A 57,671-nucleotide genomic window follows, 5' to 3' on the forward strand; every position below is an offset into this window, starting at 1 on the left:
TGGGTGACCGCGTCCAGGCCAATCGACCCGTGACGATGTAAAACTTCGCCGCCGAGAGTGTCCAGCGATGACGCCGACATCGGCAGATTCAGTGACCGCGAACAGGCGCGGCGGGCAGCTTCAACACCCTAATGTTGCCGCTGTCGGTAACGAAGAGATCGCGGGCGGTGTCCACGGCGACACTGTAAAAACCCCGCCTGCCGATCTGTGCGCGCGGGCACTCGCCCGGCTATTTCCCGATGCGCCGGACTCCATCGAGCCGTGGACCACCCTGCTGTGGGCCACCGGACGTGCCGAACTCCCCGGCCATCCACAGCTCACAACATGGCTGTGGGACGGGACATCTCGTCGCACTTGACCACGCACCCTGCCAACGGATTGACGCAGGACAACGCGATGCCCCGTCCGGACACGCACTATCGGGTTTCAGCGCCGCCACGGATGGTGGTTCGCAGCCCGATGCCCGGCGACGCGATTGTTCAGCGCGCGATGCGAACCGACTGCGGGCCGGTGGATGCAATGACGGTCTGGCCTTGGCTGAGTGTGACCGTGACCGTGCCACCAGATTCGTTGGGCAGTGTGCGACCAGGCGCGACGAGATTGCCCGACCAGGTGTGCGCTGCGCTATCGCAGTCGACCATGACCGGTCCGTCGAGTTGCACGGTGATCGGGCCACCTAGATCACCTTGCATCATTTGTTCCAGCGAGCCGTCCACAACATCGACTCCGGCGGTTCCACCGCCATCACAAGTAGCCGATCCGTTGATAGTCAACGCGCTGACGTTGTAGCCGAGTTCAGGCTCGACAGTGATCGATGTGGCTGGCTGGGCGGTTGCGGTTGCAGCGAAGATTCCTGCGCAGCAGCCGACTACTCCAGTGACAAACGCTAGATCCGAGCGAAGCGAACTGTTGAACATGGTTGTTCTCCCGTCGATGCTCGTTCGAAGGATGCCAACCCGCCTATCATCCCAGCCTCCGTCAGCTTCCACCTCAGTTTGATTTGATAGGAGCGAGTGCCCACTCATTGCCATCACCACGCGCGTCCAGTCTGCGTCGTTGGTGGTGGCAGGATCCGCAGCACAGAACACCTTTGAGGTGATGGTGATGCTGAACTCGATCAACTCGCAGGGCCCGTGAGTGCTGTCGGCTCGTTTCTCAGGCGGCTGGTGGGGTCAGTTCCCGTCTCGCGGCGGTGACGAAGTCCTGCACCAGTTCGCTGTCGCTGTCGGCGCGGGTGACCACCGCGACCTTGCACGGCTCGATGTCGATCACCGGAACGGTGACCAGGTCATCTCGCAGCGTCCTACGTCTGGCACCCAGCGGAATGATCGCTACGGCCCGACCTTCGGCGATCAGCTCCAGTTTGTCCTCGAAGGTGTCCACCCGTTCGAGCACGAAGGCATTGCTGCCGTCCGGGCGCGGCTCGGCACGCCAGAAGGCCGTCCACATGTCGGCGGTCGTGGCACAGCCCACGAAAGCCTCCGCCGCGAAGTCGTCCAGCGTTACCGACGGCCGATCCGCCAGCGGATGCGACGTCGGAACGACCAGCAGGCGAGGCTCCTCGTACAGCACCGTCGTACGCAGCTGATCCGCCGGGCAGGCGAGCGGCAGCCTTGCCGCGAGAACGTCGACGTGCCCCTGCGCGAGGAGCTCTGCGTCGCGCCACGCGATGTGGCGCGTGAGCACCCTTGCGTCCGGGTGCTGCTCGCGCACCGCCCGCACTGCCGCAGTGACGATCAGGTTGTCGGCATATCCGACCGTCAGGGTGCGCGGCTCACGTGCCTTCTGGGTCGTGACCACGGCCGCACGGGCCGAATCGAGCAGATGGTGCGCCTGTGGGAGGAACGTCTCGCCTGCGAGGGACAGCGAGCTGCCCTGAGGGGTTCGCTCGAACAGCGTCGCGCCGAGCTGACGCTCCAGACGTTGGATCTGCCTGCTCAACGAGGGCTGTGCCACGTGCAGTGCCTCGGCCGCGCGACCGAAGTTCCCGTGCTCGGCAACAACGGTGAAGTACCTGACCAGGCGCAGATCCAGGTCCGCATCCCCGCTCCACGGAGACGGCAACCGCGAGATGGACACCTGCTGAGCCTAACAAGGCGGGTCGGGCCATGCACTCGGTGCATGGCGGGGTGCAGAACAGGTCTTGGACGGGCCGTTGCCTTCGGCTGTGCAATGGGCCTTGCCCGCGACCGACGGACGTCCGGGCACCTGTCGAATCGAAGGAGCAATACGTCAACATGGGCCAGTACACCGGGAAAAACGTTGTCATCACCGGCGGGAGCAGCGGGTTCGGCTTGGAGACGGCCAAGCTCTTTTGCGAGCTGGGCGCAAGGGTCCTGATTACGGGCAGAACCCAGGCGACATTGGACTCCGCACTCGAGGAGCTCACCCCCGACAGCGTTGCCGTTCGCAGCGACTCGAGCTCGCTCGCCGACATCGACGACCTCGTCGAGCGCGTTCGATCGGACTTCGGCTCAGTCGACGCACTGTTCGTGAACGCCGGCGTCACGCGATACATGCCGTTCGAGGCCACCCCCGAAGAGATCTACGACGAACTGTTCGAGATCAACGCGAAGGGAACGTACTTCACGGTGCAGAGGTTCGTCCCGCTGCTGAGTCCCGGTAGCGGCGTCGTACTGACCACGTCCGTCACGAACTCCTTGGGCATCCCGATGATCAGCGCGTACTCGGCGTCCAAGGCCGCGATCCGGTCGATGGCCCGCAGCTTCGCACGCGAGCTGCTCCCGAAGCAGATTCGCGTCAACGCCGTCAGCCCGGGCCCCGTCGACACCGGGATTCTTGATCGTTCGATGCCGCCGGAAGCGGTCGCGCAGGCCAAGGCGGAGCTGATCGCGCAGATCCCGATGCAGCGGGTCGGCGAGTCCTCGGAGATAGCGAAGGCCGTGGTCTATCTGGCGTTCGAAGCGACCTACAGCACCGGGTTCGAACTCGTCGTCGACGGCGGAGGTTCGCAACTCTGATGGCCCGCGCCCCCATCGGCTCGACGGCGGTTGGACTGCCCACTGACCCCGGCACGGCCCAACGTTTCAAGCACCCATTCAACGTAGAAGCGGACAGCACCGTGAACCTGGCAGATATTGCCCACAAGCTGGCGGCCCAGCCTTGGGAAGGGCACACGATCACGTCGGTCGAGCACTCCAAGGCTGAGGACTTCTCCTTCGTCGAGCAGATCTCGGCCGACCCGTTCATGGCCGCCTTCGACTGGGTGGAGTGGATGCGGCACGTCCCGCCGTTCCTGCGAGTGTGCGTGACGGTCGAGGCGGCTCCGGGATCTCATTTCGAGTTCGAGGTCTGGCTGCCGGTCGACGACTGGAACGGTCGGGTCGTCACGATCGGCAACGGAGGGCCGGCGATGGGGCTCATCCCGCCCGGCCTCATCGCCGCGACCCAGGAGAACTACGCGGCGATCCACGGGAACCTCGGAACTGGCCCAGACCTCGACCGCGGAGTCGACACGCCAGCCGTGTGGGCCGACTTCGGCTGGCGCGCAACGCATCTGATGACGGTCATCGGCAAGCAGATCGTGGAGATCGTCTACGGCGCGAAGCCGCAGTACGCATACTTCTACGGGTGCTCGACGGGTGGGCAGCAAGGAGTGTCCGCGGCAGAGAACACGCCCGGCGACTTCGACGGAATCGCGGCCCTGGCGCCGGCGATCGGGCGTACCTACCTGCATATCTACACCCTGTGGAACGTCGTCAACCTGCTGCGCGAAGACGGATCGACGGTGTTCTCGGACGCCGAGGTCCAGCGCCTGGCCGGCATCACCCGGGGGTTCTTCCGGACCCGGGGCGACGGCGCGCCCTCCGACGAGTTCGTGAGCAACCCCTACCTGGGCGAGGGGGACTGCGAGGAGGTCCTTCGGCTGGTCGGCGCGATCGGCGAGTTCACCGACGAGCAGCTCAATGCTTTGTCGAATGTCTACCGCGGCCCGGTCAATCCACGCACCGGGGAGCAGATCTTCTGCGGACTTCCCATCGGCGGTGAATACCACCCCCTCGGGCTCAACTATGTCGCCGCACCCGGCTACGACGTAACGTCCTTCTACCCGGTGCGGTGGGGGCTAGGCTTCAAATACGTGGACCACGATTGGCGCTCGTTCGACTTCGACGCCGATGTCGACTCACTGCGCAAGCTCACACGGGACCTCAACGCGGATTCGGCCGAACTCGACGCTTTCCGAGCCCACGGCGGAAAGATGATCATGGCGAGCGGCGCCATGGACACAGTCTGCCCGGAGCCGACCATCACCAACTACTACGAGCGTGTGGTGGCAAAGCAAGGTGGCCTCGCGAGAACTCGAGACTTCTTCCGCTACTTCATTGTTCCGGGAATGCACCACGGCACACGCGGATCAGCGGACGGCTTCGACTTCCTGGGGCCCGCGGACGCCGAGATCCCCACAACAGCCAAATTCGGCATGCTCTGGCAGGGCCTGTTCCATGCAGTGGTCGATTGGGTGGAGAACGGCAGTGCCCCCGACGTCATGATGGCGACGGGCTTCAACCGGACCGACACCAGCCCGTTGTTCTTCGGCGACCCGGCATCGGGTATCCGTAGCCAGCGGCCGGTGTATCCCTACCCCGATGCGACTGCCTACCGCGGGGGCGACCCGACCCGACCGACCTCGTTCGCGCGCGCGGACGGCGGTCTGCACAACCCGCCCGAGCGCGCCGAACGATATTGGCCGAGGTGACAACACGACGACCGGACCGCCCACCCAGGCGTGCGGCCACAGCTCGGAGCAACTCGGATGCGCGACGATCACTGTCGCTTGCTGGGAGTTGCGGTCAGGGGCTCTGCGGGCGTCGGCATAGTGCTCGACTGGCGCACGACGGTCCGCGGCCCGAACCTCACTCGACAACCGGTTGAACGCCTAGGTCCTCGAGGGTGGTCGCTCGCGGGGTCAGCGGCCACTCCGCGGTTTACTCAACACCGCGCGGCCGCGTTCCGGGGTGAGGCTGTATGCCAGAACAGGGTCGGCGAGCAGCGCGATCGCGGCGATGTGATCTGCCGCTCTCAGGGCTTCGAGGTCAGCGAAGGGACCTGATCCACCAGGGCGACGCCGTGCTGCGAGACCCGCAACGGCACCGTCGCTTTCGCCAGCGCCAGCTTCAGCTGCTCGTTCTCGGGACGTTTCATCCTCTCCAAAGACCCCGGTGGAAACGCGATGTCATCGGGGCGCCACCGATGACCGAGAGCTGGTTGGCGTTGGTCGAGCCATCCAGCCGGTAGCAGAATCATCCGTATTGAGCGGGGTCCCAGACACGGGTGGGCTTGTTAGTGATGATGAACCGCAATGCCTTGATCATGATGTCACCTCCTTCCTGGGGCTCGGTCGGGCGTGGACAGGGCTTGTGGGGTACGCCGCAGGGTGAACGGCCTGGGGGTCGCGGCATTGGTCACGATCGGGCGGGTATCACCGCCGCCGATGACGCGCAGAGAGGTGTTCTCGATGAGGGCGGTGGCTGCATCGGTGACCAGATCGTGGGCGACCGCGGCGCCGGCGCAGGTGAAGGGCCCCGAACTGAAGGGCACAAATGGGCCGTGTTCGCTCGGTCGAATCCAGCGGTTGGGTTGGAATGCCCCTGGTCTGGTCCAGTGTTTGTTGTCGTGATGGAGCAGATATGGGCTGACGGACAGCAGGTCGCCGGTCTGGAAGGCGATCCCCCCGAACTCGGCGGGATAGGGGACGGGACGGCTGACCATCCAGGAGACCGGCCGGTGCCGCAGGGCCTCACGTACCACCCAGTCGACGGGCCAAGGCCATGGTGCGCCGGGAGAGTGGAGACTGCCCAGCAGCACCGACCACGCGAGCGAGTAGCCCAGCGGTCCCACAATGGACCGGTACATCAGCACATACAGCTGCGCCACCGTTGTATCGGTGACGCCCTCGGGACAGGCACCGATCACGGCATCGAGCAGATCCCGTGGTTCGGCTTCCGCAGTGCGGCCGGTGGCGCTGCGCCGGTCCCGGATCTGCTCGTTCAGCGCGGTGGACAGCTTGGTGCGCAGCAGCTGCGCCCGCGCCCGCTGCGCCATTCGGGCCGGACGGAGCGCGCCCACGCGTGCATTTCGCTCCAGTAACTGCCGCAACTCGGGAGAACCATCGGGGTGCAGCAACACGTCCGCGGTGCACCGATACACCAGCTCGACCCCCGCTGCGGGCCAGCGGGTGACGGCGGGCATTTCTTTCACCGCCGCCGCCAGAGACTCGCGATACTCGGGCGTATACGTCCGCAGAATCGCGCGCACCGCGCGGCCGAAATCGACCTGAGCAGACCGCGAAGGCAGCATAGAACCGAAGAACCCGGACTTCCCCGCATTGAAAGCGCGGTCACTCAACACCGTCAGCGCCAGACCCGTATCGCCGACACACCACCCGCCCCACGGCAGCCAGAACACCTCTACCGGGCTGGTCCGGCGCAGATTCTCGAGGAAACCCAACGGATCACGCCGGAACCGGCGCATCTCTGCAAAACCCATCGGACGGTCCTCTCATAGAGAGGGTGAGCGATTCATCAGATGTTTTCGAGCGGATTTATCCACTGGCTGTGCGTACAAACGCAGATCAAGCATAGTCTCGACTAATTTTAACTAATTTCACAAGAAAGGCCGTGGAGGTCGACCACGAGGCGAGTACCCCGGCACCGCCGGGGCCTATCGAACACCGTGACAGCAGTGATATCGGTTCACGATCACCCGCGACCGCCGGCAACCGGTCATTGAGGTCTATCTGGTGCAATCCCGATCCGCCTCGGCGAGGGTTCCCATTGCCAGGCGCGCGTACATGAACATGTCGCGGCGTCGATTGCCGACCTTCTGCCACGATCTGAGGAGCCCTTCGCATTCGAAACCGGCTCTCTCCGCAGTGCGGATCGAAGCGCGGTTCCAAGGTTCCACATAGAGCTGGAGCCGTGGGATATGCAGCTCTTCCAGCGCCCAGGTAGCCATTGTCGCCAGAGCATGCGCGGCGACGCCATGGCCGCGGGCAGAGCGGACCACCCAGTAGCCGAGCGATGCGCGGCCTTCGTCAATGTCCTTCAACCACAGGCCGATACTTCCCAGTGGTGTGTCGTCCCGTCGCCGGACGATCACCATCGGGTATCCGATTCGATCGGTCGCTAGTTGCCACTGGCGTTCGACAAACCGCGTTGCGGCCTCGCGCGAGAAGGTCGCCGGCACCGTGGTTATAGGAATCAGGTCGTCGGCAGAGGCTTCCCGAACAAGCTCGAGGTCTGCCGCAGACAACGACCACGGGCGGAGTTCCAAGTCTGCGGTGGCTCTCAGATGCGGTATGTGCAGAGCATCGTTCATGGTCAGCCTCCCCACAATATGCACAGGATATCGGCCCGGTGTAACCATCACCACTTCCTTTTCCGAGCACCGCAGGCACACGCCGACCCCCGCAATTCGATCGCCTCCGGCAGGCATCGGCGGGTTCACGGCGCGATAGAGGTCCTGAAGCTGTTACAAGCCGCAAAGTAGATCCGGCGCTTTGGTCGTTCGAGGGTGGCAGATGTGCGGTGTTCGGCGGTTGCGTTGATCTACAGTGTCATTCGCGGTGGCAAATTTGGGGGATTCGGTAATGCCGAAGTCGAACGGGACCAGCCGGGATACAGGGGAAGCCTGCCGGGGCTTGTTGTAGCGCATGGCCAGTGAGCCGAATGTCGGTTATGCGGTTGGCGTGTCAGCGAAGTGGGACTCCAGGGCGCGGTAGAGGGTGGAGCGGCCGATCTCGAGGTGTTTGGCGATGGCGGTGACCGACTCGCCGCGTTTGCGGCGGGCGATGGCGACAGCGAGGGGTGTCCGGGTCCACTGCTGAGGGGCGTCCGCCTTTGCGGCCTTGGGCTCGAGCATGGCCAGTGTCTTGCGCAACTTGGGCCGGTCGCCGCGGGTGCTGGCGGTCTCCACGATTTATCTCGACACCTGGAACCAGGTGGTGATGCGGACCTGCTCGGGTCAGATTGGCGTGTTGGTCTGGGGAGGCAGGTTAGCGTATCGAATCACCTTCGTGCGCAACTGCCGACCGTCTCAGGCCTGTTGGCCTTCGTCGCTTCAGGCTAGTGGTTTCGTCACCGGCTAGTACACTCCGCCGATGGGGTGGTCGGGCACTACAACCCCTGCGCTGTTGAAACAGAACCAATACCAGTCGCCGCTGAGGTGATGGGATGCGCCTGTCGCGGGCCGGTGGCCAGAAAGATTGGCAAAGCCACTTCCCATCGAGCAATAGGACCCCATAGGGCCAGTCCTGAAGTAGATGCCGTCGTCGAGGCGCACCACACCGCGAATGCGATAAAGGCCGAGGCGGTCACCTTCGAACGTCCGTGGATCGATCCCGGCACTCACCTGCTGTGCCGCATCGTCGAAGGCGTGCGCCGAGAAGTGCCAGCGCACAGCCATTGGCAGGTCTGCGCTCCATAGAATGGCCGTGAGCGCGATTATCAGTGTGGGAGCAGCCAGGGGGCCGAGCTCAGGTACCTGAAGCCGCCGGGATCGGATTGCCAGGATCGGGTAGACGATGACCACGGTCCACACCACAACCACCACGAATGTTCCCCCGAGGATCAGCAACGGCGACAACGACATCAGCTCGGCGCTGGCCGGCTTGCTCGCCGAGACGAGTATCCCAAGGCAGGCCACGATGGTGCAGACGAGCAGAAGGTACCTGCGAAGCCGTGACCGGTATCGTCGGTTCCCTGGTCGGCTTTTCTCGGTTTGGGCCATGCTCATGCCGGGAGCCTAGACTCAGCCTGAGATCGTGGGTGTCGGCGTGTCGCCGCCGGTGAAAGGCTGGCACCGCGCCGTCAATGCCGAGCGAACCTTCCCTCGGCGTTGACACACACGCCTGTCGAATTTGTCTGTAATACAACCAAATTCGCCGTGGCCGTCGCGCACAGCCTCGCGGATGATCGGTGGCAGGCCGGTTTGGAGGACCCGACGGGTTCTGGGCGTGGAGTTGCCGGACAAGAACTGCCCCGCTATTCATCGCAGTCGCTGTCGCGCGCGGGGAGATGCTCCGACTGGCTGCTGTCAGCTTCGGATTCGAGTTCGGTCAGAAGCGTTTCGAGGCGTAGTTTCGTTCGGGATCGAACGCCCACTGAGGGTCGTGACGCAGATAATCCCACGCGGTTCCCAGGCCACTCCAACTGCACGAAACGAAACCGTAAGGCGGATCAACAGTTACCAGCGCGTCCTACTTTGCGGCTCATGACAGCTTCAGGATTCCTGGGCCATAGAGGACGGAGCCGAGCCGGAAAGCTGGGCAGGTCGGCGATGTGCGGACTCGGCCGGTGTGGTTTCAGGTGTCGGCTATGGCATCGCGTGACCGCTGTGCGGCGGTGATGATTTCGTTTTCGGTCCAGGTCAGTGTGCCGGAGTGGAGGTCGGCATCGATCGACCGGATCCAGTCGAGTTCCGCTCGGAGCATGGCCGCCCGATACGTATCCTCGATCAGTGCTACGCGGGGTAGGTGGACGTGCTCGGCGGAGACGGTGTCCAGGTCGGCGAGTTGGGCCGTCAACGTTTCCGCACGGGCCTGTAGCAGCCGCCGGACTCTGGCGGGGTCGTGCAGCATGACGACGCTCAATACCGCTGGAAATTCCGGATATTCGCGACGAGGCTCGGACAGCATGATGTCGATCCAGCGATACAGCGTGCTCCGTCCCTGTTCGGTGATCCGGTAGATGATCCTGTCGGGCTTGCCTGGGGCAGCGGCGATTTCGTGGACCGTGATCAACCCTGCACGTTCCAAACGCTCGATGGCTTGGTAGACGCTCGCGCTGCGGGCGACGTTCACGACCTGGTCCTTGCCGCGCTGCTTGATCAACCGCTGCATCAGGTACGGATGCATCGGCTCTTCGATGAGCAGTGCCAGCACCGTGAGTGCCAGCGGCGATCGCTGGTCGGCACTGCGCGCCATCTCTCACCTCCACGTTCGAGTTACCGACATCGCACGATAAACCAATGCAACGGTCGCCATAATATGGCTAACCATATTATGGTGTAAGCATGAGACATGCGTTGATCATCGGTGGTGGCCTCGCCGGCGCCACCACCGCACTGGCGTTGCGGAAGGCCGGACTCGAGTCCACAATCTTCGAGGCCCACGCCGAGTCGGCCGAGGGCGTGGGCGGATTTCTCACCGTCGCGGTGAACGGGCAGCACGCGCTGAACGCCCTCGGGTGCGGCCACGTCCTGGAGGGCGGGTTCGACACGCCTCGGATGGCGCTCTACAGCGGAACAGGAAAACGATTGGCCGCCTTCGACTATGGGCCGTCGCTACCGAACGGTGTCGTCGCCTGCACCATCAGCCGTCCCGTCTTGTACGGGGCGTTACGCCGCGAAGCGCTCGAGGCCGGTATCGAGATCGTGCACGGTAAACGACTCGTCGAGGCCGAGCCCGGTTCCGCGGGAGTGACCGCGCACTTCGCCGATGGCACCGACGCTCACGGTGATCTGCTGATCGGCGCCGACGGATTGCGATCGCGGACCAGGACCGTTATCGACGCGGCGGCGCCGGCCGCACGCTATACCGGGCTGCTCAATACCGGCGGATACGCTCGCGGCCTGTCTCTCGACGCAGCGCCGGGCGTGTTGACCTTCGTTTTCGGCAGGCGGGGGTTCTTCGGCTATGTGGTGCATCCGGACAACACCGTATGGTGGTTCGCCAATCTGACCGCACCCGACGAACCTGCCGCCACGGAACTTTCGACGATGGACATTCGGGCACGGCTGAACGCGACGTTCGCCCACGATCGCTCACCGGCGCTCGACATCGTCTCGCACAGCCCGGACATGACCACACCCTTCGGAACCTACGACTTCCCGACCGTCCCGACCTGGCATCGCGACGCGATGGTGATAGTGGGCGACGCCGCGCACGCCGCCTCACCGTCGGCCGGGCAGGGCGCATCGATGGCATTCGAAGACGCGGTCGTGCTGGCCCGGGCCCTGCGTGACCGACCATCGATCCCGGGCGCGTTCGCCGCCTACGAACATCAGCGGCGCGAACGGGTCGAACGGGTCGTCGCATGGGGTAAGAAGGCCGGAGACGGCAAGGCGCCGGGCCTGTTTCGGCGACTCCTACGCGACCACGTCGTTTTCCCACTGTTCGTCAGCCGAGGCGCCGACCGGACCACAGCCGACCCTCAGGCATGGATGTACGAATTCCCGTTCACCTGGGACACCGGCAGACCCGACTACGACCGAACCGAGTGAGCTCCCATGCCGCGATCCGGGCGTTCGCCGTCGCCGATAACGGTTGACTGACCGGCGCCGACATCCCTTCGGCCACAGCCACGTCAGCTCTCATCGCGCAGATTGACAATCCCCTATTCTGCCGCGCCGCGCTGACCGGCTCGGCCAGCAATGGGGCGGCCGACGGCGAGACCGACCGCGGCGCACGGACATCCGCTTCTGCCGAATGTCGTGCGTTTTCGTGCGGGCGTAAATGGGTCGAGTGGTGGGGTATAGGCGATCTAGTATCCGCCTGGTGGTGGATGTGGTGAACAGGCAGTGGGTGTTGGGGCGGCGGCCGGTAGGGGTGCTGCGGGACGAGGATTTCGAGTTGAGGAGTGTGCCGGTGCCGGTTCCGGGGCCGGGGGAGGCCTTGATTCGGGTGCATTGGCTGGGGATCGATCCCACCCAGCGGGGCTGGCTCAATGAGGCTGACAACTATATTGACGCCGTGCCGGTCGGCGCGGTGATGCGTGGTAGTGGTGTCGGGCAGGTGGTGCGCTCGAACGATCCGGATTGTCCAGTGGGTAGCTGGGTCGCGGGAATGGTGGGGTGGCAGGACTATGTCGTCCGGTCGGCGGGCGGGTTGTTCGGGTTGAACGTGGTGCCCGACGGTGTGCCGCCTACGTCGATGCTGAGTCTGTTCGGAGCGCCGGGTTTGACCGCGTACTTCGGTATGACGGATATCGGCCGTCCCGAGCCCGGCCAGACGGTGCTGGTTTCGGCGGCGGCCGGTGTCACCGGGTCCATCGCGGGGCAGATCGCAAAGGTTTTGGGCTGCACGGTCATCGGTATCGCCGGCGGCCCAGATAAGTGCTCCTGGATCACCGAGCATGCGGGTCTGGATGCCGCCCTCGACTACAAACACGACGATATCGATGCCTGTTTGACCCGTCTTGCCCCCAACGGCGTCGACGTCTTCTTCGACGGTGTGGGCGGCCGTATCCTCGAGCATGGTTTGGCGCACCTGGCCCGTCGTGCGCGTGTCGTCCTGGCCGGGGCCATCTCTTCCGGGTATCAGGGCGCCGATCCGGCATGTGGGCCGCGGAACTATATGAGGCTGGCGCTGGACCGGGCGCGTATGGAAGGGTTCATCTTCCTCGATTACCTCGACCGTTTTCCGGAAGCCTTCATGGCATTGCGTGACTGGCAGGCCCAGGGAACGATCACCATTGCCGAGACCGTCAGCAGTGGACTCGAATCCGCGCCGAGCGCGTTGCGTGCCGTCTTCGAGGGTCGTAACCTCGGCAAGCAGCTGGTCAAGGTCGCAGAGTCCTGAAACACGACGGACACGAGATATGGATGCCTCGAGGTCCCCCGAATGTACTGATCAGCCGCATCCCGCGCGGACCGGACCGGCTGCCTGGTACCTCGGAAGATCAACGGGCTGCGGACATCCGACTCCAGCCGGACGCACGCTATTGCCGCATACCGAGCGAACGGCCCGAGCTGACGCTTGGGTGCGCGCGGTGGTCTCGATGCACCAGCGGAGCGCCGATCGCCGACAACTCGGTGAAATCAGCAAGTCACACGGCACGGTTTCACCCGCCGAACGCCTAACGGCCTGATCCGAATCTCTGGACCATCGGCCGTCAGGGTGTTCGCGTTGTGAAGCGTTAGGCCCACTGAATAGCGAAGCCGCAAGTCATCGACCCGCGGCTTCGCTATTGTGTGGCATTGCGCGAACATTGCGGTGATTCAGCGTCGCTTGTTCCGAGCCATCCAGGGCCTTCAACGCCCGACACACTCCGGGCAGGCGGGGTAAAACGCTCGCTCAGACCGATGTGAGGTAGGTCCGACGGGTTGGTTGCGTCGGCCGCCGTGTCGTTGGCCGGATCCCGAAGCCGGATGAGCGTCGTTGATGTAGTCGATCGCGGGCATGCGCTACGGCGCGGCGAAGTCCGCGCGGTGGTCCTGGATCCACTGTCGATAGGTGCGTGGCTGTTCCGAGGGCAGAATCGTCGAAATGGGGGTCGGCTCGATCGGGTGCAGGATGGCGCGGTGGTAGTACCGCAGCAGTGAGTCGGCGATGTGGGGCGGGATGTGCTGCTCAGTCAGCAGTCGGTGACCGATGGCGGGGGAGACTTCTTCGAAACGGACCGGTTGGCCGAGGGCTTCACCGATCAACTCCGCTTGTCCGGCTTGGCTGATCAGTTCCGGTCCGGTGAGCACGGGCGCTGTCCCGGCGAGACTGTCTCCCAACATTGCGGCGGCCGCTGCGGCGGCCAGGTCTTGCTCATGGATCGGAGCGATACGAGCCCCGGCATGGGCGGCGCGAACGACGCCATGCGTACGAATCAGGGGTGCCCACCACATGGTGTTGGTGGCGAACATGCCGGAGCGGAGGAATACCCATTCCAGTCCGGTTTGTTCGATGTGGCGTTCGAGTTCCCGGTGTGCGATACCGGTGTGATTGTCGGGATGGTCGTCGAGCACCGATGAGGAGGACAGCAGCACGATGCGCCGCACGCGGTGCGCCACCGCTTGCGACAGGAACTGTGCAGCGGTGCCGTGCACCGCGGCGGCATTGAGGAATACCGTGGCGACCCCGTCGAGCGGGAACCGTCCGTCCAGCGCCGATACCGTCTTGACGCCTGGAGGCAGGCCAGCGGCTGCGGGGTTGCGAGTGACGGCTGTGACGTCGGCGCCTGCGGCGTAGAGCCGATCCACGAGGGCCCGGCCTACGTTTCCGGTTGCTGCCGTGATCAGAAACATGTGTGTACTCCTGTGCGTCGGAAAGTAGTTCAGCGGGTTCGTGCCGCGTCGCGGCCGGCGATGCGGCCCCAGGTGAGGGCGGAGGCGATCGTGAGTCCACCGGCGATGATGCCGGGCCCGAAGACAGCCGCGGCCGCATTCCCCGCCGCGTAGAGACCGGGGATCGGGTGTCCTGTCCAATCGAGAACGCGGGCATGCCGGTCGATACGGGCTCCGCCCTTGGTGCCAACTGCTCCCGGGTGTACGGGAAGGGCGAAGAACGGGGGCTCGGCTACTGGCCCGAGGTTCGGATGCGCCGCGGCCGGGTCTCCGAAAGCGTGCTCGTAGCGGGAGCGTCCGCGGCCGAAATCCTCGTCGTGACCGGTTGCGGCCATCTTGTTGAATCGGGTGATGGTGCTCGCCAAGGCGTCTGGGTCGATGCCGAGACGGGTGGCGAGGTCGCGGATGCTGTCTGCCTGTATCAGCCAGTCCGGTGCCTGTGAGCCTGCGGGGATCCCTGCGACCGAGTACTTGGCACGGAAGTGAGCGTCGCCGATCGCCCAGGCCGGCAGGTTCCTGAGCCGATGGGTGTTGGGGTCGAGTTCGGCGAATGCGGTAGCGCAGTTGTGGCTGGACTCGTTGACGAACCGGTGCCCGGCGGCGTTGACCCAGAGCACGTGTGGCAGTGACCGTTCCCGCAGCACCAATTGTGCCCGCGGTGTCGCGTCCGAGTCGGGCCAGACCGTGCCGGGGACCTGGTAGGCGGGCCAGGACCAGTACTCACCCGGGTACGCCATCGCCGCGCCGATCTGTCCCGCCAACCGCAGGCCGTCACCGTTTTGCACCGGCGGGGTCACCGGGTGTGTGAGCGGCCCGGACAGCAATCGCGACCGCAGGTCGGAGTCGTGTTCGAATCCGCCGGTGGCCAGGATGACACCGCGCCGGGCACGCACTGTGCGGGCGGCACCCTCCTGTTCGGCGCGCACACCCGCGATCCGGCCGTTGTCGGCGCGGAGCAATTCGACCGCCCGGCATCCGCGCACCAGGCCGACACCCATGGCACGGCAGCCGTGCAGCAGCCCGATGATCAAGCCTGCACCCAGGGTCACCACCTCGGCCGAGCTGCGTTGCGCGATCAGTTCCAGCGGTGGCCGCCCGCCGGAGAAGAGGCTGTGTTCGAACACCTCTTGATTGGTGAGTACCGGTGCGAAAAGCGGTGCCGGCCAGACCAGTTCGTCGATTACGCCGAGGTCGCCGACAGCCACCGGGCGAACCTCGAGGTGGCGGGACGAATGGCCGCCCGGCAGCTCGACGAAAGTGTCGGGATATGCCGTGACCACCGACAATTCGATCGGGGTGCGCTCCTCGAGAAATCGCACCGTCTCCGGCGCCGCCCGCACGAACGTCTCGACCAGGTCGTCCGCACGCCCGGGGGCCGCGGCGCGGCAATAGGTCAGGGCATTCTCGGCGGAGTCGGGGCAGCCCGCCTCACGCATTCGATGGTTGGCCGGCGCCCAGATCTGCCCACCCGAGACCGCCGTCGAGCCGCCCCACCGTGCGGACGCCTCCAGTACCAGAACCTCGGCCCCACCATCCGCGGCCGCGAGCACGGCAGCCAAACCCGCTGCGCCCGAACCGATCACCACAACATCCACGTCTTCCACGAATCCTCCACATCTATTTGTTAACACGTTAACAAATAGATGTGGAGTGTCAAGATCGTGCGATCACACCATCGAGCAATGCGGTGAGTCCGTAGTCGTAGTTCTCCCAGGGATGCGGCCAGTCGGCTGCCAGCGCGGCGATTGTGGGGGTCAGTTCCGAATCGGCTTCCATGATCATGCGCGTCTGACTGGACTGATTCGGATCGGAGCGGGCTCGATCGGACCCGCTCCGAATGGTGAGGACGCCGACCGTGAACTGCCACACCGCGCGGTATGCGGACGCCGCCTGCTCGCGGTCCAGGCCGCAGGCCAAGAATGCCTGCAAGATCTCCTCGACCACCCACAAGATCGCCTCGCTGGCAAGATCCCCGCCGACCAGGACACCCACCACCCAGGGGCGCGCGGCAAGGGTGTCGTACAGCAGCCGCCACAACGCCACCAGTCGCTGCCGCGGGTCTTCGGGTAGATCGGGCCGCCCGAGCTCACCCGCAACGGCGTCCAGCAGCGCCAGCAGCATCTCGTCCTTGTCGCGCACATGCCGGTAGATCGCCGTGGGAGAGCTCGACAGCCGATCCGCGACGCGGCGCATGGTCAACGCGTCGATACCTTCGGACTCCACGATCTGTTCTGCGGCCGCGACAACCGCCTCGCGGGACAGTCTGGCTGGCCGGCCCCGGCGCCGCATCGAGTCAGTCATCAGCACAGTCTGTCACCGCCACTGGGCAACGGTCTTGTCCTCGAACGCGCGCAAATGCCGCATACCGAGCGAACGATCCTAGCCGACGCTTGGGGTGCGTGCGGTGTTCTCCGATGCACTAGCGCAGCGCCGATCACCGCACGCCTGGTCGCGGCGCTGCTGCGCCTACGGCCCGCCCGCTCTGGCAACCTGGATCGAATCGGCTGTTGAGCTGCGGGTCCGTGGCCGTACTCGTTGTAGCAACCGCAGCAATATCGCGACCCCCAGGGGAGTCGCACCGCGCTTGCCAACGGTCAGCTCGGGCTCATCCCCGACAAGCGTCCACCGGTCGATCAGCTCGTCCTGGTCCAGCTCACACACCAGAGGCGCGCAAGCTACACCGAAATAGCTACTGCCACAGGCAATTTGCGGCAGGTAACACGATCTTGTCAGGCGAACCTCCGATGCCCGCCAGACCGGCCATAGCAGCACAGCGCATCGGCGGGCGACATCGGTGAGTTCGCTGTCGGGCTATTTGGCGACCGCGGCAAGCTTGGCCGAGACTGCTGCCGCGATGCGAGGCGTGAACCGAGCCAGTGCGTACATCAGGTGGGCTTCTGCGGCGATGGGGGCGACGCCGGTGTTGCGGTCGACGGCCTTGAGGATGTTGACCGCCACGCGTTCGGGTGTGTACCCACGTTTGGCGTAGAGGTCGCCGAGCTTCTTGCGCACCTCGTCTCCACCGTCACCCCGGATCGGGGAGTTGGCGGTGATGGGGGTGTTGATGACGCCGGGGCAGATCGCAGTGACTCCGATGCCGAGAGGCTTGAGCTCACTGCGCAGCGCCTCGGAGAACCCGCGCACCGCGAACTTGGTCGCGCTGTATGCCGTCAGGCTGGGGTTGGCCAGCAGGCCTGCAGCCGAGGCGACATTGACGACGTGGCCCTGGCCCCGCTGGACCATGTCCGGCACGAATGCGGTGCAGCCGTGCACGACACCCATCAGGTTGATCGAGACGAGCCACTCCCAGTCCTTGATGGTGGTGTCCAGGAAGCCGCCGAAAACTCCCACGCCAGCGTTGTTTACCAGAAGGTCGGGGGCGCCGAACCGCTCCCGTACCGAATCTGCGAAGGCCTCCATCTCGTCGACGGAGGAGACGTCGACCTTCGCGGTCAGGACGTCGCGGCCCAACTGTCGGGCCTGCTCCGCGGTCACCTCGACGGCTGCGAGGTTGATGTCGCACAGGGCGAGTGAGGCGCCCCTGCGCGCGCACAGCAGTGCGAGCTCGCGGCCGATACCGCTGCCCGCTCCGGTGATGACCACAGCACGGCCGCTGAGGTCCTTGGTCTTGAGGTGGTTCGTAGGAAGCATGACGGAACCGTAGGTGTGGGCGCCGCCGACCCGCTCGTGCGACAACGCCAGCATTTGCCTGGGCAGTTGTCGTCCCGCGACAGTAAGGTGCGCTGCATGGAGTCGGGTTGGCCACCGTTACAGGAACCGGAGTCGAAGCGCATCTGGGGCGCCGTGGTCGCCGGAGTCGCCGCCGACCTCGGTGCCCATGCCGCCGACCTTGCCGTCCGGGTGGCCGACCTGATGCGTGCGGAGTTACCGGAGTTCATCTCCGACGCCGAGGCTTACGACCAGCAGGTCGCTTCGGCGGAGGCGTCCCTCCGGGCGATCTCGGCGCAGCTCGAGCGCGGCGGTGACCCGCGAGCGGTGATCCTGCCAGCGGCCACGGTTGCGGTGGCGACAACAGGGGTGCACCGGCTGGTGGCGCTGACCCCGATGCTGCGCTCGTACCGGCTGGGCCACCAGGTCGTGTGGCAGTGGCTGCTGGCGCGGATCTCCGAGCGGACCCCGGAGCCCATCGTCCTGGCCAGGGCTGCAGATCTGCTTTCGGCCTGGTTGTTCGCTTTCGTCGATACCTCATCGAGCCTGGCTGAGCAGCTGTACGAGACCGAGCGCGACGAGTGGATGCGTAGCGCGATGGCGGCCCGGGTCGAGGCGGTCGAAGCGATCCTGTCCGGTCGCGAGTGTGACACGCGCCGGGCGTCGACGCGGCTCGGCTACGAGCTGGGGCGCCATCACGTTGGCGTGGTCGCGTGGATGGAGTCGGCACCGGAAGGTTCGGATCCGCAGCCGGCGCTCAACCGGCTGCTGCAACAGCTGGGCCAGCTGGTCGGTGCCGATGCCGTGTTGGTATGTCCGCGCGGTGCGAAGAGCAGCGTCGCCTGGATCAGTCGGGCTCGCGCGTTCGGCGACGGCGACCTCGGCAAGATCGCCATCGCGGTTGAGGCGATCACGCACGAGTTCGCCCCGCTGCTAGCGGTGGGCACCCCGGGCCGTGGGCTGACGGGCTTCCGGGCCAGCCAGACGCAGGCCGGCCATGCCCGGCGTGTGGCGACCCTGATCGGTGCCGCGACCGGCTCGGTGACCCGGTACGACGAGGTCGCGGTGGTCGCGATGGCCACGGTGGATCCTGAGCAGGCCAGGGCGCACGTCGTAGGTGTGCTGGGTGGCCTGGCCGCCGACGACGAGGCGACCTATCGGGTAGCCGAGACGCTGGCGATCTATCTCGAGGAGAACCACAGTCGCAACCGTGCCGCCGCGCGGCTGCACATCCACGCGAACACGGTCGCCTACCGAGTCCGGCAGGCCGAGAGCATCCTCGGTCACGCGATCGGGGGCGGCGATCTCGATCTCCGCGTGGCGCTGGCACTGCTGCCTGCCCTGCGGCGGCTCCCCTCCAGCTGACCTCACCCGTGAGTTGCGTACGGCGGCGCAATGTCGACGCCGCCCGCGCACGGGCAGGCGCCGGGAGAAACGCGAGTACACCGAGGACGCGGCCGTTCGGCATCTTCTCCACCTGGGAAAGCGCCCTCGGCGAGCCGGCTGTCGCGGCAGCACAGTGAGGCGACCGAAATCTGTCGTGGCTGACCGAGACGGCACCTGCCTGCGGTTCGTAGTGTCCTGCATCACAGGGCCACATGGCCCACCGACGATCGCCCAGGAGGCTGCCATGACCGTTGAGTCATCCGTGTATATCGAGCCCACCGAGCACCAGGTCGGCACCCTGGTCGAGGCGGCCCAGCAGACCACTGGCCCCGTGATCATGCTGAACCTGCTGAAGTTCAACGACGAGGGGGGCCGTGACAGCTACCTGCGCTACTCCCGTGACGTGCAGCCGCATCTGGAGCGCGTGGGTGCCTCGATCGTGTACGTCGGCAACGCCGGCAGCGTCGTCATCGGCCACCAGGGCGACGCTTGGTGGGACACGATCCTGCTGGTGCAGTACCCCTCGCGGTCTGCGTTCTTGGACATGGTCATGGACCCGGGCTACCAGGAGGTCAGCCAGCACCGCACTGCCGCACTGACCACCTCGGCGCTGGTGGCCACCGACCCGTGGCTGGTCGGCCTGTCGTGAGCACCGCGTTCGAGAACCGTCAGGTCGTAGTGGGCGATGTCAGATCGCCCGTGCTGGTGGGTGGTCCGCGCGACGCCTCGCCCACCGAGGCGGTGGTGTTCGTACACGGCAACCCCGGCGGCGGCGCCGACTGGCTTTCCCTGATGGCGCCCGTCAGCGAGTTCGCGCGGGTCATCGCCCCCGACATGCCCGGCTTCGCCCGCGCCGAAAAACGAGCCGACCAGGATTACACCGTCGCTGGTTACGCCCATCACCTCAACGGCGTCATCACGGCCTTCGGCTTGGAGCGCGTGCACCTGGTGGCGCATGACTTCGGCGGCCCGTGGGCGCTGACGTGGGCCGCTGACCATCCCGAGCAGGTCGCCAGCATCACCCTGGTCAACACCGGGGTGCTGCTCGACTACCGCTGGCACCGGCTGGCTCGGGTATGGCGACTCCCCCTGGTGGGTGAGCTGTTCCAGCGCGGTGCCGCCCCAGGGATGGTCAGGAGCCTGCTCCAACATGACAACCCCGGCCTGGACCGCCGGTGGGTGGCCAAATTGGCTGCGCACCTTCGGCCGTGGGGGACCAAGCGGGCCGTCCTGCGCCTGTACCGGTCCACCTCGGTTTCCTCGATGCCGCCCCTGGCCGCGGCGCTACGTCGCCACGACTTCCCCTGCCTGGTCGTCTGGGGCACCGCCGATGTCTACCTCCCCACGGAGCAAGCCGATCGGCAGCGCGAGCCGTTTCCGTCGGCGCAGATCCACAAGATCCCCGGTGCCGGGCACTGGGTGTGGCTCGAAGAGCCTGACCGCGTCGCCCACCATGTCCTGCCGCACCTGCGCAGCCAGGTTGGCGCGACCCGCCTGCACTCGCCTGAGCCCTGCAAGGAAAGCCAATGATCGACCCACCGACGACTACCCCTTGACCATCCTCGGTCGACCTGGAGAACCACCACTCGATCGCCCAGGCCGCCGTGATCGCCGTACCCGATGAGGCGCTGGGGCGAGCGCCCGCTCGCAGTCGTCGCACTGCGCGACGGCGCCATCGCCGGCGCACCCTCGCTGCGCCGCCATCTGGAGACCGAGTTCGCCAAGTGGCAGGTGCCCGAACAGTTCGAGTTCGTCCTGGCGATCCCCATCAACGCCACCGGCAAGTTCAAGAAGAACGAGCTTCGCACACCTACGGCAACGTCGACCGACCTGCCGCCGTCACCCCTCGAGAGGAACCGTCATGACACTCACCGCCGCACCGCAGCCTGCCACCACCAGCGCAGGTACGCCGCTGCCGCTGGTCGCCCTGCCCCAGGGCGAACTGCTGACCGTCAATTCCAACGACATCCCGCTGATCCGCGACGCTCTCGGTCCCGGCGTCCACTTCAAGCCGCTGCGCCTCGACCTCGAGACCGGCCAGTGGGTCGTGCTCGCGATCTTCGAGCCCGGCGCCGCGGTGCCACTGCACTACCACACCGGCATCGCCCAGGGGTACACCTTGGCGGGCCGCTGGCACTACCTGGAGTACCCGGACCAGATGCAGACCGCGGGCTCCTACCTCTACGAGCCGGCCGGCTCGGTGCACACCTTCGTATGCCCCGCGGACAACACCGAGGACACGGTGCTCCTGGCCTTCGTCGAGGGTGGCAACGTGAACTTCACCGAGGACGGTCACTTCCACTCCATCCTCGACGGCGTCACCATCCGGCACCTCACCGACACCCTCAGCCAGGCTCAGGGCCTCAACGGCGTGCAGTACATCGGTGGCGGGGCCGCCGGAGTCGTCAGCGTCAACGCCTGAGACACACCACGGCCACCTCGAGCACTGCGCCAGCCACCGGGAGGGCGGGCGCATGCACGAGGTGTTGGCCGCAGCATCGACCACGAAGACGAAGACCGGCCGGGAAACCCTCGCACCCAGCGCCTGGCCCTGCTCGACCGCATCTTTCTGCACCTGGAGCGCCGGGCGACCCCTGCGCACGTCGTATCCCTGTCTTCCAAATCCCCGAGGGATCCCCTGCGGCCTTCGTCGCCCCGACCGACCCCTTCAGCCAGTCTCTGACCCCCACCATCAAGTCCAGCTCACTGCCCACCAGCGTCCACTGATCGACCAGTTCGTCCTGATCACGGCGTGATCGCTGGCGGAAATAATTCCGCTCCGGCACAAGTTAGTTTCCATGGAAACCAAATTGCGGGATCGGCGATCGGGCCGGCACCGACCTTGAAGGAGGGCACCTCATGAGCACCATCGACTTGACTCCCACCGTCGATATCCGCCGCGCCGAGGACCGGTTCAAGTCCGACTTCGGCTGGCTGGATTCCAAGCACTCATTCTCCTTCGGACACCATTTCGACCAGGCCAACACTCATCATGGGCTGCTGCTGGTCAACAACGACGACATCGTGGATCCCGGTACGGGGTTCGACACCCATCCACACCGCGACATGGAGATCGTCACGTGGGTGCTGGAGGGCTCGCTGGTCCACCAGGACTCCACCGGCCACAACGGCGTGATCTACCCCGGCCTGGCCCAGCGCATGAGCGCCGGCACCGGCATCCTGCACTCGGAGAAGAACGACTCGTGGCGGCTCAGCGGCGACGCCCACAAGGACCCGGTGCACTTCGTGCAGATGTGGGTGGTGCCCGACGAGGCCGGTATCACCCCCGGTTACGAGCAGTTGGAGATCGAAGCGGAACTGCTGTCCGGCAGTCTGCTGCCGGTCGCCTCGGGTATGCGCAAACATGACGGCCACGCCGCGATCCGGATTCGGAACTCGCACGCGGCCCTGTACGCCGCGCGGCTCGCCCCAGGAGAGTCGGTGCACCTGCCCGACGCGCCGTTCCTGCACCTGTTCGTGGCCCGCGGCGCGGTGACACTGGAGGGTGCTGGCCCGCTGCATACCGGCGACGCGGTGCGCTTCACCGCTACCGGCGGCCAGCAGGTCACCGCGAGCGAGCCCGCCGAGATCCTGGTCTGGGAAATGCACGCCGGCGTCCAGTTCTGACCTTCGGTGCCCATCCACCGTCAGGGGACCGTTCAGCGGAGCACATGACCGCTCCCACCAGGACCTGCTCTCACACTCACCGAATTGATCGAGAACCGCCACTACGCCGGCTCGTCGACCGGTCGGCCACCGCGCTCGACGAAGCGGTATCGGCATCGCGACTGGCAGCCGTTGCGAGCCGCTGTGGTTGTCCCTAGTGGGGATGCCGCCGGCCGATTGGCCGGGGCCAGGATTCATGCCCGTCCTCGGGCGCGGAATTCGCCGGGTGAGTAGCCGGTTTCGCGGCTGAAGAACTTGCCGAAGTTGGTTGGTTCGCTGAAGCCGAGGCGTCGCCCTATGGTGGCGACTGGCAGGTCGGTATGGGCAAGCAGGCGTTTGGCTTCCAATGCGACTCGCGCGTCGATCAGCGCCTTGGCGGTGTGTCCGGTCGCAGCGGTGCAGGCCCGGTTGAGGCTGCGCAGCGAGTAGCCGAGTCGAGCGGCGTGCTCGGCGGCGTTGCGGGTGGTGGCGAACGAGCGCTCCAGCTCGTACTGGAATCGTTCGAACACCTCCCGGCGGACACCGTGGACCGACGGCGTGGAATCTGGGGCGGGTAGCCGGGCGAGGCGCAGCAGCAGCACGCCGAGCAGGTGTCGCAACAACGCCCCGGTGGCCTCGACTGCCTGCCGGTCGTGAATCGCCCGGTTGTATTCGGTCAGCAGCTCGGTCGCGGTGTGGCTGAGGCTGTCGCGGTCCGGTGGGACGAGAGTCCATGCGACCGGGCCGAACGGGCTCAACAGCTGCCCGGTGGTCTCCATCGCGGGTGGGAATGCCGGGGTGAACAGCACGACGAGTGCCTCCAGGGGTTCGAATGCGCTGCTCGGGTCTGTGGTGCGCGGCAGGCGCAGGACCCGGCCGGGGGAAATCTGGAACAGCTTGCCTGGCGTACAGGGGTGCTCGACGAAATCAATCATTATGACGCCGGTCCCGGCAGTGATCAGGAAGATCTGGTGGAAGTCCGTGCGGTGCACGGCGCTCAGCATCCGAGCCGGAAGCCTGCTGGTCAGCTGCGTATAAGTCAGGACCTCGATACCGGCCTGCGGGTGGTTCGGGTTGCTGAACCCGAACTCCGCGATCCCCGTCGCCGTGTCGAGCTGTCCGCTTTTAACCATAGTGTGGCCCGATCCTACCTCGCTCACGGCGACTAATGCGGGCGATGCTTGCTCCGCGCGGCCGACACCGGGTTTGCCGGCGTGAGAAGGGAAAGTGCGAGATGGACAACAAAGTGTTGGTACAGCAGGGCATTGGCGAATTGTTCGGCGCCGCAGGCCCCACGGCGGTAGACCGTTGGGTTGCCCCCGACTACCGGCAGCACAGTTCGCTGATCGCCGATGGGCGCGAGGCGCTGCGGGAATTGGTGGCGTCTCTGCCTGCCGACTTTCGTTACGAGCCGGTTCGGGTGATCGCCGATGGTGACCTGGTCGCGGTGCACGGCACGTATTACGGTCTGGGACCGAACCCACTGGTGGCCTTCGACCTGTTCCGCGTCGCCGACGGCAAGCTGGCTGAACACTGGGACGGCCTGACCCCCGTGGTCGACAACACGGCTAGCGGACGTTCCCAGACCGACGGCCCGAGCACTCCCGCGGACTTGGACAAGACCGAGGCCAATCGCAAGCTGGTGACCGAATTTGCCGAGCGGGTTCTGCGCGGTGCCGATTACTCGGTGCTGACCGATTACATCTCCACCCAGACCTACCACCAGCACAATCCCGAGGCCGCCGACGGTCTGGACGGCTTCGGCGCCGCCGCCGCAGCCTGGGCCCAACAGGGCAAGAACCTGGTCTACCGGACCATCCACCGCGTCGTTGCGGAGGGCGATCTGGTGCTCGTGCAGTCCGAAGGCGAGTTCGGCGAGCCGGTTGCCTACTGGGACCTGTTCCGCGTCGCCGACGGCAAGATCGTCGAGCACTGGGATGTGATCGCTCCCATCCCCGCCACCCTGCCGCACACCAACGGCCTTTTCTGAATCACGCGAAGGCGCGGCGGCGTTCTTGAACGCTTGGGCGCCGAACCCATGGCCGGGGGCCAGGCCACCTCGACCGGATCGCTGGTCATCGTGGGCGCGTCATGGTCGGACCTCACCAAATCGGCCACGGCTGCTGCTCCTTTCGCGGGATCGATCTTCTCGTTCGGACAATGGGCCACAAGACATTTGCGGGCGCTCGACTCCGCCAGTGGGCCGGGCCGCCGCGGCCGAACAGCGCGGCGGCCCACTGGCTGGTCGATAACGCGACGTGCACGCACCCGATTGCACCGGTCGGCAGCGCGGCATGTCGAGCCGCTCGTCTAAACCGGAAGCAGCGGGATGCCGTCGTAGGCGGTGACATCGTGCGCCGGCACCACCTGCATCGCGTCAGCCAGCGCGATCACGTGAAGCAACCCCTCGCGCACCCTCTTGGGATCGATGTCGGCGAGCGAGCGCATCAACAATGGCCGCTCGACGCGGCGGCGGATGCCGTCGAGCTGCCAGGTCAGGTCTCCAATGAAGGCGTATCGCTTGCCCGTCGGCAGCGTGACGAAGACGACCACCGAGCCGTTGGTGTGTCCGCCGGCGAGGGCGACAACCACCGAGCCGTCGCCGTGCACGTCGAAACTCGACGGGAAACCGAGATAGGAGGGGCCGTTGAACTGGTATTCGTGAATCTCGTGACCCGCGGACACGTCGCGGAACACTTGCGCGTCGCGCGCATGTCTCACGTATCGCAGCTCGCCCTCGTTGATCCAAATCGGGACCTGAAGGTCGCCGAGACCGCTGACGTGATCCCAGTGAGCGTGCGTCACCAGGACCCCGGCGAGGCAGCCCTGGTCATAGCCGCTGGATTTGAGTTGTTCGCTGACGGTGCTGGTCAGCCGGTGTGGGGCCCGCTGCATCCGAGGCAGGGCCTGGATGTGCGTCTCGAGGTCGGAGCCGAAACCCGCGTCGATCAGCAGGTCGCCTTTGGGATGTCGCACCAGGACCGCCGTAGCGGCGAAACGGCGCTTGTCGCGGAAAGACCCGCCCTTGAACGCGAAGGCCGCCCTGGTCTCGTAGGTCCCGGTCGGCAGTTGATAAATGGCCATGTCCGATGGCGGTGACGCCTCGGGAAGCGGTCCGGTCCAGGTCGGCGGCTCAGGAAGAGGTGACATGACTTCAGCCTGGACCGCTGGCTCCTCGATCGTCCAAGGCCGATTGGTCTCGCCCGATACCGAGAAGGTATCGTCGCCGGTAATGGACCTGAGGACGCTGCGGTATTTCGTGGTGGTGGCGGAGGAACTGCATTTCCGCCGCGCCGCCGCCCGCCTGCATATGACCCAGCCCCCGCTGAGCCGCGCCATCCGCCAACTCGAGAACGAACTGGGTTGCGAGCTGCTGCGCAGGTCTCCGAACGGCGTCGCCCTCACACCCGCTGGCGAGTCGCTGCACAAGGATGCGCGTGCCCTGCTCGCGCAGGCCGAACAAGCGCGCGCCCGTGCGGCGGCGGCCGCCGGAGCGGCGATCCTACGGCTGGGCACGCTCGCCGACAGCGCCGAGCAGGCCGGCGCCGCGCTGGCCGCCGCGTTCCGGCAACGGCACCCTGGAGTCGAGATCCGAATACACGAGGCCGACTTCGCCGATCCGACAGCGGGTTTGCGATCGGGCCTGGCCGATATCGCCTTGACCCGGACGCCTTTCGACCGGGCCGGCCTGACGACGAGGGTGCTCCAGTCCGACCCCATCGGAGTGGTGCTGCGATCGGACGATCCGCTCTCGGCGCGCCCGAGTCTGAGCCTCGGGGAACTCGTCGACCGGCGTTGGTTCCGCCTGCCAGACGACGCGGACCCAGCGTGGCGCGCGTACTGGATGCCCGTGAGTGGCGCGGGCTCCGACGGCCCGGTGGTTCGTACGATCCACGAATGCGTCCAGGCGGTGCTGTGGAATGACACCGTCGGGCTCACCTCGCTCGGGCACTCGATGCCGCCCGGGCTGACGGTCGTCCCCCTGCTGGACATGCCGCCTAGCCACCTGGTGATCGCGTGGAAGACCGACGACCGCAACCCCTTGGTCCGTTCGTTCACCCGTGTCGCCGAGGGCATCTACCGCGGGCGTCGATGATCGACCGGCTCGGACGATGACGCGCACCAACAAATGTCCATCGGCGAAATGCGCGGCGAGTCAGCTGAAGTTGCGGCGGTAGGCGAGGGGACCGACGCCGGTTGTGTCCGGGAGGCTGGTCAGGCCGAATCGATCAGGGGGCGGACGTGGTGGGCGGCGTCGGCGTCATCGCGCCATGTGCAGGCGAGGCCGAAGGCGGCTACTCGGCCGGTGGCGAGGACGGTGTGCACTGCGGCCGATACCACGGAGAGGGTGGGGCCGCCGGGGGCAGGGATGAGGAGTCCGGGGAGATCGTCGGGGTTGATGACGTCGAAGTCGAGGTGTAGGTAGAGCGGGCCGTCCGGGAGGTCGCCGAGGTCGTCGACGGGGCGGTGTCGGATCCGCGCGGTGCGCAGGTACTCCGCTTCCGGCGGGTCGAGGTCGCGGCCGCCGACCAGGACGGCGCGCTCTTCGGCGATGTCGCGCAAGCCGATTCGGTCGGCGAGCAAATGGCGGCCGTACCCGACGAGCATGCGCAGGGGGAATCCGCCGAGGTATCCGGAGGTAGAGGTCTCCATGGTCTGGACGTCACCGTGTGCGTCGAACCAGACGAGTGCCGGATCCAACCCGGCCCGTTGCAACCCGGCCACGGTGGCGAGCGCGGTCGTGCAATCTCCGGACGCGACCACCGCCCGTTCACCCCCGCGCACCGACTCCGCGACCCGATCCGCCACAGCGTCATAGAGCACGGCCATCCGAGCCCACGGATCGTCGATCTTCGGCAGCACGGCCGTCACCACCGCGTCCGGACTGATGGGAGCATCGAGCTTTGGCCGATACTCGTCGAGGTGGTACGGCACGAGCAAGCGCATCTTCGCGAGCCTAATTCAGCGTTGAGCGGCGTGCCACTGAATTACCGCGCGCCGGAACTCAGCACTCTGCTGACGTATAGGGGCCTGCTTCAGGCAATGAAGCAGGCCCGTGAACGGCCTTCAGCGGGTCGAGCCGACCGATACGGATTGATACCCGCCAGCGCGCACCGCATCGGTGATGAGCGTCCGAACGTCGCGGGGTGCGGTCGGCAGCAGCTCGGGTAGGTCGGTGTCGGACGACTCGAGCAGACCCGCACCGAGGTTGGCGAACAAGGACAGCGTATGCGTGATCTGATACGGCTCTAATCCGCTGCCCTGCAACATATTCCGCATTTCGGTCAGGGAGATGGGCAGATAGTTCACCGGGCGGCCCATGGATCCGCTCAGTATTTCGGCAATATCCGAACCACCGATCGCGGTGACACCCGCGAGCTCGTATACCTTGCCCGCATGCCTGCTACGCCGCCCCGCAGCGAGATCGCGGTCGGTCTCCGCGGACACCCGCACGGCTACCTCGGCAAGATCCTCGCGCGCCACCACCGAGATCCGACCCGTGCCGAACGGCGCTGCGAATACACCGGATTCGGCGGATGCGGCGGCACCCGCGACGGCGAGACCAACGGGCACCTCGGCGTAGAGGCCGTTGCGCAGGATGGTTACCTCGAAAGGCGCTGCGGCCAGCCGTTTTTCGGTCCAGCGATGCGGCAGGGCGATGGTCATCAGATCGCCGGAACCCGCAAGACTCGTATAGATTACGTGCCGGACCCCGGCCGCGGCGGCCGCATCGACCACCGCACCGTGGCGCCCGATCACGACATCGTCCTCGGCATATCCGGCGGAGATCATGACCAGTACGTCGACGCCGCGCAGCCCCGCGGTCAGCGCGGCCGGATCGTCGAAATCTATTCGGCGCGTTGCAGTGTCGTCGCCAGAGCGGCTGCCCGCCACCACTGTCAGGTCATCGCGGGTGGACAGTCCGCGGTAGACGAGGCCACCCAGGGATCCGGAGATGCCGGTTACCAGGATCATCGGAACACTCCCGATTGTTGTAGTTGCTGAAACTCGTCCCAGCATCGGCGCTCGCGCATCGCGGCATAAGGAGGCACTTTCATGTCGGTCACGAACACGGCGGTCACCGCGCAGGTGGCGGGCACTATTCCCGAGGGCCCCTGTGGCGATGACGACTGCGGCATTCGCGATGTGCTCGACCGGCTCGGCGATCGGTGGACGGTCTTGGTGATCGTGGAGTTGAGCAAGGGGGTGCGGCGGTTCCGCGAATTGGAGCGGGCGATTCCGGGGATCTCGCAGCGGATGCTGACACTGACCACCAAGCGGCTGTGCCGTGACGGCATGGTCGAGCGGATCGCCTATCCGACGATTCCACCGCAGGTGGAGTACCGGCTCACCGAGACCGGACGCAGCCTCGCCGCGGCGATCGGTGCGCTCGCCGACTGGTCACGTGAGCACCGAGACGTCATCACCTCGGCCCGGCAACGCTGGGACGTCGAACACGGCGTCGACGGAACCGAATGACGCCGTGATTGTCGTCGCGGGGCGGTTGAATAGATAGAAGTACCCGTACGGATAGGGAGGTTCCGATGACGCTTTCCGCCGGTGCACTACTCGACGGAATCCAGGCCGAACTGGCCCCGCGCGATAGCGATAACCGCTTGCTCCCGCTGATCACGACGGGCCAGGCGCCGCAGGCGGTCTTCGCGGCGATCGCGGCGGAGGAACAGCGCATTACCAGCAGCGATTTGCGCAGCTTCCACGCCATGGCGGCGCGGACGGACGAACCGAACGCCATGGCCTTCTTCGGCGGGCTCCCGCCAGGCGAGCAGCAGGCGCATGATCTGCTGGACGCGCTGGTGGATGCGGTGGGACCCGACCAGGGCATGGAGTTGCCCAGAGCGGGCTGCCAGGCCTATCCGGCCTACGTCGCCTGGTTGGCGCTGCACGCCGAACCCTCTGCTGCCGCAGCGGGCATCTACTCGAATTTCACCGCATGGGGCCGCTACTGCAAGGCAGTCGCCGAGGCAATGCGCACCCACTACGATTTCGACGACTCCGCATGCGCGTTCTTCGACTTTTTCGCTGCCGATGTCCCCGAGATCGAACAGCGGGTCCTTGCCGCCATCCAAGCCGGACTCGACACCGGGCGGCTGAAGCCGGAGGAGGCGCATTTGTACGCAAGGCTGTTCCAGAACTACGAACTCATGTTCTGGAACACCCTCGCCGATGAATTCTCGGCATAGCCCTAACGCCGCTCACTGAGCTGCTGAGTCCCCGTGATACGCAGCAGTTCCAGCGCCGAAGCAGCCGGAGTGCCGGGTGCCGCCGAGTAGACGACAACCGCTTGGTCGGTCTCGGGCACGAAAAGCGCATCGCAATCGAGCACCATCCGTCCGACCTCGGGATGATCGATGGTCTTGGTGGCACTGCGCCAGTTCCCGGTCCGTCCCTCGCGCCACAGCCACTCGAATCGCTCACTGCGCGAACATAATTCGGTGATCATGCGAGCCAGGTCCGGATCGTTGGGATACGTGGCCTTGGCGCTGCGCAGCGAGGCTACCCAGGACTCCGCCGCCGCCTCGGCCTCCTCGGGGGTGAACACCACACGCGAGGGCTCGGTGCCGAGAAACGACTGCCAGATGATATTCCTCCGCGCGGGCGACCACGCGGAGAAGTCGCCGAGCAGCGCCGCTGCCATCGAATTCCAGGCCAGTACATCGGCTTTCGCGGAAATCACCAGCGCGGGCAGATCGGCCATCCGGTCCAACAGCCGCAACACGCTCGGCCGCACCACCATGGCGATACGCCCCTCCTGCGGCGGCGCCGAACCGGCGAGCCGGAACATCAGATCCCGTTCGATGTCCTCGAGCCGCAGCGCGCGGGCCAGTGCGCCGAGCACCGCGGCGGACGGGCGTGGTCCCCGGCCCTGTTCGAGGCGGACCACATAGTCCACGCTGACACCGGCGAGCTGGGCGACCTCCTCCCGCCGCAACCCGGGCACCTGACGGCGCGCGCCGTTGGGCAGTCCGACATCGCCCGGCCGCACCCGAGCACGGGCCTGGCGCAGCAGTGCGGCGAGTTGGGTGCGATCCATGCCTCGATGATGCCGCAGTGCCCAGCCGCCGGGGTGGTACTGCCGGTCCCAGGAGTTCTCGGCCCTGGAGCCGCACCAGTGTGGTGGTCAAACTCGAGCCATGAGCAACACGACTACAGCGCTGGTGACCGGGGCGAACAAGGGACTCGGCCGCGAGACGGTGCGCAGGCTGGCCGAACTCGGCTGGCAGGTCTTCCTCGGTGCCCGCGACGCGGACCGCGGCAAGGCCGCCGCCGTCGATCTCGCCGAACAGGGCTTACATGTCGAATTCGTCCAGCTTGACGTGACCTCCGCCGCGTCGATCGCGGCCGCCGTCGAGGCCATCGCGCGCCGGACACCGCACCTGGATGTGCTGATCAACAATGCGGGTATCGGCGGCACCCGCGCCACGCCCGCCGACACCGTGGCCGCCGATTTCCGAAATGTCTTCGAGACCAACGTTTTCGGGCCGGTGCAGGTGACCCACGCCTTCCTGCCGCTATTGCGCGCCGCCACGCACCCGCGCATCGTGATGGTGTCCAGCGGCATCGGTTCGATTACCAATACCTCCGATCCGAGCCGGATCGAATCGCAGATCCTCGGGCTGGTCTACCCCTCCTCGAAAACCGCGCTGAACATGATCACCACGCAGTACTCCCGCGAGCTGCCACAGATGCGCGTCAACGCCGCCGATCCGGGTTACACCGCAACGGATTTGAACGGGAATTCGGGCCATCAAACGGTTACCGAGGGCACCGATGCCATCGTGCACCTGGCGACGATCGGACCGGACGGACCCACCGGCGGGTTCTTCAACCGTTTCGGCGCCGTTCCCTGGTGAACGCCGAGCCCGGGGCTCAGCGGTCCGCTAGCTGACAGACCCACTGACCGTCGTCGCCGCAGACGCAGAAGTAAGGGCCCTGGTTCTGAGATTCTCCGGCCTGACACTCCGGCGTCGGACCCGAGGGCGGAGGTTGAGCCATGGCGACCGGACCGGACACCATCACGAGGCTGCCGAATACCGCGGCAAGCGCGGATCCGAAGAACCGATTCGACTTGGCGCGCATGGTCGCTCCCCTCAGTCGACGGCTATCTCCCTTGCACTATGTCCATTGGCTCGAGCCACTCGGGAGCCGATGAAACCCACACGGCACTTTCGAAACACGCCTTAGACGCCTCCGTGCCCCCGTTCGTTGCAGACCCACTTGCCGTCCTGACCGCAGTTGCAGTCGTAGGGGCCTTGGACCTCAAAATCTCCGGGCTTGCACTCCATCGTCGGATCCGAAGACGGAGGTTCAGCCATGGCGACTGGACCGGACACCATCATGAGGCTGCCGAATACCGCGGCAAGCGTGGATGCGAAGAACTGATTCGACTTAGCGCGCATGGTTGCTCCTTCAGTCGGCGGCTATCTCCAATGCGCTATTTCCTGTGACCTGACGCCATACGTCGATTCCCGCTGTCAAGTACGCGAACCACCTCCATCTTCCCATACCGATCGGTTTCGACCACAGCCTTCAGCGAGCCCCACCATTGACGTACAGCGTCTGACCGCTGACATAGGATGCCTCGTCACTGGCCAGGAATGCGATCACCGCCGCGACCTCCTCGGGCTGTCCAACCCGCCCTAGCGGCGTCCGCTCGGCCACGGCCTGCTGATGCGCCTCGGCACTGAGCCCGACCCTATTCGCCGTCGCGGCCGTCATCGCGGTGGCGATATAGCCGGGTGCGACGGCATTGACATTGATGTTGTACGGCCCGAGCTCGATGGCGAGCGTCGCGGTCAGGCCCTGGATGCCCGCCTTGGCGGCGGCATAGTTCGCCTGACCGCGATTGCCGAGCGCCGAGCGACTCGACAGCGAGACGATCTTGCCGTAGCGCTGGGCGACCATGTACTCCTGAGCCGCCTGGGTGCAGTGGAAGACACCGGTCAGGTTGACCGAGAGCACCGCGTTCCAGTCGTCTTCGGACAATCGGAAGAACAGATCGTCGCGGGTGATGCCCGCATTATTGACCAGAATGTGCGGACCGCCGAGATCGGTTGCGATCTCGGCGAATACCGATTCCACCGAGGCGCGCTCGGTGACGTCGCAGACGTAGCTGCGGGCCGCGCCGCCCGCCGCGATTATCTGCTTCGCGGTGTCCTCGGGTGCATTGCGGTCGAGCACCGCGACCTGCGCGCCCTGTGCGGCCAGCAGTTGTGCGGTGGCCGCGCCGATGCCCTGGGCCGCGCCGGTGACAACGGCGACCCGGTCGGTGAATCTGGTCATCTGACGTCCTCCTCGGGAGTAGTGAACGGCGGTCATCAGAATGCGCTCACCCCGGTGAGCGCACGTCCGATCAACAGCTTCTGAATCTGGCTGGTGCCCTCGTAGAGGGTCATGACCTTCGCGTCGCGCAGATATTTACCGACCGGGAATTCGTCGATATATCCGTAGCCGCCGAAGACCTGCAGCGCCCGATCGGCCGCGCGCACCGCGGCCTCACTGGCGAACAATTTGGCCTTCGACGATTCCACCGCGAATTCGGCGCCGCGGTCGATGAGATCGGCGACCCGCCACACCAGCAGCCGCGCCGCGTCCACATCGAGGGCGATATCGGCGAGCAGTTCCTGGACCAGTTGGTGGCCCGCGATCGGCTTGCCGAATTGTTCGCGCTCGGTGGCGTATCCGACGGCGGCGTCCAAGCAGGCCTGCGCGATGCCGACGCAGCCAGCGGCCACCGACATCCGCCCCTTGGCCAGCGCCGCCATCGCGACGGTGAAACCCTTGCCCGCGTCGTGCAGTCGGGCGCTGTCAGGGATGCGGACGCCGTCGAGCACAAGTTCGGCGGTGGCCTGTCCGCGCAGTCCGAGCTTTCCGTGGATGGTGCGGGCGGTGAAGCCGGGGGAGTCGGTCGGGACCAGGAATGCGGTGATGCCGCGGTGTCCCTCGCCACCGGTGCGGGCGAAGACGAGAGCGATATCGGCCCAAGTGCCGTTGGTGATGAACATTTTGGTCCCGGACAACACCCAGTTGTCGCCGTCACGAACGGCGCGCGTGCGCAACTGTGCCGCGTCGGAGCCGGTTCCGGGTTCGGTGAGGGCGAAGCAACCCAGTGCGGCGCCCGTGGTGAGGCGCGGCAGCCATGTGCGCTTCTGCTCGTCGGTGCCGTAATGGTTGATCGATTTGGTGACCAAACCCAAAGAGACCGAGACGATTCCACGCACGGCGGAATCGCCGCGCCCGAGTTCCTCCAGGACCAGACAGTAGGTGAGGTGGTCACCGCCGCTGCCGCCGTACTCCTCGGGAATGGTCAGGCCGAGGAAGCCGAGTTCACCCAGTTTGGACACGATCTTGGGATCCACGGATTCGGCCCGGTCCCATGCGGTGGCGTGCGGGGCGATCTCACGGTCGACGAAATCCGCCGCGAGCTGCTGAGCGGCGGCCTGTTCGTCGCTGAGTTCCAGGTTCATCACGACTCCCGGCTGCTAAAACTAACGGTGAAAGTTTCTGCCATGCTAACCCTCGATAAACTAACGATGCAAGTTTGTTGTCGCGGGTATTCGCCGTGCGACACTGGATTGGATCTACCAGGAGGTTTTCATTGGGCAGACCGCGTCGACCCTTGCTCAGCCGCGACCGCATCGTGTCGGCCGCGCTGGATCTGGTTGATGCCGAAGGCCTGGAAGCGGTATCGATCCGCAGACTCGCCACCGAACTCGGCGTACAGGGCCCCTCGCTCTACAACCATGTGGCCACCAAGGACGATCTGCTCGACGCGATGGTCGACGCCGTACTCGGGCGGATCGACCTGTCGATGTTCACCGATATCTCGGATTGGCAAGTTGCGCTGCGAGATTGGGCAAGATCGTATCGCGCAGCGCTGGCGGCGCACCCGAAGTTGGTGCCCGCCTTGAATCACGGCATGGGCCGACGACCGAACGCGTTGCGGCAGGCCGATGCGGTGTTCGGAGGTTTGGTGGCGGCGGGCTGGCCGCGGCGAGATGCGACCCAGGTGGGTGCGCTGATGCGGTTCTTCGTCACCGGATCCACGCTCGGATCGTTCGCGGGCGGGTTCCCCGAGGATGCGGCCGTCTATCGCGGGAACTACCCGCATCTGGACGAGGCGCATCTGCTGTCGGGGCGCCAGCGCGATATTGATGACGCCGCATTCGAGACCGGGCTGCGCGCATTGCTGGACGGATTGGCGTTGCGCTTCGCGGAACTGGAAGGCGCGGCGCGGGGACGTTAACGCGGGCCGTGCGCGGCCAGCCAGTCCGGGAATTCGCTGAGATCGCGCACAATGCATTCGGCTCCCGCGGCCCGCAACTGCTCGGCATCGCAGGGACCCGTCGTGACCCCGAGCGCGTAGACCTCGGCTGCCCGTGCGCCACGCATATCGCCCTCGTGATCGCCGACGAACAGATCGGCTCCGTGTTCGCGCAATGCGACCGCCTTGCCGTCCGACCAGAGATCACCGACCACCTCGTCGATCCGCCAGTCCAGTTCTTCGACGTGCAGTCGCGCCAGCGGCTCGTGCTTACCGGTCACGATGAGCACCCGCCCGCCGCGCGCACGTACCGCCGCAAGGGCGGCGTCGGCACCCGGCATGGCCGGAATGTGGGGCACGATCGACGGATAGATCTCCCGGTAGCGGGCCACTAGCGGCGCAATCAACTCCTGGGGCGCACCGGCATCGGCCAGCAGCATCCCCAGCGGCGGACCGAGCCGGTCGGCGAACTCGGCCCCACGCAGCGCCAGCCCGAACTCCGCACCCAACTGGTCGATCGCCTTGCTCACGCCCGGGCGAGAGTCGATCAGCGTCATATCGAGGTCGAAGCCAACGGTCCAGCTCACAATTGGACCCTATCGTCGGCGCCCGATCGACGGCGCTGCGGCTCCACTGGTTAACCAACGCAGGCGCTGCGAAGATCAATGGAGGGGAACATTCCCGCAGTCGGTGCGAAACCGCTCATGGAACCGGCGGGCGAATTTACAGTTGACCGACGAGCGAACAGCTCCGGTCTGTATCGCGGAGGACGAGATGACGAGCCAGCAGGGCCAGCCACTCGTGGTGGGGTCGCTGTTCGGGCACTACCGGTTGGATCGGCTGATCGGTCGCGGCGGCATGGGCGAGGTCTACCAGGCCTACGACATGCGCAAGCGCCGCACTGTCGCGATCAAGGTGCTGCTGGAAAAGCTCGCGCTGGACCATGGGTACCGCGAACGCTTCCAGCGCGAGGCCGATGCCGCCGCGCGGCTGCGGGAACCGCATGTCATCCCGATTCACGATTACGGCGAGATCGACGGCCACCTCTACATCGATATGCGATTGGTGGACGGTGCCAGCCTGGTGTCGGTGTTGCGCACCAACGGGCCGATGGCGCCGGAGGATGCGGTTTCGGTGATCCGTCAGATCGCCGCCGCATTGGATGCCGCGCACGCTGAGGGACTGGTCCACCGTGATGTCAAACCGGACAATATCCTGCTCACGCCGGATGGCTTCGCCTATCTGGTCGATTTCGGTATCGCCCATTCGAGTGCCGATCATCGGCTGACGACCCATGGTGCGGTGATCGGTTCGTTCAGTTATATGGCGCCGGAGCGATTCCGGGCCGAGCACACCACACGCGCGGTCGATGTCTATTCCTTGGCGTGTGTGCTGTACGAATGCCTCACGGGCGCAAGGCCTTATCCAGGTAGCACCGATGCCCAGATCATCAGCGCGCATCTGTTCGAGCCGGTGCCGCGACCGAGCATGATCCGGCCGAATGTATCGCCCGCGCTCGATACCGTCGTCGCCCGCGGCATGGCCAAAAATGTGCGCGAACGTTTCGGCGCCGCCGGTGAACTCGCGAGCGCCGCACAGGCGGCGCTGACGAGCGTCGCAGCCCTTGACGAGGGGCGCACACAGACCTCGGTAACGCCTGGACCGGCCACCGGTGTGCACGATGCCGTCGCTGATCGAACATCGAATGCCACAGGGGGAATGGGTGATTCACCCGCTGCCGGGCTCCTCGATGCAGAGCATGCCCATCCCGAGACGCAGCCCACCGATTCCCGGTCCACCGGCGACCAGAAAACAGGTGCCCCGAAGCGCGGACGGCGTCGCCGTGCCGTCGTCGCACTCATCCTGACCGTCGCCGCCATCATCGCCGCCGGAACCGGATTCGGGGTGTGGACATTGCTCGGTGATCGCAAAGGTACCGCGCTCGCCGATGCCAGCGCGTTGCGTGGCGCGGATATCGACCTACTGAAGATCGTCGCCGAGACCGGCCGCAAACGTTCCACCTGCCAGCACGAGCAGCCCGACACCTCCACCACCGTCGCGGTCATCTTCTGCGCCGAGCACCCCGCGGCCAGTGAACCTGCGGCCCGATACATGCGTTTCCGCCGCCTCGACGACTTGCGCGACTACTACAACCTGCTGGTGCGCACCTTCCAGGCCAAGAACTGCCCCGGTGACCCCGCCGGATCGGACGGCCCCTCGATCCTCGATGGCAAGGAGATCGGCCGCAAGGCCTGTGTCGCCAACCGTGCGGAAACACCGAACGCGCCGAAGCCATCCGTGCTGATGACCGATGAAACCCAACTGGCACTGGCATTCTTCATCTGGCCGACACCGAGTGACGAACCGCTGCGCGATTACCTGGCCAAGTTCACCGGGTCGCAGTTCCTGACCAACGAAACCGCCCGTGACCCGGACTATTTCACCCCGGAGGACCGCGCGGTCTTCAGTCGGCTCGGCAACGACTATCGGCCGACGAACTGTTCACACATGTCCCCGCCCGGCGGCACGGTGAACGCCGCCATCGAGTGCAGTACGCCGGCCGATTATCCGTCCGCCGTCTTCTTCGGATTCCCCGACACCCAGTCGGCCCAGACCCTGTACCGAGCCGACGTCGGCCTGCTCGGTGGACACGTCTGTGGTGGCGGCGGCGGCGCCGACGACGTATGGGGCACAGCGAGCAACCCGATCGGCCGCTTGTTCTGCTTCCTGGACAGCGATCCAAAACTCGGTACCCGGACCTGTCTGGTCGCCGTGCACGACGACGCACACCTGATTGCCCAATTCTGCACACTCCTACCGGAGAATCCGCTTCCCGGTCCGAAAACCGAAGCCCAACTGCTGAATTGGTTCGATAAGCACTTCCGCTAGTTCTGTGGCGCGAGGGAATCAGTCGTCGCAGCGGGTGCCGCGGTCGGGGACCACGCCGTCGAAGAAGTATCCGACGGCGATGGCGTCGATGCAGGCAGAGCCGTTATCGAAGGCGATATGCCCCTCGTGTTTGCGGACAACGAGCACCGCGTCGGCGAGTTCCTCGGCGACATGCTGCGCCTCCGTCAGCGGGGTAGCCGGATCGCCGGTGTTGTTGAGCAGCACGATGGTCGGTGCGCCGATCGCGTGCGCGGCCTTCGACATGCTCGTCGGCGGCACCGGCCAGAACAGGCACAGCGGTGCGCTGAAGGCCCGGTTCCGGCCGAACAGCGGCGAGGTGACCTCGGCCAGATCGGCATTGTGCTGGAGTTCGGCCAGAATCTGCTCCTCGGACTTCGAGCGGTAGCTCTTGGGATCATCGTTGGCGCACTGCACCGCCCAGAAGGCGGGTTGCGAGGAGGTGTAGCGGCCGGTGTTACTACGGCCGACATAGCCGTCGGCGAGTCGGGCGAGTCCGGTGCCATCGCCCTGCAGCGCATCGGCGAACGCCCGCTCGAACACCGGCCAGATTGCTTCGTCATAGGTAGCCTCGAAGATGCCGAGCACCGCCAGATTCGAGCCGAGCTTGCGGCCGTCCTTGGTCGGAATCGGGTTCTTGTCCACGCGATCGATCAACTCGCGCAGCTTGCGCATGGCGATATCGGGATCGTGGTCAAGTGGGCAATCCGGGCGTGCGGCACAGGCGTTGAGCATGTCGCGCACGGTCCGGTCTTGTGCCCAGAGCCGGGTCGGATCCGGCGGTTCGGGATCGGGGGTGAAATCCCAGCGATCCGTCGTTCGGCTCGGATCGTCGATCGAATCGAGCATCATGCGCCCGACATGCGCCGGAAACCGGTCGGCGTAGTACTGGCCGAGCCGGGTGCCGTAGGAAAAGCCGAAGTAGTTGAGCTTGTCCTCGCCGAGGGCCGAACGCATGATGTCCATATCCTGCGTAACGAATTCGGTGCCGAGGAAGCCGAGAACTTTGCCCGTATGGCGCAGGCAGGCGGCTGCATAGCGCTTATGCGCGTCGGCGACTTGGCGCACGCCCGCCGCATCGGTCGGGGTGAAGTCGGTGGCGAGGTAGTCGTCCATTTCCTTATCGCTGAGGCAGCTGACCGCGGCGGTGCGGCCGACGCCGCGCGGATCGAAACCGACCAGGTCGTAGCGGATACGGAATTTGCGCAGGCCCGTATCCTTCGGATTCAGCGCGTAACGCACCTGTTCGTAGCCGGATTCGCCGGGCCCGCCGGGATTCGCGGTGAGAACACCGAGACGTGCCGCCGGATTGGTAGCGCGCAGTCGGATCAGCGGCATGTCGATGGCCATAGCGCCGGGATCGGCATAGTCCACGGGTACTCGGATCGAACCGCATTCGGCCGCGCCGTTCTCGCACGGCTGCCAGTCGATGCGCTGGGCCATATAAGCCTCGACCGTCGGCAGCGGCTGCACGACCACCGGCGTGCCGGGCACGGTCAACAGGCTCGCACAGCCCGTCGTGATGAGCAGCAGTGCGGCCAGCGCGGGGAAGATCCGATACCGATACCGCATGGTGTGGGACCCCCCTGGTTACTGCGCGATTGCCCCGACGCAGCGTCTGTCCTCCAGCGAGGCGTACGCCGAAGGCGATGAAACCATCTTCCCACTATTGATCCCGGCAGTGGCGCATGTCGTGAAAGCGACACCGGTAGCGTGGATGCCGCGAACGGGGAGAAAGGTCGGACATGACAGCCGATCCGAATCAGCGAATTCTCGAACTCGTGGCGCGGACCGCAGCCACGGTGCCCGCGTACCGGGCATTTCTCGATGAACACGGTATCGATGCGGAGAAGATCACCGATACCGCGGCGTTCCAGCAGCTGCCGTTGACGACCAAGGCCAACTATCACCAGCGCTATCCGCTACCGCAGCGATGCCGCGGCGGTGATCTGAGCAATTGCGATCTGATCGCGGTGTCCTCGGGATCGACTGGTACGCCGACGTTTTGGCCGCGCGCCGCCGCGGATGAGGCGGCATCGGTGCGCCGCTTCGAGCAGGTACTCGTCGACGGATTCGGCGCCGCGCAGGCGCGCACGCTGGCGGTGGTGTGCTTTCCGCTCGGGACCTGGGTCGGCGGGCTGTACACGCTGTCGTGTCTGCGGGCGTTGGCCGGGGATCTGCCGCTGACGATCGTCGCGCCGGGTAATAACAAGGCCGAGATCCTGCGAGTGATCCCGGAGTTGGGCGGGCATGTCGATCAGGTTGTGCTGCTGGGCTATCCGCCGTTTCTCAAGGACGTGATCGATACCGGCCTGCGCGCTGGCATCGAATGGTCGCGCTATGCAGTCAAACTTGTGCTGGCCGGTGAGGTGATCAGCGAGCAGTGGCGCGATCTGATGGCGCGGCGGGCGGGTCTGGATCCGGTACGGGATGTGGCCGCGCTCTATGGGACCGCTGATGGGGGAGTGCTCGGCAATGAGACGCCGTTGAGCGTGCGGATCCGCAGACTTCTGGGCGAGCATCCCGCCGGGGTGGAACTGTTCGGCACGCGGCGGCTGCCGACGCTGCTGCAATACGATCCGGCGGATCGATATTTCGAATCCGTCGACGGCACACTGGCCTTCACCGCCGACTCCGGAGTTCCGCTGATCCGGTATCACATCGCCGATGACGGTGGGGTGGTCTCGCATGCCGATATGCTCGCGTTCTGCGCCGCGCACGGCCTCGATCTCGGTACCGATACCGGGCCCGAACTGCCGTTCGTGTACGTATTCGGGCGCACACTGCACGCGGTATCGGTATTCGGCGCGAACGTCTTTCCAGAGACAGTGACGATCGGACTGGAACAGCCCGAAGTCAGTGAATGGGTGACGGGCAAATTCGTGCTGGAGGTGTGGGAGAACGCCGACCACGACCGGATGCTGCGCGTCACCGTCGAACTGGTCCCCGATGCGGCGAACACCCCCGAACGCACCCGCTGCGTCGCCGCATCCATCCGCGATGAACTGCTGCGCCGCAATAGCGAATACGCACATTACGTGCCACCCGAACGTCAACTCCCACACGTCGAACTGCGTCCCACCGGAGACCCCGACTACTTCCCATTCGGTGTCAAACACCGCTACACCCGCTGAGTCCGGGGCGGACCGCGCATCAGCGCCCGATCCTTATTCCTCGGAGCGGAACTGGGCCCGCTTGTAGTCGCCGAACGGTTCGTCGCGTTCGCGGACGGCCTCGCGGAAACCCACGGTGGCCGAACGCAGTTGGAAGGCGTAACCCTCGCGCGTATGCCGGGAGATTCCGTCGAAGACGGTGCTGATCATCGCCGAGTTCGTCACACCCTGCGAATGCAGCGCCGAATTCAGCGCGAGTTTGGCCATCATCAGTTGGTTGACCGGCATTCGCGCGATCCGGGCCACCAAGTCCTCGGTGCGCTCGTCGAGCTCATCGGCCGAACACGATTCGACCGCGAGACCCCATTCCTCGGCCTGTTTCCCGCTGATGCAGTCGCCGGTGAACAGCAGCCGCTTGGCACGCTGATCGCCGAGGCGATGCGCCCACATGCCCGCCGCCGGGATGCCCCAGACCCGGGTCGGCGGGTAGCCGATCTTGGTGTCGTCGGCGCAGATGATCTGGTCGGAGTAGAGCGCGATATCGGTGCCGCCCGCGATGGCGAAGCCGTGCAGTTTGGCGACCGTCGGCTTATTGGCATTCATGAGGCTGGCGAATCCGCGGTTGAACCGACTCATCATGGCGTAGTCGATCATCGGATCCCAGGTGCCCCAGGGATTGTGATTGACCGCCTGCACCACCGGATCGGCCACGGTGCCGGTGGTGTCGGTCGAACCATCGACACCGTGGCTGCCCTGTTCGGCGAACATATCCAGGTCATAGCCGCCGCAGAAGCCCTTGCCCCGTCCGGATACCAGGATCACGTGCACCCGCGGATCCAGGTCGGCGCGCTCTACCGCGTGCGCGAGATCGACCGGGGTATCCGGGGTGATCGTATTGCCCTTCTCCGGACGGTTGAAGGTGATGCGCGCTATGCGCCCATCGCGTTCGTAGGTGAGCGTGCGGTATTCCCGTTCGCCGCCCGGCTCGGGCCGATCCCGCCACGGCGAATCGGGGACCTCCGTCCAGTTCTCGTACCAGGCGGCGGGGCGGGTGCCCGCATGGTTGGAAAAGGCGTCGTTATCAGGCTGATTCACGTGGAACTCCCGGTGCACTCGATGCCGCGCTCTCGGCAACGATGCTGGCACTGGCGGCCGGTGCATCGTTGCGCTCGATGTCACCGTAGCGAACCGGGGTCGTCTCAGACCTCGGGTGCGGCGCTGTCGTCGGGGAAAGAATGGTGTTCGTGCACCACGACCCAGCGGCCGTGCTCTTTGCGCAGGCCGAACGTTATCCGCAGCCGCTTGGCCGGGTCGCGCGCGAAATCCTCCGCCGTACCGCACAAAAGCAGCGCGTACGCGAAGGCCACATCCGCACCGGCGACGACCTCGAGCGACACGATGTCGAATGTCGCACCCGATGCCTGCCATTCGAAGAAGCCGGGCCAGACATCCCGATACGCGTCGATACCGCGCACACCCTCGTTCGGCGGGGGCACGTCGAACATGACGATATCGTCGGCGTGATCGGTGAGCGCTCCGGCCAGATCACCGGTATGAACCGCCGCCGCCCACCGCTCGATCAGGATCCGGATCTGCTTTTCGTCATCGGACATATCGGGTCGTCGTCCTTTCCGGCACGGCCGCGCGGGTATAGGCCGTGGCTCTTACTCAGAGAGCGTGCCGAATTCGTCTGCGCGACGCAATGACTCGGAATGCATTCGTGCAGAATCCCAATGGCGAAATTCGCACCGGCTACCGGTCGGCAGAAACCGTTGAGACGGTTATGGCTGGAGTTGCCAAAGTGGAGCGTTTGCGACTGTAGCCCAGGTAGACCGCGATACCGACAATTACCCAGACCGCGAACCGCACCCAGGTCAGCCCGTCCAAGGTGGTTGCCAGCAGTACACAGCCGATGAGCGCGAGAATCGGCACCAGCGGTACCAGCGGGGTGCGGAACGGGCGTTCCCGATTCGGTTCCAGCTTGCGCAGGACCAGGACGCCGACGCAGACGACGGCGAAGGCCGAAAGCGCGCCGATATTCACCAATTCCACCACGATATCGATCGGCAGCAGACCGGCGATGGTCGCGCACACCACGCCGAGCAGCAGTGTCAGCCGGACCGGGGTAGCGCGCTTACCGGTTTGGGCGAGTCCGCGCGGCAGCAGTCTGTCGCGGCACATCGCGAACATCAGCCGGACCTGTGCGTAGACGATCAACAGCAGGCCCTTGGTGAGCGCGATGATCGAGGCGATCACAATGACATTGCCGATCCAGCCGATGTGCAGATTGCCGAAGGCAGTCGCGATCGGCGACGCGTTGTTCAGGCTCGCGAACGGTGCGATGCCGGTGAGCACCGCGCTCACCAGTGCGTAGAGCAGCGTCGCGATGAGGACGGTGCCGATGATCGCAAACGGGATATCGCGGCGCGGATTGCGCGCCTCCTCGGCGGACGCGGCGACCACGTCGAATCCGAGGAAGGCGAAGAACGCGATGGCGGCGCCGCCGACAATGCCGCCGAATCCGAAGGGTGTGAACGGGGTCCAATTGCCGATATCGATATGTGGTGCGCCGATCGCGACGACCAGGACCAGCACCCCGATCGTGACGGCGACCAGCGCCTTGGTGATCCGGGCTGTCAGGCTCACCTCGCCGACGAGCACCGCAACGATAGCGGCGATGACCAGTACGGCGGGCAGATTGACGATGCCGCCCTCGGACGGACCCGCAGTAATCGCGGTGGGCAGGGTGATGCCGAACATAGTGTCCAGCGCCGATACCACGCTGCCGGACCAGCCGATCGCCACGGCCGCGCCTGCGATGACGAATTCGAGCAGCAGATTCCAGCCGACCAGGAATGCCGGACCTTCGCCGAGGGTGGCGTAGGTATAGGTATAGGCACTGCCGGAGACCGGCGCCATGGCCGCGAGTTCGCTATAGCAGAGTGCGACCAGCACGCAGACTGTGCCGGCGAGCAGGAACGACAGCACGATCGAGGGCCCGGCCTTCTCGGCGGCGGCGACTCCGGTGATGACGAAGATGCCCGCGCCGACAATGGTGCCGACCCCCATCGCGGTGAGATCGATGCGACCAAGGCTGCGCTCGAGGGTCGCCCCGGATTCCTGGCTGGTCGCGGAGTCGGGCAGGCGGCGGCGCCATCGGGTTGCGCTGGTCATGAACTCCCTCACTGCGTGCTCTGGCTCCGGCCGACGGGACGGAGTCGGCTATCCATTCTGATCGGCGGAGTCGACGAGGTTGACGCCGGGGCGGTTGTGGGCGATCGACAGGCAACCACCGGTGCAAATATGCGTGCCGTGCGGTTGCGCGCCAGGCGCGGTATTGCATGCGGCGAAATCCAGCATCGGGGCAATTTTCGGGCAAGCGTCGATGCGCAGCTGGTTGCGGCGGTTGGAAAGCAGGACATTAGACGTTACCGTCGATAACACGTATCCTCGTGGGGATCCTCGGACAAGGGTGCCCGGGCGAGACCAGACGAAACGGATACCTCAATGACGCGGCATGTCGACGTACTGATCATCGGCGCGGGTCTGTCCGGCATCGGGATGGCCTGCCATCTCACCCGCGAGCGGACCGGACGCAGTTACGCCATCCTGGAGCGCCGCCGTGCCATCGGCGGTACCTGGGATCTGTTCCGGTACCCGGGCATCCGCTCCGATTCCGATATGTACACCTTCGGCTTCGGCTTTCGCCCCTGGATCGGCACCAAGGTGCTCGCCGATGGACCGCATATCCGCCAGTACATCGAGGACACCGCCGCGGAGTACGGCGTCACCGAGCACATTCACTTCGGGCGCAAGATGACCAGGGCCAGCTGGTCGAGCGAGGCCGGACAATGGACCGTCGAGGCGCTCGACGAGCGGACCGGCGAGACGGAGATCTTCACCAGTGACTTCCTGGTCGGCTGCACCGGCTACTACGACTACGACAATGGGTACCGCCCGGAATTTCCCGGCGAGGAGAACTTCCGCGGGCCGATCGTGCACCCGCAGCACTGGCCGCAGGATCTGGATTACCGCGGCAAGCGCGTCGTGGTGATCGGCAGCGGCGCCACCGCGATCACCTTGATTCCGGCGATGGCCGACGACACCGCGCACATCACCATGCTGCAGCGCTCACCCACCTATATCACCGCATTGCCTGCTGACGACCCGGTCGCGGTCGGGATGAAGCTGGCGCGGGTGCCGGAGAAGATCGCCTACCGAGCGGGACGGGCGCGCAATATCGCCCTGCAGCGGGCCAGTTTCCAGCTGTCGCGCACCAATCCCGAACTGGCCAAGAAGCTGTTCCTCGGCGCCGTGCGCATGCAGATCGGCAAGGACATCGACATGCGGCATTTCACGCCGTCCTACAACCCGTGGGATCAGCGGCTCTGCGTGGTCCCCAACGGTGACCTGTTCAAGGTGCTGCGCAGCGGCAAGGCATCGATCGCCACCGACCACATCGACACCTTCACCGAAACCGGTATCCGCTTGGCATCCGGTGAGGAGCTACCCGCCGATATCGTGATCAGCGCGACCGGCCTGACCGTGCAGATCCTGGGCGGCGCGACGCTGGAAGTGGACGGCGAACCCGTGCTGACCCGCGAGCGGGTGGTCTACAAGGGCACCCTGCTCGACGGCATCCCCAATGCGATGCTGGTGCTCGGCTACACGAACGCATCCTGGACCCTGAAGGCGGATCTGGCCGCCGAATACTTCTGCCGAATCCTCAACCACATGAAGTCGCACGGCTTCACGAAGGTGGTCGCGGTCGCCGAGGACGCCGACCGCTCCGAGCAATCGGTGATGGGCGGCGCGCTGACCTCCGGCTATATCCAGCGCGGCGACGGCGTGATGCCGCGGCAAGGCAGCCGGGGTCCGTGGCAGGTGGTCAACAACTACTTCCGCGATCGCGCGCTACTGCGCAAGGCGCCGCTGGAGGACGGGGTTCTCACGTTCGACGGTGCGGCAGACTCCGCCCGTCCCGGTCGCAAGCTGACCGGCCAGGCCCGCAAGCTGATCGCCCAGGGCGCGGCCGTCGTCGTCTCCCGCAGCGCGTGAAAGCTCTTTCGGCCGTTGCCATTCGGCGTCCAGATACGCCCAGGCGTTGGATTGCGGTCCCTGTCGGCTGATGCGCGCCGCAGGGTCTGTTCGGCCGCCGCCACAAGAAGGGGCCCTCAAACGGGCTCGATGGTCCCCGGATGGCCGCGCGGACAGGCGGAGGGCCTGCCCCGCGCGGCCGCCGGGCGATCAGCCCACGGACCCGTTCCCTTCGGTCGTGTCCAGGAGCATTTTCGCGGCCACCGTCGCCCCGTCGGTGCGGATCGTATCGGCCACGGCCCTTGCCCGCGCTCGGGTCTCGGCGGCCAGGGCGACATCGAACGCAGCCGACAGGGAGTCAAGGGTCGGCGTCCGGCCGTCGTGTGCCGCGCCGATGCCGAGCTCGGCCACCCGACCGGCCCAGTACGGCTGGTCCGCGATCTGCGGGACTACCACCTGGGGCGCTCCGACTCGGGCGGCCGTCGTCGTGGTACCCGCGCCGCCGTGGTGCACGACCGCGGCCACCCGGCCGAACAGCGCCTGCTGGTTGACCTCCCCGACGGCGAAACAGTCGTCGGCGTCGTCGATCAGGGCCAGCTCGGCCCACCCACGCGCGAGGAGGACGCGGTGGCCGAGCGCGCGACTCGCTTCGATGGCCACCCGGGCGATGTCCTTCGGGGCGTGCGCGGCCATGCTGCCGAAGCCCACGTACACCGGTGGTTCACCCGCGTCGAGGAACGCCTCCAGCTCTTCCGGGAGCGGACGGTCGTCGGGCAGGATCCACGCCCCGGTCTGCACGATGTCGAGGTCCGTCATGCCGTGCGACGGGCACAGCGTTGCGTCCGCTGCCAGCCACGGCTGGTCGGTGAAGACGTGGTCGCGAACGTTGTCCACCGGCGGCAGGCCGATCGCCGCCCGATGGCTGTTGAGCGCCGGACCGTACAAGGTGTTCACCCGCTGGGCGTCCTGCTCCCACAGCACCCGCCTGTCGGTCTCGTCCTGCGGGGACTGCTTGCCCGGCCGCGCGCCTGGTGAGAAGTGCCGCGACGGCAGTCCGGCGAGGTGGTAGCACCCGTACACGTAGCGGATGCCCAGTTTCTCGGCCACGTCGGGTGCGCCAGCTGGCATCAGGCCGGTTGCCAGCAGCGCGTCACATCCTTCGGCGGCTGCGGTGAACGTGTCGAACCGCGCGGCGACCAGCTCGGGAGCGAGCCGGAACGCATCTTCCGCGGTCGGCGGCTTCGTGCCCGCGACCACCGAGCGCACCGTCGGCCCGAGCGGCACCAGCGGCAAACCGACCCGCGCCAGCAGCGCCGCAAAATCCTCGTCCGGCGGCGCGCACACCCGCGCCTCCGCACCGAGCCCTCGCAACGCCACCGCGAGCCCCACCAGTGGTTCGACATCCCCGCGTGATCCCCATGTCGTCAACAGCACACGCACTTCGCGAATCTCCCATTTCCGCAGTTCCTGGCCTTCGGCCGACAATGATGGGCCACGACCCGGGTCTTGCCGCAAGCCCCCGGGTGCGCTATACGTTGAAAGGGGGAAGGGGTTCTTCGATCTTCTTATCCGCTGGGCACGGATAGCCTTCTCGCCAACCTGCGGCCTCGTCCCCTGTGCATCGTCGCGTGCTCGGTGCTCGGCAGATCCGTTGCGTTGCAGTGGATTTCGTACAGCAAGTTGCGCGCTTTCGGGTACCGGTAGTAATTCGCCGAAATCCGACGAAAAGCCGCTGGTCAGTGGCGGTAGAACCGGGGCGCCGTCGCCTGAGTGGTGTGCAGGCCCGGCGTAATCTGGTAACTGACAGTGACTTCGGGTGTGGGTGGGCTATGTCCGCGGTGTGGGGCCGCTGATGATGCGGTGGATGCTGGAGCGGCCGACCCTGTATTCGTCGGCGAGACTGGCGTCGTCGTCTGGGGCGTGGTAGCAGCGGTGGATCGTCTTGCGTACTGCGAGAGGCAGTTTCGGCTGTCTGCCCTCGAGGCGTCTTTCGCGCGGGCCTGGCCATGCCTTCGCTGGTGCGATCGCCACGTCGTGGTGTTCCGTTGGTGGATCGGCCAACGGAACACCTCTACGCCCAGCGACGTCGTTCGTACTTTGGTCGGTAAGGGCGCGCATTGCTGCGCCGACCTCCTCTCGAGTCGCGACGGGATGGCTTCGTGTTGGACACCGTCGCAGGAGAAGAAGGGCCTCCGCGACATGCTCGCCACCTGTCCGAAGGCGGCGCGCTAGACGGACGAACGGCTCACGATGCGGTCTGGGCGGACCAGTAGTGTCCCGTAGGGCCAGTCGGGCACAACGTGTACCGGAACGTCGGCCGTCACGGCGGGATCGGCGGTGAGTACGCACCATTGCGATCCGACGAGGTCCAGCGTGGATACTCCGTCGCGCACCCACATGTGCGGTAGGCGCGACCCTGGCGACCCGTCGAGGTTGCGGGTGACGTCTTCGGTGGAGGGGAGTTCGGTGCTGCCGTACCGGTAGCCCATGTGGACCACCGGTGCGTTGATCGCCCCTGCTGCCTTGCGTGCCTCTGCCATGTCCTTGCCCCAGTGCAAGGACGGATTGTGGAACCGCAGGTGTGCCTGCTCCATGGTCATCAAGGCCACCGGATGGCGTTCGGTGTGATATGTCTCCAGCAGTTCTTGCCCGGCGTCACCGCGCAGGACGTGTGCGAGCTTCCATGCCAGATTGTGCGCGTCGGCGATGCCGGAGTTCAACCCGAACGCGCCCGAAGGTGGGATCGCGTGGGCCGCGTCGCCCACCAGAAAGACTCGTCCGACGGAGAGTTGGTCGGCCACCTGGCCGCGGCCCCGGAACTTCAGCACGCTGCGGATGTTCACCTCGACCGATGGGTCGCCGAGCGCGGTGTGGATGAGGTCGGGCGTCGGCTCCGTGTCGAGGGGAGTGAGGAACACCCATTCGCGTTCGCCGTCGACGGTCACCAGCAGGCCGGGCGCGTCCGGATGCTCGATGTGGCACATCGCGAACGGCTGTCGCGGATGCAGATCAGCGTCGAATAGGACACTTGTCGTCTCCGGACCCATCGCACCGGGACCGGTGACCCCAATACCCAGGACTTGCCGGACGCGGCTGCGTACCCCGTCGGCCCCTACCAGGTAGTGCGTGCGCACGATGCGCCCGTCGGACAGTGTCGCGGTGATGCCGCCGGGGTCCTGCTCGAACGAGTCGAGCGCCACGCCGAATTCCACCTCACCTGCCCTGGTGATCAGCACACGGTCGAGTCGGCTCTGTGCGCAGGTGCCGCGGATCCGGGCCGGTGTGTAGGTGAGCTCGGCCGCGGTTTTCACCTTCCATTCGACGCCTTCGGTGAAGTCGGCCTCGGCGAGCGTGCGCCCCGTGATCTTCCCTGCCTGCAGGTCGACCGCGGCCTCGTTGACCGCGCGCTCCAGGCCGACCTCGCGCAGGATCTCCATCGACCGCGACCCGATGCCGTTGGCCCTGGGGTGCGGCGATAGCTCCGGCTTCGCCTCGACAACGAGGGGTTTGATGCCGTGGTGGCGCAGCAGCACCGCAAGCATCAACCCTACGGATCCGCCGCCTGCGATTAAAACGTCTGTCGAGACAGTTTGCCGATTCATTGAAACTCCTCCGATACACTGACTTGCTCGATACAGTGTATCGAAGTATGCGATGTATCGTCAGGGCATGTTGGTGTGGGAAAGACCAGAGCCGCCGGACCGACCGGTGCCAGGCCCATTGAGCAGGGAACGGATTGTGCAAGCGGCGATCCAGCTGGCCGACGTGGACGGACTACCGGCGGTGTCGCTGCGCAAGGTTGCCGCCGCACTGGATGTCGGGCCGATGCGGCTGTACGGCTACATCGCCACCAAGGAGGAGTTGCTCGACCTGATGGTCGATGCGGTCTACGCCGAGATCCGGCCGGCCGGAGACGGTTGGCGAGAGGTGCTGCGCTCCCTTGCCGAAACCACCCGACAGGCCGCTCACCAGCACGAATGGCTCGCCGACCTGATCGGTGGGCGGCCCCAGCTCGGGCCGCACGCGCTGGCAAGGGGAGAGGCTGTGGTGGCCGCAATGGCCGGTGTCGACGTGGACACCGTCATGCCGGTGGTCGACGCGGTCAATGCGTACGTGATCGGCGCGGTGCGCCGGGAGATCACCGAGCGGCGCGCCGAGCGGGCCACCGGGATGGACAAGCAGCAATGGCAGGCCGCCTTCGGGCCCTATCTGGAGCGAACCTTCGCAACTGGCCGATTCCCCGCGCTGGCCACGGTCATACGCGACGGAGCCCACCTGGACGCCAACCAAACCTTCCGGACCGGACTCGACTTCCTCCTCGACGGCATCCAAGCCCGCATCTCGAGCCGATAGCAATCGCGCGAAGAACAACGGATATGGCGTAGCCGCTGGTCAGTGGGTGCGGTCCGCACCCTCGTCCGCGCCGGGTGGTGCGCCCTACTGCGGAGCCTGGAAGCCGCCGATCTTCTGCTCGAGCAGTTCGGCCAGCCGTAGCGGGGTGCGGTCCTCGAACATCGGACCGATGAGCTGAACTCCCACCGGCAGGCCTTCGGGTGACCGGCCCGCTGGGATGGCGGTGGCGGGCAGCCCGGGCATGGTGGCCAGACCGGCCCAAACGAGCTGGTCGACGTACGGGTACTCGACGCCGTCGATGTCGAGGCGGCGTTGCTCTGGATTGGGGTTGTGGTCGTGCGGAAACGCGGGAATTGGCGTGATCGGACACACCACGGCGTCGAATTCGGCGAAGAGCCGCCGCCAGCTGTGGCGGTGCAGTTCACGGTGGATGTCAGCCTCGATCCAATCGCGGTGACTCAGGACCATGCCGCGCAGCCGCGCCGCGTCGAGCCCCTGGTCGCCCGCGCTCAGTCCGGCGGCGCGGGTCCGCAGCTGCTCATACGCCTCGGCGGGAATACGCGCGCCGGCGTTCGAAAACATCAACTGCGCGTAGAGCTTCGCGGCCTCGGTCAGATCGGGCAGCAGCGGACTGTGCCGCTCGACGCGAGCCCCGCCGTCGACGAGCGCGTCAGCGACCCGGTTCACCCCTGCCCGCACCGCGGACCCGGTCGCGATGAGCGGGTGCTCGTCGAGGACCAGGACCCGGAAGTCGGAGAGCCGCTGGTGGCGTGCGGGCGGCAGCGTCAAGTGGTAGGCGATGCCGAGTGTCAGCGGATCCGGTCCCGCCATCACGTCCAGCAGGAGCGTGAGGTCGCGGGCCGTGCGCGCCATCGGACCGCAGACGGCGAGGTCGCCGTCGACCGGCAACGCCGGTGCGGGCGGCGGCACCATCCCGCGGGTCGCCACCAGTCCGAATGTCGGCTTGTGTGCGTAGACACCGCAGAAATGCGCTGGGTTGCGCAGTGAACCCGCGAGGTCGGAGCCGATGGACAGCGCGCCGAATCCCGATGCCAGCGCCGCCGCTGATCCGCCGGAGGATCCACCCGACGTGCGACCGTGATCCCACGGGTTGTTGGTGGTGCCGTAGATCTCGTTGAAGCTCTGCCAGTCTCGCAGCATGAACGGCACGTTGGTCTTGCCGAGAATCACCGCACCCGCAGCCTTCAGCCGCGACACCTGTACCGCGTCCTCAGACGGCACATAGTTCCGGTGCATCGGCATGCCCCAGGTCGTGGGCAGCCCAGCGATGTTGTAGGACTCTTTGACCGTCACGGGGATACCGAGCAGCGGCCGGTCCTCGCCGCGGGCACGCGCCTGGTCGGCACTGCGTGCGGCGGCCCGCGCGCGGTCGAAGTCCGGCACACAGATCGCGTTGATCACCTTGTCGTCGCGATCGATACGAGCGATCGCCTCCTCGGTCAGTTCTACCGAGGTCACCTCACCGGCACGCAACGCGGCCGAAAGCTCTTCGGCCGCCAGAAAGCTCCACTCCATGATTCCGAACCTACCGGCCTGCCGCAGGCGCTCGACCCCACACAAGTTCGCCCGCATCCGCCGGAAAGTCGGAACGGGCCACCTGCACCGGCAAAGTCACGCACTCGTTCTGCCATCGAAGACCACCAACCACAGGTCACGGCGTCGGCAGTCGGCTGACTCCACTTGCACAGGCCATGAAATACCGCTGCGCACAACGGGATAGATATCTCAATGCTCATCATCGTGATGTGCTGCGGCAGTCTGCAATTCGGCCAGAGATGTGAACGGATCGAGTCGGTTTTCGGCTAGCAGCCCATCCGATGATCGGGGTCAGGGCCGATCGGACTCGGCATCAAGTCGGGGACAGAAGGGTTTCGGCGACGGTCCGTATGTGGGCCAGGTAGGTGGCGCGGGCGCGCGGGGTGGCGTCCATGCGAGTGAGGGTGCCGCGGGTCAGGGCGTAGCCGATGGTTTCGGCGACGATTCGGGTCGGGACGGCGGGGGAGATGCGGCCTGCGGTGCGGAGGCGTTCGAGGTAGCGGGTGAAGCGGCGGATGGGGCGTTCCGCGATTTCCTGAGCGAGGGCGGCGACGCGGTCGTCCACGGCGCCGCGCTCGTCGATCAGGCGCAGCATGGGTCCGGCATTGCGGACCGCGGCGGCAAAGGCATCGATGGTGGCGGCCAGCATTTCCCGGGGGTCGTCGGTGTCGATATCCGGTTCCTGGGCGGCGAGAAAGTCATCGCGGACCTGGGCGGCGAGGGCGAGGAAGATTTCGTCCTTGGAGGCGAAGTAGACGTACATGGTCGCACGGGAAACGCCTGCGGCGGTGGTGATATCGGCGACGGTGGTCCGATCGTAGCCGCGCTCGGCGAAGACGTGGGCGGCCGCATCGAGCAGGGCGCGGTGGCGGTCGGTATGCGATCTTTCCCGCGCCGCGCGGACCGCCCAGGCTGCCTGAGTCATGCGCTCATCGTCGTTGACATTGACGTCAATGTCAACGCAGACTGTCGGCATGCATGTGGTGGTGGCGAACAGGGGTGAGGTGGCGGTCCGGGTACTCCGGACTGCCCGAGAGCGGAATTACGCAACCCTGGCGTTGTATACCGGCGACGAGGCCGCGGCCCTTCCGGTGCGTCTGGCCGACGAGGCGGTCCAACTACCCGGCGTCGGAGCCGCCGCCTACCTCGACAGCACCGCCGTGGTCGCCGCCGCCAAGTCGGCGGGTGCGGGTGCGCTGGTGCATCCCGGCTACGGATTCCTCAGCGAGAGTGCCGATTTCGCCGCGGACTGCGCGGCAGCCGGGCTGGTTTTCGTCGGCCCATCGCCCGAGGTGCTAAGCACCTTCGGCAACAAACTGTCGGCTCGGGATGCCGCGCGGCAGGCCGGGGTTCGGGCACTGCCCGCGACGGCACTCGGCGCGGATCCCGCCGAGATAGCCGCATTCCTCGCCGCCCACCCCGCCGGTGTGATGCTGAAGGCCGCGGCCGGTGGTGGCGGACGCGGCATGCGCGTGGTGCGCACGGCCGACACACTCGCCGAAGCACTCGACCGCTGCCGGGCCGAAGCCCGCGCCGGTTTCGGTGACGACACTGTCTACGCCGAGGCACTGGCCGCCGCCGCCCGACACATCGAAGTGCAGGTCATCGCAGATGGCGACCGGGCCATCGCCCTCGGCGACCGCGACTGCAGCGTCCAGCGCCGCCACCAGAAACTGATCGAAATCGCCCCGGCTCCGAATCTGTCGGCCGCATTTCGGAAACGACTGCACCGCGACGCCATCCGGATCGCCGAATCGGTCTCCTGTCGCGGAGTGATCACCGTGGAATTCCTGGTCACCGGCGACGACGCCTGGTTCCTCGAGGTCAACCCGCGTTTGCAGGTCGAACACACGGTCACCGAAGCGGTGACCGGCGTCGACCTGGTCGCGGTACAACTCGATCTCGCGCTCGGTGCCGGACTGAATGATCTCGCGCTGGATGCCGAGCCGCGCGAACTCGTGGAAGCTGCTGAGCTCAGGGACTTTTCGCCCGCATACTTGGCACACGATCGCGCAGGCCGCTCCCGATCGTCGGATTCTGAACACGGCGTCGCGAACGTTGCGCAGCGCGGCCAACATGCGCAGACCGACGACCTAGTGGATAGCGCCGGGCCGAATGTAATCGGCAACGTGGGGCTTGCTGGGATCCGTGGGTTTGCGGTGCAGGCGCGGGTCAATGCCGAGATGGTGACGGCGGGTGGAGAGTTTTTGCCGAGTACCGGTGTGTTGACGGAATTCGCCGCGCCGACCGGAGTCGGGGTTCGGGTGGATACCGCGGCGTTCACCGGGATGCGGCAGGGCGCGCGGTTCGACTCGCTGCTGGCAAAGGTCGTCGCGCACGGACCCACGTATTCGGCCGCGGTGCGACGCTGTTCGGATGCGCTGGCGGAGACGATGATCACAGGCGTCGACACCAATGCCCGTCTGTTGCGTGCCGTGCTGGATCAGCTCGCCGATGGTGCCACCGTGTCCACGTCGTGGTTCGAGGAACGTATCGGCGAACTCGTCGGTCGGACAGGCGATTACGAACCTGTCGTCGTTGGTCAGGAGCGGGCGGCGGACTCCACGCGCAACCAGTCGGCGGTCGATGCCGTGCTGGACGGTGATGAGCAGGGGATGCGGTCGCCGATGGGTGCGACGGTGGTAAGTCTTGCGAAGCAGGGCAGTGTTGTCGCGGCGGGGGCGGAAGTTGTTGTGCTCGAGGCGATGAAGATGCAGCATGTGCTGCGAGCGGAGCGTCCGCTACGGGTGTTGCGGCATTTTGTGGCGCCGGGTGCGACGGTTGATCCACACACACTATTGCTGAGCTGGGTCGAGGCCGACCACGATGGTCCGGCCGTGGATATCGAGGCCATCGACCTGGATGCGATACGCGCCGATCTGGCCGAGGTTCGGGAGCGGCATCGAATCGGGCTGGATGCGGGTCGTCCGGCGGCCGTTGCGAAGCGGCACCGGTTGGGTCGCCGCACGGCCCGGGAGAACATCGACGACCTTGTCGATGCGGACAGCTTCCTCGAATACGGTGCCCTGGCTGTCGCCGCACAGCGACTTCGCCGCAGCCCTGAGGATCTGATCGCGAACACCCCGGCGGACGGATTGATCGGCGGCATCGCCACCATCAACGCGGACGTATTCGAGGCGGAAGCCGCTCGCGCACTGGTGATGTCATACGACTACACCGTGCTGGCGGGCACCCAGGGCATGCGCAATCACGCCAAGACCGACCGCATGCTGGAACTGGCGCACGAACAGCGGCTGCCCGTGGTGTTCTTCACCGAGGGTGGCGGCGGGCGACCGGGGGATACCGATTACTCGGGCATCTCCGGCCTCGATGTGACCACCTTCCGTGCGATGGGTGCGTTATCCGGTCGAGTTCCGTTGATAGGCATCGTGTCCGGGCGGTGTTTCGCGGGTAACGCCGCTCTACTCGGTATGTGCGATGTGGTCATCGCGACCCCTGATGCCAATATCGGCATGGGTGGGCCCGCGATGATCGAGGGCGGCGGACTCGGTGTGTATGCACCCGAGGACATCGGCCCCATCGATGTCCAACGGCGCAACGGTGTCGTCCACATCGTCGCCGCCGACGAGGTCGAGGCGGTTGCCGCTGCCCGCCGCTATCTGTCGTATTTCCAGGGGCCGCTGCGGGATTGGGCAGCACCGGATCGGCGTGTCGCGCGCCATGCCATCCCGGAGAACCGACTGCGTGCCTTCGATATCCGTGAGGTCATCGCAGCGGTCGCCGACGTCGACTCGGTGCTCGAACTGCGTCGCGACTGGGGTGTCGGTGTCGTCACCGCGCTCGTCCGAGTCGAAGGCCGCCCGTTCGGTCTCATAGCCAATGACTGCCATCACCTCGGCGGTGCGATCGATGCCCCCGCCGCCGACAAACTCAGCGCCTTCCTACAACTGTGCAACGCCCATGGCCTGCCGATCGTATCGCTATGCGACACACCAGGTTTCATGGTTGGCCCGGAAGCGGAGAAGGAAGCCACCGTCACCAAGTTCAGCAAGCTGTTCATCGACTCCGCCGCACTGACCGTCCCGCTCGGCACCATCATCATCCGCAAGGGGTACGGCCTCGGCGCACAAGCGATGGCAGCGGGCTCGTTCCGCGCCCCGCGCTTCGTCATCGCCTGGCCCACCGGCGAAATCGGCGGTATGGGCTTGGAGGGTGCGGTCCGCCTCGGCTTCGCCAAGGAACTCGCGGCCATCGAGGACCCCGCCGAACGCCAGGAAGCCTTCGACAACCTGGTCCAACTCGCCTACGCCAACGGCAAGGCCCTCACCGCCGCCACTGTCCTGGAACTCGACGATGTGATCGACCCCGCCGACACCCGACGCTGGATCCGCACCCTGTGCTGAACCCGCCTACCCGAGTGCCTGATTCACGGCGTCGACCAGGTTGCGGGCGCGCAGATCCGGTGCGCCTTCGATGATGTAGTTGGTGACATAGGCGAAGGCGATGCCAGTGTCCGGGTCGGCGAAGCCGAGGGATCCGCCGCGGCCGGGGTGGCCGAAGGAGTTGGGGCCGCCGAGGGCAAAACCCGCAGTGGGAAGCATGTATCCGCTGGCATAGCGGTCCTCTAGCATCATGACGCGGTCGATGCCGCTGGCCTGTTCGCGCGTTGCGGCAGTGCGGGTTTCGGGGGTCAGCAGCCGGGCGCCGTCGACCTCGCCGATGGTCGCGGCGTACAGCCGGGCGAGACCGCGTGCGGTGCCGATACCATTGCTGGACGGAATCTCCGCGGCATGCACCGCCGGATCGTTGAAATCGATATCGGCCGGATCGGTGACCTGGAAGGCGCGATTGACCAGCGCCTCCGGATCGCGCATCGCGGCGACCATCGGCCGCAGTTCCTCGGGGATGAACTCCTCCGGCACCGACGCCACATCGACCTTGGGTGCGAACACAAGTCGGCTGACGCGGTGCCGTTCGGCCTCGGGCAAACCGATGAAGAAGTCGATACCGAGCGGCGCGGCGATCTCCTCGGCCAGAATCCGCCCGACGGTCCGCCCCGTCGCCCGCTGGATCACTTCACCGACAAGCCACGCGAACGTTCGCCCGTGGTATCCGTGCGCGGTACCGGGCGCCCAGTTCGGCGCCTGCGCGGCGAGCGCATCCACCATCGGCCCCCAGGCCAGCGCATCCGCCAGCGGCACCGGCTTGTCCAGCGCCGCCAGCCCCGCCTGATGGCTCAGCAACCAGCGCACCGGAATGTCCCCCTTACCCGCCGCCGCGAATTCGGGCCAATACCGCGCGACCGGCGCGTCCAGCTCGAGCTCGCCACGCTGGGCCAGCAGATGCGCGACGGTCGCGGTGACCCCCTTGGTCGCCGAATACACCAGCTGCAGCGTGTCGCGCTCCCATGGCCGTTCCCCCTCCGGATCGGCCAGCCCACCCCACAGATCCACCACCGGCTCACCGTCCCGATAAACGGTCACCGCCGCGCCGACATCCCCCTGCTCGGCGAAATTCGCCGCGAACACCTCACGTACCGCCTCGAACCCCGACGCGACAAAACCATCGATCACCATGCCCCACAGCATGTCACGGGTTGCACACCGCCCGCCGTACGAGCATGCCAGCTCTGCCGCTCGCAGTCTGTCCATCAGCCGACCGCAGCCTCGACGTCCCTGACGAACAGTCCAGCGACCTCATACCTACAAGGCGATAGGACTCGAGCGCTGCTCACCTGCGCAATCCCG

The 57,671-nt window shown here is 66.1% G+C and carries 50 protein-coding genes and 1 pseudogene; 21 read left to right on the forward strand and 30 right to left on the reverse strand.

Annotation, left to right across the window (positions count from 1 at the left end):
• Positions 1-479: 479 nt before the first annotated feature.
• On the reverse strand, positions 480-1,121 hold the full coding sequence (locus ABZ293_RS30435; RefSeq protein ID WP_355186225.1) for a hypothetical protein: 642 nt from the start codon (positions 1,119-1,121) through the stop codon (positions 480-482).
• A 34-nt stretch (positions 1,122-1,155) separates the two neighbouring features.
• Positions 1,156-2,079, reverse strand: coding sequence for a LysR family transcriptional regulator (locus ABZ293_RS30440; protein WP_355186227.1), 924 nt, complete (start codon positions 2,077-2,079; stop codon positions 1,156-1,158).
• A 158-nt stretch (positions 2,080-2,237) separates the two neighbouring features.
• On the opposite strand from ABZ293_RS30440, the gene ABZ293_RS30445 reads away from it, so the two are divergent.
• Together ABZ293_RS30445 and ABZ293_RS30450 are read left to right on the forward strand one after the other, a co-directional pair.
• Complete coding sequence (locus ABZ293_RS30445) at positions 2,238-2,981, forward strand: SDR family oxidoreductase (protein ID WP_355186229.1); 744 nt, start codon at positions 2,238-2,240, stop codon at positions 2,979-2,981.
• A 101-nt stretch (positions 2,982-3,082) separates the two neighbouring features.
• The gene (locus ABZ293_RS30450; RefSeq protein ID WP_355186231.1) at positions 3,083-4,717 is read left to right on the forward strand and encodes a tannase/feruloyl esterase family alpha/beta hydrolase; all 1,635 of its coding nucleotides are present in this window, start codon (positions 3,083-3,085) and stop codon (positions 4,715-4,717) included.
• Positions 4,718-5,040: 323 nt separating this feature from the next.
• Here ABZ293_RS30450 and ABZ293_RS30455 read toward each other — a convergent pair whose 3' ends face one another.
• The 6 genes from ABZ293_RS30455 to ABZ293_RS30480 all read right to left on the reverse strand — a co-directional run bounded on the left by ABZ293_RS30455 (position 5,041) and on the right by ABZ293_RS30480 (position 9,943).
• Positions 5,041-5,163: a hypothetical protein gene (locus ABZ293_RS30455; RefSeq protein ID WP_355186233.1), complete on the reverse strand. Its 123-nt coding sequence runs from the start codon at positions 5,161-5,163 to the stop codon at positions 5,041-5,043.
• 174 nt (positions 5,164-5,337) lie between these two features.
• The gene (locus ABZ293_RS30460; RefSeq protein ID WP_355186235.1) at positions 5,338-6,507 is read right to left on the reverse strand and encodes a cytochrome P450; all 1,170 of its coding nucleotides are present in this window, start codon (positions 6,505-6,507) and stop codon (positions 5,338-5,340) included.
• Positions 6,508-6,753: 246 nt separating this feature from the next.
• The gene (locus tag ABZ293_RS30465) at positions 6,754-7,338 is read right to left on the reverse strand and encodes a GNAT family N-acetyltransferase (protein WP_355186237.1); all 585 of its coding nucleotides are present in this window, start codon (positions 7,336-7,338) and stop codon (positions 6,754-6,756) included.
• 357 nt (positions 7,339-7,695) lie between these two features.
• Complete coding sequence (locus ABZ293_RS30470; protein ID WP_355186239.1) at positions 7,696-7,935, reverse strand: helix-turn-helix domain-containing protein; 240 nt, start codon at positions 7,933-7,935, stop codon at positions 7,696-7,698.
• Between the two features lie 168 nt (positions 7,936-8,103).
• On the reverse strand, positions 8,104-8,754 hold the full coding sequence (locus ABZ293_RS30475; RefSeq protein WP_355186241.1) for a hypothetical protein: 651 nt from the start codon (positions 8,752-8,754) through the stop codon (positions 8,104-8,106).
• Between the two features lie 568 nt (positions 8,755-9,322).
• Positions 9,323-9,943: a PadR family transcriptional regulator gene (locus tag ABZ293_RS30480; protein ID WP_355186243.1), complete on the reverse strand. Its 621-nt coding sequence runs from the start codon at positions 9,941-9,943 to the stop codon at positions 9,323-9,325.
• Positions 9,944-10,032: 89 nt separating this feature from the next.
• On the opposite strand from ABZ293_RS30480, the gene ABZ293_RS30485 reads away from it, so the two are divergent.
• Together ABZ293_RS30485 and ABZ293_RS30490 are read left to right on the forward strand one after the other, a co-directional pair.
• Positions 10,033-11,241, forward strand: coding sequence for an NAD(P)/FAD-dependent oxidoreductase (locus ABZ293_RS30485; RefSeq protein ID WP_355186245.1), 1,209 nt, complete (start codon positions 10,033-10,035; stop codon positions 11,239-11,241).
• 274 nt (positions 11,242-11,515) lie between these two features.
• Positions 11,516-12,538, forward strand: coding sequence for an NADP-dependent oxidoreductase (locus tag ABZ293_RS30490; protein WP_355186247.1), 1,023 nt, complete (start codon positions 11,516-11,518; stop codon positions 12,536-12,538).
• A gap of 605 nt (positions 12,539-13,143) precedes the next feature.
• On the opposite strand, the gene ABZ293_RS30495 is transcribed toward ABZ293_RS30490, so the two are convergent.
• The 4 genes from ABZ293_RS30495 to ABZ293_RS30510 form a co-directional block, all read right to left on the reverse strand.
• Positions 13,144-13,974: an NAD(P)H-binding protein gene (locus ABZ293_RS30495; RefSeq protein ID WP_355186249.1), complete on the reverse strand. Its 831-nt coding sequence runs from the start codon at positions 13,972-13,974 to the stop codon at positions 13,144-13,146.
• 29 nt (positions 13,975-14,003) lie between these two features.
• Entirely contained in the window at positions 14,004-15,617 is a 1,614-nt protein-coding gene (locus tag ABZ293_RS30500; RefSeq protein ID WP_355186251.1) for an FAD-dependent oxidoreductase, read from the reverse strand.
• Between the two features lie 49 nt (positions 15,618-15,666).
• Entirely contained in the window at positions 15,667-16,314 is a 648-nt protein-coding gene (locus tag ABZ293_RS30505) for a TetR/AcrR family transcriptional regulator (RefSeq protein WP_355186253.1), read from the reverse strand.
• 510 nt (positions 16,315-16,824) lie between these two features.
• Positions 16,825-17,664, reverse strand: coding sequence for an SDR family NAD(P)-dependent oxidoreductase (locus ABZ293_RS30510; RefSeq protein WP_355186255.1), 840 nt, complete (start codon positions 17,662-17,664; stop codon positions 16,825-16,827).
• A 96-nt stretch (positions 17,665-17,760) separates the two neighbouring features.
• Between ABZ293_RS30510 and ABZ293_RS30515 the strand changes: the two genes are divergently transcribed.
• The 6 genes and pseudogenes from ABZ293_RS30515 (at position 17,761) to ABZ293_RS30540 (ending at position 22,695) form a co-directional block, all read left to right on the forward strand.
• On the forward strand, positions 17,761-19,047 hold the full coding sequence (locus ABZ293_RS30515) for a helix-turn-helix domain-containing protein (RefSeq protein WP_355186257.1): 1,287 nt from the start codon (positions 17,761-17,763) through the stop codon (positions 19,045-19,047).
• Positions 19,048-19,312: 265 nt separating this feature from the next.
• Complete coding sequence (locus ABZ293_RS30520; RefSeq protein ID WP_355186259.1) at positions 19,313-19,717, forward strand: DUF1330 domain-containing protein; 405 nt, start codon at positions 19,313-19,315, stop codon at positions 19,715-19,717.
• A complete protein-coding gene (locus ABZ293_RS30525; protein ID WP_355186261.1) occupies positions 19,714-20,598 on the forward strand; it encodes an alpha/beta hydrolase in 885 nt (294 codons plus the stop codon). The genes ABZ293_RS30520 and ABZ293_RS30525 overlap by 4 nt, the downstream gene beginning before the upstream one ends.
• A gap of 90 nt (positions 20,599-20,688) precedes the next feature.
• Positions 20,689-20,793, forward strand: a pseudogene (locus ABZ293_RS30530) (hypothetical protein); the annotation flags it as partial.
• Positions 20,794-20,929: 136 nt separating this feature from the next.
• A complete protein-coding gene (locus tag ABZ293_RS30535) occupies positions 20,930-21,490 on the forward strand; it encodes a 2,4'-dihydroxyacetophenone dioxygenase family protein (RefSeq protein ID WP_355186263.1) in 561 nt (186 codons plus the stop codon).
• Positions 21,491-21,927: 437 nt separating this feature from the next.
• A complete protein-coding gene (locus ABZ293_RS30540; protein WP_355186265.1) occupies positions 21,928-22,695 on the forward strand; it encodes a pirin family protein in 768 nt (255 codons plus the stop codon).
• A gap of 233 nt (positions 22,696-22,928) precedes the next feature.
• Here the strand turns inward: ABZ293_RS30540 and ABZ293_RS30545 are convergent, their stop codons facing one another.
• On the reverse strand, positions 22,929-23,846 hold the full coding sequence (locus tag ABZ293_RS30545; RefSeq protein WP_355186267.1) for a helix-turn-helix transcriptional regulator: 918 nt from the start codon (positions 23,844-23,846) through the stop codon (positions 22,929-22,931).
• A gap of 101 nt (positions 23,847-23,947) precedes the next feature.
• Here ABZ293_RS30545 and ABZ293_RS30550 point away from each other — a divergent pair, with 101 nt between their 5' ends.
• Positions 23,948-24,703, forward strand: coding sequence for a nuclear transport factor 2 family protein (locus tag ABZ293_RS30550; protein ID WP_355186269.1), 756 nt, complete (start codon positions 23,948-23,950; stop codon positions 24,701-24,703).
• 320 nt (positions 24,704-25,023) lie between these two features.
• On the opposite strand, the gene ABZ293_RS30555 is transcribed toward ABZ293_RS30550, so the two are convergent.
• Positions 25,024-25,863 carry an MBL fold metallo-hydrolase gene (locus ABZ293_RS30555; RefSeq protein ID WP_355186271.1) on the reverse strand — a complete coding sequence of 280 codons (840 nt, stop codon included), beginning with the start codon at positions 25,861-25,863 and terminating at the stop codon, positions 25,024-25,026.
• On the opposite strand from ABZ293_RS30555, the gene ABZ293_RS30560 reads away from it, so the two are divergent.
• The gene (locus ABZ293_RS30560) at positions 25,862-26,809 is read left to right on the forward strand and encodes a LysR substrate-binding domain-containing protein (protein WP_355186273.1); all 948 of its coding nucleotides are present in this window, start codon (positions 25,862-25,864) and stop codon (positions 26,807-26,809) included. The genes ABZ293_RS30555 and ABZ293_RS30560 overlap by 2 nt on opposite strands.
• A gap of 119 nt (positions 26,810-26,928) precedes the next feature.
• Here the strand turns inward: ABZ293_RS30560 and ABZ293_RS30565 are convergent, their stop codons facing one another.
• Together ABZ293_RS30565 and ABZ293_RS30570 are read right to left on the reverse strand one after the other, a co-directional pair.
• Entirely contained in the window at positions 26,929-27,660 is a 732-nt protein-coding gene (locus tag ABZ293_RS30565; RefSeq protein ID WP_355186274.1) for an arginase family protein, read from the reverse strand.
• A 120-nt stretch (positions 27,661-27,780) separates the two neighbouring features.
• Positions 27,781-28,689: an NmrA family NAD(P)-binding protein gene (locus ABZ293_RS30570; protein ID WP_355186276.1), complete on the reverse strand. Its 909-nt coding sequence runs from the start codon at positions 28,687-28,689 to the stop codon at positions 27,781-27,783.
• A gap of 81 nt (positions 28,690-28,770) precedes the next feature.
• On the opposite strand from ABZ293_RS30570, the gene ABZ293_RS30575 reads away from it, so the two are divergent.
• Together ABZ293_RS30575 and ABZ293_RS30580 are read left to right on the forward strand one after the other, a co-directional pair.
• Positions 28,771-29,193 (forward strand): helix-turn-helix domain-containing protein, encoded by a 423-nt coding sequence (locus ABZ293_RS30575; RefSeq protein ID WP_355186278.1) that lies wholly within the window; start codon positions 28,771-28,773, stop codon positions 29,191-29,193.
• A gap of 65 nt (positions 29,194-29,258) precedes the next feature.
• Complete coding sequence (locus tag ABZ293_RS30580; protein ID WP_355186280.1) at positions 29,259-29,915, forward strand: hypothetical protein; 657 nt, start codon at positions 29,259-29,261, stop codon at positions 29,913-29,915.
• A 2-nt stretch (positions 29,916-29,917) separates the two neighbouring features.
• On the opposite strand, the gene ABZ293_RS30585 is transcribed toward ABZ293_RS30580, so the two are convergent.
• Positions 29,918-30,766 carry a helix-turn-helix transcriptional regulator gene (locus ABZ293_RS30585; RefSeq protein ID WP_355186282.1) on the reverse strand — a complete coding sequence of 283 codons (849 nt, stop codon included), beginning with the start codon at positions 30,764-30,766 and terminating at the stop codon, positions 29,918-29,920.
• Positions 30,767-30,866: 100 nt separating this feature from the next.
• On the opposite strand from ABZ293_RS30585, the gene ABZ293_RS30590 reads away from it, so the two are divergent.
• Positions 30,867-31,586, forward strand: a complete 720-nt coding sequence (locus tag ABZ293_RS30590) for an SDR family NAD(P)-dependent oxidoreductase (RefSeq protein WP_355186284.1) — start codon at positions 30,867-30,869, stop codon at positions 31,584-31,586.
• Between the two features lie 676 nt (positions 31,587-32,262).
• On the opposite strand, the gene fabG is transcribed toward ABZ293_RS30590, so the two are convergent.
• A complete protein-coding gene (fabG, locus tag ABZ293_RS30595) occupies positions 32,263-33,015 on the reverse strand; it encodes a 3-oxoacyl-ACP reductase FabG (RefSeq protein ID WP_355186286.1) in 753 nt (250 codons plus the stop codon).
• A 35-nt stretch (positions 33,016-33,050) separates the two neighbouring features.
• Positions 33,051-34,199: an acyl-CoA dehydrogenase family protein gene (locus tag ABZ293_RS30600; RefSeq protein WP_355186288.1), complete on the reverse strand. Its 1,149-nt coding sequence runs from the start codon at positions 34,197-34,199 to the stop codon at positions 33,051-33,053.
• Positions 34,200-34,330: 131 nt separating this feature from the next.
• Here ABZ293_RS30600 and ABZ293_RS30605 point away from each other — a divergent pair, with 131 nt between their 5' ends.
• Positions 34,331-34,978: a TetR/AcrR family transcriptional regulator C-terminal domain-containing protein gene (locus ABZ293_RS30605; RefSeq protein WP_355186290.1), complete on the forward strand. Its 648-nt coding sequence runs from the start codon at positions 34,331-34,333 to the stop codon at positions 34,976-34,978.
• On the opposite strand, the gene ABZ293_RS30610 is transcribed toward ABZ293_RS30605, so the two are convergent.
• Positions 34,975-35,583: an HAD hydrolase-like protein gene (locus ABZ293_RS30610; RefSeq protein WP_355186292.1), complete on the reverse strand. Its 609-nt coding sequence runs from the start codon at positions 35,581-35,583 to the stop codon at positions 34,975-34,977. The genes ABZ293_RS30605 and ABZ293_RS30610 overlap by 4 nt on opposite strands.
• Before the next feature lie 187 nt (positions 35,584-35,770).
• On the opposite strand from ABZ293_RS30610, the gene ABZ293_RS30615 reads away from it, so the two are divergent.
• Positions 35,771-37,885: a serine/threonine-protein kinase gene (locus tag ABZ293_RS30615; RefSeq protein ID WP_355186294.1), complete on the forward strand. Its 2,115-nt coding sequence runs from the start codon at positions 35,771-35,773 to the stop codon at positions 37,883-37,885.
• Between the two features lie 18 nt (positions 37,886-37,903).
• Here the strand turns inward: ABZ293_RS30615 and ABZ293_RS30620 are convergent, their stop codons facing one another.
• Positions 37,904-39,475, reverse strand: coding sequence for an alpha/beta hydrolase (locus tag ABZ293_RS30620; RefSeq protein WP_355186296.1), 1,572 nt, complete (start codon positions 39,473-39,475; stop codon positions 37,904-37,906).
• 173 nt (positions 39,476-39,648) lie between these two features.
• Between ABZ293_RS30620 and ABZ293_RS30625 the strand changes: the two genes are divergently transcribed.
• Positions 39,649-41,037, forward strand: a complete 1,389-nt coding sequence (locus tag ABZ293_RS30625) for a hypothetical protein (protein ID WP_355186298.1) — start codon at positions 39,649-39,651, stop codon at positions 41,035-41,037.
• Between the two features lie 33 nt (positions 41,038-41,070).
• Here ABZ293_RS30625 and ABZ293_RS30630 read toward each other — a convergent pair whose 3' ends face one another.
• From ABZ293_RS30630 to ABZ293_RS30645, 4 genes are all read right to left on the reverse strand, one after another.
• Entirely contained in the window at positions 41,071-42,111 is a 1,041-nt protein-coding gene (locus ABZ293_RS30630; protein WP_355186299.1) for a crotonase/enoyl-CoA hydratase family protein, read from the reverse strand.
• Positions 42,112-42,215: 104 nt separating this feature from the next.
• Positions 42,216-42,629 (reverse strand): nuclear transport factor 2 family protein, encoded by a 414-nt coding sequence (locus ABZ293_RS30635; RefSeq protein WP_355186301.1) that lies wholly within the window; start codon positions 42,627-42,629, stop codon positions 42,216-42,218.
• A 139-nt stretch (positions 42,630-42,768) separates the two neighbouring features.
• Complete coding sequence (locus ABZ293_RS30640) at positions 42,769-44,190, reverse strand: amino acid permease (protein ID WP_355186303.1); 1,422 nt, start codon at positions 44,188-44,190, stop codon at positions 42,769-42,771.
• Positions 44,191-44,238: 48 nt separating this feature from the next.
• Entirely contained in the window at positions 44,239-44,460 is a 222-nt protein-coding gene (locus tag ABZ293_RS30645; protein ID WP_355186305.1) for a hypothetical protein, read from the reverse strand.
• 63 nt (positions 44,461-44,523) lie between these two features.
• Here ABZ293_RS30645 and ABZ293_RS30650 point away from each other — a divergent pair, with 63 nt between their 5' ends.
• On the forward strand, positions 44,524-46,074 hold the full coding sequence (locus ABZ293_RS30650; RefSeq protein WP_355186307.1) for an NAD(P)/FAD-dependent oxidoreductase: 1,551 nt from the start codon (positions 44,524-44,526) through the stop codon (positions 46,072-46,074).
• Positions 46,075-46,263: 189 nt separating this feature from the next.
• Here the strand turns inward: ABZ293_RS30650 and ABZ293_RS30655 are convergent, their stop codons facing one another.
• Together ABZ293_RS30655 and ABZ293_RS30660 are read right to left on the reverse strand one after the other, a co-directional pair.
• On the reverse strand, positions 46,264-47,493 hold the full coding sequence (locus ABZ293_RS30655) for a glycosyltransferase (protein WP_355186309.1): 1,230 nt from the start codon (positions 47,491-47,493) through the stop codon (positions 46,264-46,266).
• 788 nt (positions 47,494-48,281) lie between these two features.
• Positions 48,282-49,655, reverse strand: coding sequence for an FAD-dependent monooxygenase (locus ABZ293_RS30660; protein ID WP_355186310.1), 1,374 nt, complete (start codon positions 49,653-49,655; stop codon positions 48,282-48,284).
• A gap of 136 nt (positions 49,656-49,791) precedes the next feature.
• On the opposite strand from ABZ293_RS30660, the gene ABZ293_RS30665 reads away from it, so the two are divergent.
• Entirely contained in the window at positions 49,792-50,406 is a 615-nt protein-coding gene (locus ABZ293_RS30665) for a TetR/AcrR family transcriptional regulator C-terminal domain-containing protein (RefSeq protein WP_355186312.1), read from the forward strand.
• 84 nt (positions 50,407-50,490) lie between these two features.
• Here ABZ293_RS30665 and ABZ293_RS30670 read toward each other — a convergent pair whose 3' ends face one another.
• Positions 50,491-51,942, reverse strand: a complete 1,452-nt coding sequence (locus tag ABZ293_RS30670) for an amidase (protein WP_355186313.1) — start codon at positions 51,940-51,942, stop codon at positions 50,491-50,493.
• A 334-nt stretch (positions 51,943-52,276) separates the two neighbouring features.
• Complete coding sequence (locus tag ABZ293_RS30675; RefSeq protein WP_355186315.1) at positions 52,277-52,888, reverse strand: helix-turn-helix domain-containing protein; 612 nt, start codon at positions 52,886-52,888, stop codon at positions 52,277-52,279.
• Between the two features lie 28 nt (positions 52,889-52,916).
• Between ABZ293_RS30675 and ABZ293_RS30680 the strand changes: the two genes are divergently transcribed.
• Positions 52,917-56,327 carry a carboxyl transferase domain-containing protein gene (locus ABZ293_RS30680; RefSeq protein WP_355186317.1) on the forward strand — a complete coding sequence of 1,137 codons (3,411 nt, stop codon included), beginning with the start codon at positions 52,917-52,919 and terminating at the stop codon, positions 56,325-56,327.
• A gap of 6 nt (positions 56,328-56,333) precedes the next feature.
• Here ABZ293_RS30680 and ABZ293_RS30685 read toward each other — a convergent pair whose 3' ends face one another.
• Complete coding sequence (locus ABZ293_RS30685; RefSeq protein ID WP_355186319.1) at positions 56,334-57,575, reverse strand: serine hydrolase domain-containing protein; 1,242 nt, start codon at positions 57,573-57,575, stop codon at positions 56,334-56,336.
• Positions 57,576-57,671 lie beyond the last annotated feature (96 nt).

It is taken from the genome of Nocardia sp. NPDC005998 (assembly GCF_040614395.1).
Lineage (GTDB): Bacteria > Actinomycetota > Actinomycetes > Mycobacteriales > Mycobacteriaceae > Nocardia.

Bases quoted from the DNA above. Each gene is read 5' to 3' on its own strand.
- ABZ293_RS30445 (WP_355186229.1), top strand. From the start codon at position 2,238: ATGGGCCAGTACACCGGGAAAAACGTTGTCATCACCGGCGGGAGCAGC.
- ABZ293_RS30455 (WP_355186233.1), bottom strand. From the start codon at position 5,163: ATGAAACGTCCCGAGAACGAGCAGCTGAAGCTGGCGCTGGCGAAAGCG.
- ABZ293_RS30460 (WP_355186235.1), bottom strand. From the start codon at position 6,507: ATGGGTTTTGCAGAGATGCGCCGGTTCCGGCGTGATCCGTTGGGTTTC.
- ABZ293_RS30465 (WP_355186237.1), bottom strand. From the start codon at position 7,338: ATGAACGATGCTCTGCACATACCGCATCTGAGAGCCACCGCAGACTTG.
- ABZ293_RS30475 (WP_355186241.1), bottom strand. From the start codon at position 8,754: ATGAGCATGGCCCAAACCGAGAAAAGCCGACCAGGGAACCGACGATAC.
- ABZ293_RS30480 (WP_355186243.1), bottom strand. From the start codon at position 9,943: ATGGCGCGCAGTGCCGACCAGCGATCGCCGCTGGCACTCACGGTGCTG.
- ABZ293_RS30485 (WP_355186245.1), top strand. From the start codon at position 10,033: ATGAGACATGCGTTGATCATCGGTGGTGGCCTCGCCGGCGCCACCACC.
- ABZ293_RS30495 (WP_355186249.1), bottom strand. From the start codon at position 13,974: ATGTTTCTGATCACGGCAGCAACCGGAAACGTAGGCCGGGCCCTCGTG.
- ABZ293_RS30505 (WP_355186253.1), bottom strand. From the start codon at position 16,314: ATGACTGACTCGATGCGGCGCCGGGGCCGGCCAGCCAGACTGTCCCGC.
- ABZ293_RS30510 (WP_355186255.1), bottom strand. From the start codon at position 17,664: ATGCTTCCTACGAACCACCTCAAGACCAAGGACCTCAGCGGCCGTGCT.
- ABZ293_RS30515 (WP_355186257.1), top strand. From the start codon at position 17,761: ATGGAGTCGGGTTGGCCACCGTTACAGGAACCGGAGTCGAAGCGCATC.
- ABZ293_RS30520 (WP_355186259.1), top strand. From the start codon at position 19,313: ATGACCGTTGAGTCATCCGTGTATATCGAGCCCACCGAGCACCAGGTC.
- ABZ293_RS30535 (WP_355186263.1), top strand. From the start codon at position 20,930: ATGACACTCACCGCCGCACCGCAGCCTGCCACCACCAGCGCAGGTACG.
- ABZ293_RS30540 (WP_355186265.1), top strand. From the start codon at position 21,928: ATGAGCACCATCGACTTGACTCCCACCGTCGATATCCGCCGCGCCGAG.
- ABZ293_RS30545 (WP_355186267.1), bottom strand. From the start codon at position 23,846: ATGGTTAAAAGCGGACAGCTCGACACGGCGACGGGGATCGCGGAGTTC.
- ABZ293_RS30550 (WP_355186269.1), top strand. From the start codon at position 23,948: ATGGACAACAAAGTGTTGGTACAGCAGGGCATTGGCGAATTGTTCGGC.
- ABZ293_RS30560 (WP_355186273.1), top strand. From the start codon at position 25,862: ATGACTTCAGCCTGGACCGCTGGCTCCTCGATCGTCCAAGGCCGATTG.
- ABZ293_RS30555 (WP_355186271.1), bottom strand. From the start codon at position 25,863: ATGTCACCTCTTCCTGAGCCGCCGACCTGGACCGGACCGCTTCCCGAG.
- ABZ293_RS30565 (WP_355186274.1), bottom strand. From the start codon at position 27,660: ATGCGCTTGCTCGTGCCGTACCACCTCGACGAGTATCGGCCAAAGCTC.
- ABZ293_RS30570 (WP_355186276.1), bottom strand. From the start codon at position 28,689: ATGATCCTGGTAACCGGCATCTCCGGATCCCTGGGTGGCCTCGTCTAC.
- ABZ293_RS30575 (WP_355186278.1), top strand. From the start codon at position 28,771: ATGTCGGTCACGAACACGGCGGTCACCGCGCAGGTGGCGGGCACTATT.
- ABZ293_RS30580 (WP_355186280.1), top strand. From the start codon at position 29,259: ATGACGCTTTCCGCCGGTGCACTACTCGACGGAATCCAGGCCGAACTG.
- ABZ293_RS30585 (WP_355186282.1), bottom strand. From the start codon at position 30,766: ATGGATCGCACCCAACTCGCCGCACTGCTGCGCCAGGCCCGTGCTCGG.
- ABZ293_RS30590 (WP_355186284.1), top strand. From the start codon at position 30,867: ATGAGCAACACGACTACAGCGCTGGTGACCGGGGCGAACAAGGGACTC.
- fabG (WP_355186286.1), bottom strand. From the start codon at position 33,015: ATGACCAGATTCACCGACCGGGTCGCCGTTGTCACCGGCGCGGCCCAG.
- ABZ293_RS30600 (WP_355186288.1), bottom strand. From the start codon at position 34,199: ATGAACCTGGAACTCAGCGACGAACAGGCCGCCGCTCAGCAGCTCGCG.
- ABZ293_RS30615 (WP_355186294.1), top strand. From the start codon at position 35,771: ATGACGAGCCAGCAGGGCCAGCCACTCGTGGTGGGGTCGCTGTTCGGG.
- ABZ293_RS30620 (WP_355186296.1), bottom strand. From the start codon at position 39,475: ATGCGGTATCGGTATCGGATCTTCCCCGCGCTGGCCGCACTGCTGCTC.
- ABZ293_RS30625 (WP_355186298.1), top strand. From the start codon at position 39,649: ATGACAGCCGATCCGAATCAGCGAATTCTCGAACTCGTGGCGCGGACC.
- ABZ293_RS30635 (WP_355186301.1), bottom strand. From the start codon at position 42,629: ATGTCCGATGACGAAAAGCAGATCCGGATCCTGATCGAGCGGTGGGCG.
- ABZ293_RS30640 (WP_355186303.1), bottom strand. From the start codon at position 44,190: ATGACCAGCGCAACCCGATGGCGCCGCCGCCTGCCCGACTCCGCGACC.
- ABZ293_RS30650 (WP_355186307.1), top strand. From the start codon at position 44,524: ATGACGCGGCATGTCGACGTACTGATCATCGGCGCGGGTCTGTCCGGC.
- ABZ293_RS30660 (WP_355186310.1), bottom strand. From the start codon at position 49,655: ATGAATCGGCAAACTGTCTCGACAGACGTTTTAATCGCAGGCGGCGGA.
- ABZ293_RS30670 (WP_355186313.1), bottom strand. From the start codon at position 51,942: ATGGAGTGGAGCTTTCTGGCGGCCGAAGAGCTTTCGGCCGCGTTGCGT.
- ABZ293_RS30675 (WP_355186315.1), bottom strand. From the start codon at position 52,888: ATGACTCAGGCAGCCTGGGCGGTCCGCGCGGCGCGGGAAAGATCGCAT.
- ABZ293_RS30680 (WP_355186317.1), top strand. From the start codon at position 52,917: ATGTCAACGCAGACTGTCGGCATGCATGTGGTGGTGGCGAACAGGGGT.
- ABZ293_RS30685 (WP_355186319.1), bottom strand. From the start codon at position 57,575: ATGGACAGACTGCGAGCGGCAGAGCTGGCATGCTCGTACGGCGGGCGG.